Origin of the sequence: Pseudoalteromonas umbrosa, from assembly GCF_030125375.1 — a bacterium.
GTDB lineage: Bacteria > Pseudomonadota > Gammaproteobacteria > Enterobacterales > Alteromonadaceae > Pseudoalteromonas > Pseudoalteromonas umbrosa.
The window spans coordinates 179,055-236,725 of the sequence record NZ_JASJUU010000008.1; the positions used below are offsets into that span (position 1 = coordinate 179,055).

Sequence of the window (57,671 nt, forward strand, 5' to 3'; positions counted from 1 at the left end):
ATCTCTGCGGGCACACTTACAGCGGATTTTATGCGCTTTGGCAAAAATGCTAAAAAGGCAGTGCTGATCACAGTTATCGCATTTTTAATCGGTAACAGCTTAATGTTTGTATTTGGTGGCGCAGGCGCTGCAGCAACAGGGAAGTCTGATATTTCTGAGGTGTTGATGCTGCAAGGGTTATTACTACCCGCAGTGATTGTGTTGGGTTTGAATATCTGGACCACCAATGATAATGCACTTTATGCATCTGGGCTTGGGTTTGCCAATATTACAGGGCTTTCGAGCAAATACCTCAGCGTCATCAATGGCATCATTGGCACACTTTGCGCGTTGTGGCTCTATAACCACTTTGTTAGTTGGTTAACCTTCTTATCCGCGGCAATTCCTCCAATCGGTGGCGTGCTGATCACACATTACTTAATCCATAAAACGCACTATCAAAACATGCAAAATGCGCAGTGCCAGACAGTAAATTGGACTGCCATCATCAGCGTTTTTATTGGGGTTTCTGCGGGTCATTGGCTACCAGGGATCACCCCTGTTAATGCCGTAATAGCCAGTGCTATCAGCTTCTTTCTACTGAGTAAGACAGCATTCGGCCGCATACAACGTCCACAATAAAGCCCATGAAGCGCGACTTTCAGTCGTGCTTCACCTTTTAATGTCGACATTAGCAACACCTTTGTTACTTATTTTTAATAAGTACTTGTAAAGTCTTTAGAAAATGCCTGTACTGCGACAATTTGTCACATCTCAAACAAAGTGAACTTCATTATACTCGCCGCAGTTTTTTTCAGAGTTTTCTTTATGTTTTCGTATTCAAAATTATCTCTTGCGCTACTCGGCCTTGGCCTCTCTCATTTTGTTTCTGCGCAGCAAACAACCCATATTGAACGTGTTGAAGTGACAGGGTCTAAAATTCAAAATATTGATTTAGAGTCAGCCAGCCCAGTAACCACCTTAACCGCAGAAGACCTCGCAATCACCGGTATGTCTAACTTAGAGGAAGTACTACAAAGTTTGACTGCATCAGCAGGTCCGGCAGGAAATGCCACTAATGCCTACTGGACTAGCAATGGCTACGCCACAGCGCAAGTCAATCTGCGCGGTATGGGCATTAAACGTACTCTGGTTTTGCTTAATGGCAAGCGCCTCGTTGCAGGGGGAACAGGTGCCAATGACAGCCCAGATCTTAATATGATCCCGATGGGACTTGTTGAGCGCATTGATATCTTAAAAGATGGCGCATCAGCGATATATGGTGCCGATGCTGTCGCGGGTGTGGTCAATATCATCACCAAGTCTAATTTTGAAGGCACGACACTTGTTGCAAAAGTAGGTCAAAGTAGCAAAAAAGATGCTGAAAATGCAGAGCTAAACCTATCTTACGGCAATTCATTTGATAAAGGTCATGTCACCGTTAATATCAATTATGTCGACAACGGTAACGCCTTGCAATCAACCCGTAACCCCTGTCCATTAAGCGAAGTGGATGGCAAACTTGTGTGTATTTCATCTGGTTCAACCATTGGCGGGCGCGCACTGTTGGCTGATGGACAAGAAGTACAATTTAACCAAGTCGCAGGCCAAAATGGCGACCACTTTGAAGCCTATGACAATGACAAGCACGGCTACAATTGGTTTGAAGCGCTCAATGCATACAGCCCAATGCAGCGCCTGAATTTAGCAACTTTTGTCTCTTATGAGCTGTCTGACTCTATTGTCCTTGATACATCTGTGCTTTACGCTAATCGACAGTCAGATCAAGTCGTCACACCAAGAGGGTTTAACTCTGTCGACGTTTCTAGATTGTTTGCTTACAACCCTACTGGACAAGATCTCACGTTAAAGCGTCGTCGAAATATTGAAGTACCCAACCCTGAGTTCTATCAAGAAACCAATACCACGCAAACCACATTCGCGCTCTCTGGCGCACTGGCAAATAACTGGTTGTGGCAAGCAAGCTATAACTGGGGCAGAAATACCGGAACCGATGGCTGGAGCTATGACTTTAACGATGCCAAAGTTGCGCAAACACTCGATGCAAATGTATGTAGCACAGCAAATGGTGCCGCCATTCCCTGTGGAGATTATTTTGGTATCGGTGAATTAACCTCAGATGTCATCGACTATGTGACTTACCAACGCGAAGGAACGGGTGGCAACCAGCTCCAATCTCTTAGCTTTGATTTGACGGGCGATATCACTGAGCTTAAAGCAGGCAGCTTAGCCTTTGCAACGGGTATCACCCTACGTAAAGAAAAAGGCTGGCGTGACCCAGATCCGATTGCAATGCAAAACGGCGAAGAGGATGCAATTTCTGGTGACTCCGAAGTCAAAGAAGCGTTTTTAGAGCTGTCCATTCCACTTCTAAGTGACTTACCCTACGCGCAAGCCGTTAAAACGGATATGGCACTACGCTACTCTGATTATCAGCATTTTGATGCCGAAACCACCTATAAACTGGGCTTAACTTGGCGAGTTAACGACCAATGGCTGTTACGAGGAGTCCGATCTAGTGCATTTAGAGCGCCAACCATTACCGAGCAATTTGGCGGCACCAACATCGAAAACCTCATCACAATGGACCCATGCGATGGCGCAACAGGCATAATTTTAAATAACTGCGTCGCAGCTGGTGTACCAAATGGTTTTATGCAAGATGGCTCAACTATTCGAACAGGTGTTGGCGGCAACACAGAGGTCGGCCCAGAAACTGCAAATACCTTTACACTGGGCGTGGTATACCAAAACGCATTATTTTCAGCCACGCTAGACTATTTTGATATTGACGTTGATAACGCCATCAATAGTGTGTCTGGTTCTAACATGCTGCGCCTTTGCTACAGCGATCCACTCGCCTACAAAGCTTATTGCGATAGTATTACTAGAGACGCTATTACACACCAAGTCACCTTACTTGAAAAGCGCCCTATGAATGCCGCTAGTGAGCAAGTCTCAGGAATTGATTTAAACATCAAATTTGCGTCCAGTTATAAGCATGTCGACTACAAACTCAGTTGGGATACAACGCGCTTACTCAAGCATCAAAATACCGCCTTTGACGGTGCAGAAACCGAAGTGTTACTTGGCAAAATCACCTCAGACAGAGGCAGCTTTGCGAAATGGAAGTCTAATTTAACTGTCAGTGTCGCTGCTGAACAGTGGCAAGGCAGCTATAGCATTCAGTATATCGGTAAAGCCCAAGACGAAAACGAAGGCGGACCAATTGGCAGCCAAGTACCCAGTATCCTTTATCATGATGTGCAATTGGGTTATGCGGTATCTGATTCACTTATTGTGTCCTTGGGCGTAGACAACTTATTTGATAAGCGACCGCCATTTTTGACCTCATGGAATGATGCCAATACAGATGTATTTACTTACGATACAGTTGGCAGACGCGGCTATCTCAAAGCCACTTACCAATTCTAAACCCAATGGTGGCAAGCATACACTTGCCACCACCTCACTGCGTCATAGAACCTTCACATCCTACCTGTTTATTTAGGTATAACGACATGTTAAATAACTTGTTAATATAAATATAATTTGGCCTAACAAGGATAACGACATGCCACCCGCTTTAATTGAAATAGGCTTACCCGTCGCGCTCATTTTTATCATGGCAGGCGTTGGGTTAAGCTTAAAACTTGAAGACTTTCAACGCGTATACTTACAACCAAAAAGCTTTTTCATCGGTGCTTTTTGCCAGCTGCTCTTACTGCCTGTACTCGCTATTGCCGTGATTGCTTTAACAGGGCTTTCAGGAGAACTTGCCATTGGCTTATTTATCTTAGCTCTGTGCCCGGGCGGTACAACCTCAAACTTGTACAGCTATTTAGCCAAAGGCGATGTCGGGCTCTCTGTGTCTTTGACTGCCGTTGTGGGCTTTATTACCCCATTTACCCTGCCCTTTTTAGCGGCATGGGCAATCGGTTATTACGGCAAAAATGACACCTTGATTGAGTTTCCAATTTTAAAAGCTTGGTTACAGCTCATTGTTGTTGGTGTTGTGCCGGTCTTAATTGGTATGGCCATTAATGCCAAGTGGCCCGAATTTGCAAAAAAAGCGAGCCCGTATATTAGTTGGTTTTCTGTTGCAGTATTGCTTTTAGTGATCGTCAGTATCTGCTTTAAACTAGGGGATAAACTAATTGACTATCTTGTCATGGCAGGCCCTGCCGTCATCGCGCTCAATTTGCTATCTATGTTAACTGGGTTGTTAGTTGCCCATTTTTTACTACATAATGCCACGCAAACACGCACCATTACTTTAGAGGTTGGTTTACAAAACGGGACGTTAGCACTTCTGGTGACAACCGGCTTATTAAATAGTGAAGTCATGTCTATTGCACCAAGTATTTACGGCCTATTTATGTTCATCAGTGCAGGGCTTTATACCGCTTGGGCAATTAAAAAAGCATAAGGCTTGCTGTGTAACTGTAGAGAATAGTGTTGTTTGTTATCTAGTACTATTCTCCCCTTCCCTTATCAACAAAAAGCGCCCCTGAACACTATCTAAAATTCGCATTTTGCATTACTAGATTGCAAACATCCAATTACCACACACAGCTAAACACCACCTAAAAATTATAAGCTACTGACATATATAAATGTTTTCAAAACGTCCATAATGGCATGAGTTTAGCTCACCTCTACATACGCTAGATATATCGACATGGGTGCATCACAATGAAATTAGATAAGAGAGAGCTGTCTTTACAAACAATGTATTTAAAGCATGGATTGCTCCCTTTTCAAAACATATATACACAGCAAATAATTGATAAATGGAATGGGTTGTTAGATCCCATTTTTCATGACCGTCAATCGCCGGAAACGAGTTATGTGTACTCAGATGAGCTTGTTGAGCTCGGCATTCTCGATGATGTGTTAAATAACAAACTGCTCAGCGCCATTACCGTATTGGACCCTTGCCCGATACTTTTTCAATGCCACTGCTTTGAGATAGATTGGAGTCAAACGAATAACCAAACGCATTATGACCTTTTAGAGGGGTGGCACAAAGACCACCGTGATCCAAATATCAAATCTGTTTATGGCTGTCGACCATTCTCAATCTATATCTATCTCAATGATGTAAAACAAACCAATGATGGTGCTTTTGAAATTATACCAGGATATGCAACAGGCCCACTTGAAAGCAATTTAAACTACTGTAATTTAAAGGGAAGAAAAGGCACCTGCTTTTTATGGAATCGAGATCTATACCACCGCCTACATGAAAAGAACTGTTCAACAAAACAACGTGTTTTAAAACTATCTGTGCAGACCAATGGCTGGGCACACTCAAAAGCACAACTACAAGAGTTTCATCAAACTCGCGCTTTGTTAAACAATACCAACCCAACCCTCTCATATTTATTTGGCAGTCACTGTAATAACAATCTAGCAATCCAAACCATCCCTTTTGCGCGAAAAGGTCAGCTACCTCAAATAAGGCCTATAGATTACTCAAGAAAAACACATATGCCTTGCAAAGCGTCTGTGATGTTTCGTCGCTTCAAAAGCAAAGTTGACCAAGCATTAGGATTTTAGCCTCGAAAAAGAGGCTGATATTCAATATGTCATCAACATGGTGAAATTATAAATCCTACAACTAGACAGCTAAGAGTAAATTCAGGTTGAGTGGGAAAATAGCGACTATCATTGCAATGATAGCAGGATGTAACCAATCGATATGAAAAGACAGTCGATGGATCATGTGAGTATTTAGCTAAACCATTTTTACACATGCAGCTTTTCACTTGATCTTAGGCTAAGGAGACTCAATGACAGTGCATAAATCCCAGCAACGCCACACTCACGTCAAACAACTGCTTGGCAAGATGGACCCCGAAGTTGCCGCCAGCTTTACCTATAAACAGCGAAAAGCGCTGGATAAAGTCATCAATACGCGAGGTTGGAATAATCACCAGATTGACTTTAGGCCGACGCTCGCCTTTCCATTTTTACCATGGAGTTTTTATATCGTATTTCTTGGCGGTGTGAATAAGCGCAGCTTAAACTCAACGGAGCGCTTTACTGCTGCCATGGTGTTTGTAACTGCATTAACCATTGTTGGAATGATGGTCCTCGGGCTTGTTTTCGTTATCTTGTATTTACTTAAATCTTGGCTGGGCATTGATCTTTTCCCTAATGAATCTTTGGGAATATGGGACCAATTTAAAGATTTATTTAAATAGCACAGCTTGATTTTTAACCTCAAACCCATTTTCAATCGTATAGCAGATGGAGCTAATAATGGAGCCCTAACCATGAATATTAAATTACTCTCTTTTGGTTGCTGCTGTTTGACACTCTCTCCAATCTGCAGCGCAAAGCATGATTGGTTTGTCAGGCCTTACGTTGGGCTGAGTCAGATGTCAGATATAACACTCGTTGCACAAAATGTAGAAGGTCAGACTGGCAGCAATGACATACAGCTTGATGGCGGGTTTGTATCAGGGCTTGGTGTCGGATATATCATACATAACAATTTGGCAATAGAAATGGCATGGGAGTATCGAAGTAATGAATCAAATACCACATTGCCGTCGATTAATTCCGCCTATGAAGGCAACCTCGCTTCAAATTTATTTTTTCTAAACACTTACTATGTATTCAATACACCTAGCTCATGGCAGCCTTATATTGGCGCTGGGGTAAGCTGGGCACAAGAAGTAGACATTGATTTAGAAGAACAAGGGTCTGAGCGCTCCTATTCCAGTGATGGCGACACCGGATACCAAGTATTTGCAGGTATGTTGTTCAGAGTAGATGATACTTGGTCTTGGCAAGGCGAAGTCAGGTATGGGCAAATGAAAGATATAACGCTCAATGAAGAAAGCGGCACAGGTGAATTCAATAACCTTGATTACGATACACTAACGCTGCAACTGTCGGCCGTTTACCATTTTTGATTAGGCGAAGCGTAAAATAATTCAGTGAGCAACAATTTAGCCGTCGCTCACTGACTATAAATACAACTAGTCTCGCTCAAACACCAAGGGCATTGCGTTGTCTTTTACTTCAATGACCGCGCCATCTTTGTAAACACATTGACCATTAACAAACGTATAGCGAATTTTATGAGAGAATTGATGCCCAACAAATGGTGACCACTGGCAATGATACAACGTATTGTCATGACGTACCGTGTCTCCCGCTTTTGCACTCACCACCGCTAAGTCGGCAAAGTACCCTTCTCTGACAAAACCGCGTTGCTGCACTTTGTAGCGTTTAGCAGGGTTATGCGCGGTTTTCTCAACTACTTGAGTCAAGCTCATAGTGCCTCGCTTCACTTGATCAAATAAAGTCAGCAACGCATGTTGTACTAAAGGAAGACCCGCAGGGGCTTGTGCGAAGGCTTGCTGTTTTTCATCCCAAGTATGTGGTGCATGATCTGTCGCTATGATATCTAAACGGCCATCATTTAAAGCGTTTATCAAAGCAAGTCTGTCTGATTCCGCTTTAATAGCAGGATTACACTTGATCAAATTCCCCAACTTGCCGTAATCATCCTGATTAAACCATAAATGATGCACACAGGCTTCTGCGGTAATTTGCTTGTTATCAATTGGTCCTGGTGTAAATAAATCCAGCTCTTTGGCAGTCGTCAAATGAAGAACATGTAGCTGAGTGCCATACTTCTTAGCAAGACTCACCGCATAAGAAGACGACTCGTAACATGCATTGGCATCACGAATAACAGGGTGGTCTTCAATGGTCAACTCTCTGCCACCCAGCTTTGCCAAATTATCGCTGATCACATCACCCTTTTCACAGTGCGTAGCAATCAGTACAGGGCATTCTCTAAAAATCGCTTCAAGGGCACTTGGGTGCTCGACCAGCAGGTCACCTGTAGATGCCCCCATAAATACTTTCACACCACATATAAAACTTGGATCACAGGCTTTGATTTCATCTAAATTGTCTGGTGTTGCACCTAGATAAAACGAATAATTTGCAACTGATGTTTCTGCGGCAATATGATGCTTTTGAACCACAGCCAGTTTATCCGTAGTTGCAGGGCTCACATTGGGCATTTCCATAAAGCTTGTAATGCCACCAGCCACTGCTGCGCGAGATTCAGTGCCTATGGTGCCCTTCCAAGCAAGACCTGGCTCTCTAAAATGCACTTGATCATCAATCATGCCCGGAATTAAAAAGTCTCCTTGCAAGTCGATAACTTGGTCCATATCCGTTGGTGTAATACTGCTGGCAATTTTATCAATCCTTTGTCCGATAATTCGTACATCACAGTGCTCAACTTGACCTTCATTAATTAGCTGAGCATTTTTTAATAGAATATTCGACATTTCTATTTCACCTTAAGACACGCGTTAACAATAAAATTTTCCGTTGCCCTTATTAATAAAAGCAATTTAGGCGTTCGATACAGCCTCTTCTTCCAGTGCCTGACAATCTGTGCAAATACCTTGAAACTCAAACTGAGGTGAGTTTAATTGATAGCCATGAGATTGAATTTGCGCAGACAACTGCGCCATTAGCTCAGCAGGCATATGCACTTCTTCTACTTTTTGACACAGGGAGCAAATTAAAAACTGAGTATGTGGGTGAGGTTTATGACAATCGATATGCGTACAGCAGATGTATTTGTTTACGGTATCCAGCTTATGGACCAAATCAGCTGCAACTAACAGATCGAGGATGCGATAAATGGAGACAGCTGGCAAGGTAAGTCCCAGATTTTGCTTACAATACTGAACCAATTCATAGGGTGATAGCGCTTTGCCCGCCATCTTTAAGCCCTTGAAAATAGCTATTCTTTTTTCAGTAGGCTTGATACCTGCGTAATTAAAAATTTCTACAAACTCACTTTCTTGGTTATTTTTATTATTTTTTTGACTCATAAGACCCTATTTACTTGCCATCACACATTTAATGTTACAGTATAACATATCACAAAATACCTAAATGAATCACTTCTTTTCGTGCAATCCACCGTTATGCCACGAAAAAAACATAAAACACGGGTAAAATTATTACGTTAACGACTTTGGGAGTAGTAAGCATGGTCACACGTAGACAATTCACTAAAGGAACAGTTGCACTTGCATTTGTCGGGTTAAACAGCAGTATCTTGGGTTGTGCGCAAAAACCTTCTATCACACCCACTCCAACAACCACAGGTTATGGCCCGCTCATCAAAGACCCCAAAGGCCTGTTGGACTTACCTGATGGGTTTAGCTACCAAATTATCTCTACATTGCATGACAAAATGGATGATGGGCTCAGTGTGCCAGACAATGCCGATGGCATGGGGTGTATCGGAATAGATGAAAAACGCGTCGCTTTAATCAGAAACCACGAACTGAGCCCAAAGCATTTAAAAAATGCGGCACCAGATATTGCCGCGCATCGCACCGATAACGCTTATGACCGATTAAATAAAGACATTGCACTGCCCGGGGGCACCACAACCATGGTGTATAACCTTGAGACTCAGCGTATTGAACAGCAGTATTATAGCCTTGTTGGCACTATTAGAAATTGTGCTGGCGGGACAACCCCGTGGGGCACATGGCTCACCTGTGAAGAAACAGTTCAACTGGCTGGAGATGGACTGGAAAAAGATCATGGTTATATCTTTGAAGTACCAGCAAATCAACAAGGATTAACTCAACCAGTGCCGCTTGTGGACATGGGCCGCTTTAACCATGAGGCTGCCGCGGTAGACTCAAGAACAGGGATTGTTTATTTGACCGAAGACCGAGGTGATGGTCTCTTCTATCGCTTTATTCCTAAACAAAAAGGCCAATTGGCGTTAGGCGGTACTTTACAAGCCCTCGTGGTTAAAAACACCCAACAGCTCGATACCCGTAACTGGACACAAGCTAACATGCCTTTATCAACTTGGTTCGAGACTGAGTGGATCACCTTGGATAACCCGCAAAGCCCTGAAGATGACCTACGGCTACGCGGATATGACTTAGGTGCAGCTGTATTTGCACGGGGCGAAGGCATTCATTTTGGCGACAATGAGCTTTATTTTTGTTGCACCAATGGCGGAGAAAAACAACTAGGGCAAATCATGCGTTATCAACCTTCAGCCTATGAAGGCACCGCACAAGAAGCCAAGCATCCGGGCCAAATTCAATTATTTTTAGAAAGCAGTGATAAATCACTCTATGACTTTGGCGATAATCTTACGGTAACACCGCAAGGACACCTGCTCGTTTGCGAAGACCAATATACTTTATTACCTGATAATCACTTGCGTGGTGTATCGCCCAAAGGCGAGGTATATCCATTTGCTAAGCTGCGCGCCAAAACTGAGCTTGCAGGCGCCTGCTTTTCTCCTGATGGGTCAACCTTATTTGTCAATATTTACTCACCCGCAAAGACATTGGCAATTCGAGGAGATTGGTCAAGCTATCAAGCTTAATTTGAAGAAAATTGCAGCCAGTTTTTTCTTCAGCAATTACTGGCTGCAAGCGTGATTTTTAAATTCAATTAGACTATTAAAGTAAAAATCATGAGGCGACGCTTTGTCGCTTTCGGCGCTTTTTAAGATAAGGGAAAAAGAACAAAATCATACCTGTGATGGAAATAACTAAAGTCACAAAAGAAACAGGCAACATCAGCCATAAATTGGCGTTTTTCTCAAAGAAGGTGCCATCATGCAAGCTTTCTATTAGCTCAGAATTACGTTTTGCAATGTGTAAAATTTCACCTGTCTGATTATCTATTTGAATCTCAATTTTATTATTACTGCGAATTTTAGTGATCCCTTTTGCAGGGCGCACATCTAAGCGATTCACATCATCCCAGCTATAAATTTGCGCGGATTCAACTGACTTTGCAATGTCTAAAATTTGCGTAAACGTCACTTCAGGCACCGTGCCTATTCCTTTTGATGAAGGCGGCTGGATAAAACTAAACTCTTTTCTAACTAGCAATAAAATACCTGTTACGATGATCACAAGCAGGGGGATAGAAATAATAATACTCGCCCACTTATGGATACTTCTATTATTTTTATTAAAACTCATTGCTTCCTTTAAAATTGTATACTTGTTGATAATTTAACGCTGCGCTCAGGCTGTAAAGCGGCATCTTCGTCTAAACTGCCATAGTAGGTTTCGTCAGTGAGGTTATTAATCGCAACGGACACAGTTTGCCTCTCCGTTAATTGATGCTCAACTGACATATCCCACACAGTAAAAGCGTCCCGCTGTGTTTCAGAACCACCCACTTCATCGGCATCAAAAGTATGCCGGTAAACGTTTGACAGCGACCAATCGTCGAAATGCACTAACATGGTCCAGCTCAGTTTACGTGGGTGTAAATCATCTAGCCTTTGCTGGTGGTTGTCCTCGCCGGACTGCTGCTGGTAACTCACTATGTGCTCAAAATGTTCACTGGCGTACCACCTGAGTTCCGCTTCAAAGCCATTAATTTGGGCATGGCTCAAGTTTTGATAAGTCAGATAACCTGACTCTGCCTCATAACGGTCAATGTAATTATCTAAGTCATAATGATAAATAGCACCATACACGCTCACCTCGTCAGACACGTGCCAGTTCAAAGATAACTGACTGCCAACACTGGTTTCAGGGTCTAATGCTTGATTACCCACAATAAGCCCTCTTGGCGTTTGGCCATAAAACAAACGCTCAGAAAGAGTTGGGTATCGAAAGCCAGTGCCAATATCGAACCCAAGATCGACAGTATCCGAAAGTTTTAACATAGCGGCAAAAGAAGTATTTAAGCGACCGTCAGTGGCATCTTCAGATTGCTCACTTTGCTGCTTAAGCCAGTCATATCTCAGCCCCAAATCAAAATCCATGCGTCCCCATTGCCAATGGGTTTTGCCATACAAAGCGAGATTGTCTTCATCGGCACTCATCTCATTACCAAGTGGGCTAAGTGCAAACTCATCCACCACTAAATAATCGCTGGTAATTTTCACACCTTTACGTGATAGCCAATCTATCCCCCAATGGCTCTCATGGCCCATCAAGTCAATATGCTGTAGCCATTGACCTCCCAGAGTATGTCCCTGGTATTGACTCAACCCGCCATAACGCTCAAACCTCACTGTCCTGCTATCCCAGTTTTGATAGTGATGATAAAACTTCGCCATCCAGTTTTCGTCACCGTTTAACTGAACCTGCGCCAATGAATGTAGCTCTTCAGGATAGTCACTTAGCTGCTGAGTAGGATATTTGACATTACTTTTACCAATGCGTTCACCATAACTGGGTAGCCAAGAGTAAGTGGCTGTAAAGCCTTGGTGTTGCACTTTATACCTCACAAGAGCTGACGCACGCTCAAATTGCGTGCTTAGCTCATCCCCACTGGGGGCAGTGTCATTATTGGCGTGCTGATAGGCAAAAGCTGAGGTAAACTCATTCTTTTGATGTTTAAAGGAGAAATTTACGCCTTGATTACTGCTTTGCACCGAACCTGCAACTTGCGTCTTGTCTGACATCTCAGAGCTTAGACTGACCACACCACCCATTGCTTGTGAGCCATAAAGTGCTGAGCTTGGACCTTTAATCACATGGCCTAAGTTAAGCAAAGACGGGGCAATGAATGATGCTGAGTTACCAGCTCGCCGATCTGTAATAATGGGAATGCCATCAATTTCAGTCCGTATTCTACCACGGCTAAAACCACGAATAGCATAGCTTTGAAATTGACCTCCTTGACCATTCAAGCTAACACCTGATAAAGAGGTCAGTTGATCAGCAATGGTTCGATTCAAAGAAAAGGTAAAGCGCTCATCCAAATAAGCTGAGGTGTGATTAGCAGATGCAATCGTCAGCGATTCTTTTGGCGCAAGCACCTCAATCACTTCAAGCTGTTCACCATGTGCGCTCACCACGAATGGGGCGCAGGCACACAAAAAAGAAAATATCGTTTTCATCGTTAATAAACTACTCAATTAACTTGTTATGTGGTCTTGTCGTTATCTCATCAGGACATCTTCATTGTTAACTGTTAAAAAAGCTAAGAGTGGTCGTCCTAGAAGTTCACGCAGCGAATGTCGCCAACGTGAAGCTTAGCATTTGCATTCAAAATAGCGCCGCTAAGATATGCGACGCCATAATTTGAATAAAGCTATTTTGTTACAACAGCAGCGCCACGAGTCCATGGTCCACCCGCATCAATCACTGATTGTTGTAGACTCGGAATCGTTTGTTTCTGTAAGGCAGACACGCGTTTGATCACATCTTCTAGGCCTTGTTGCGCATAACCAAACTGCTGACGATGCTGCTTTGTAGGACCATAAGAAGACCACAACGCAGACATCGCATAACCTAGGCGGCTAGAGATATTTGCAGGCTTTGCACCTTTACGGTTACGTGATTTCAATCCTGTCAGTTCAAAATTGATTGCATTGATATCAGCCTGAGCTTGTGCGTATGCCGACTCAAGCGAACTGATATTACCAGGTGTGCGATCTATCGCTGTACGTAATGATTGCAATGTCTTAGTGGCTTCATTTAGTGCAGCTGTTGTTGATGTGTAACGTCTTTGTACACTTTTCAGTTGCTCGCTAAACTCAGCAATGGCCTCTGCTGTAGGTCCTGAGACAGCACCTTCGGAGATCGCTTGCAATTCAAACTCGACAGGTGTAGCCAACTGAGATACTTCACCTTTTACACGCTTGTACAGTGTAGCTGTATAAGTACCTGGCATAGCCATACGTTCAGCAGAAAATGGGTCCCACATAGGGGCTTTTTCGCCTGTAATAGCCTGATTAGCAGCATATTCCATATCCCAAGTTACACGATGTATCCCTTTGGTTGTTTTACCTGCAACACGGTCAACAAAGTGACCTTGCGCATCACGAATTTCAAGATAAACAGCAGGCTTTGGCTCTTGGTTTTCTTTCTCAATCGCTTCCCACGCAGGGTATTTTGGATACTTCTCTTCTTTGACTAACTCCTTTTCAGCTTGCTGACGCTGCTCTTTGGCTGTCAACAGGCTGTCTTTTAGGAAGTATGTGAGTGTTGCACCATGCTCAGGGTTATCCGCGACAAAACGATCATCCCCGTCTGTACGACTGTGGTTTGTATCCTCTTGGTACCACTTAACCGGTCGGCCCGGTCCCATCAAGATAGCGTCTTGCTCCATGGATTTTTCAGTCAATGTGCGCAATGGCGTATAGTCATCAAGAATATAAATACCGCGTCCAAAGGTGCCTGCAACTAAGTCATTTTCACGGCGCTGTATTTTAACGTCACGTGTAGAAATCGTAGGAATACCACCATTGAGTTCAATCCATTTTTTACCACCATCAACAGTGAAGAAAATACCAAACTCAGTGCCAATAAACAGCAGGTCTTTGTTCACATGGTCTTGGACAATACGCCAAACTAAGTGGTCCTCTGGTAAGTCTTTCGCGAGTGATTTCCAAGTTTTACCTAGGTTCGTTGACTGGATCAGATATGGCTTAAAATCACCATACTTGTGATTATCTAATGCAACGTACACTGTATTCGGATCAAATAAGTCCGCGCGAATATCATTCACATATGCAGTAGCAGGGACACCTTTAACACGCTTAAGATCTATTTTCTTCCAATTCTTGCCACCATCGCTGGTAACTTGAATTAAACCATCGTCAGTACCTGCCCATAAAATATTGTCATCGACCGGACTTTCAGAGAAGTTCGCAATCGTATGGTACTCAGACATTGCATATAGATCCCAGCCAGCTTCAACAGACCAAGTACGGCCCATCATTGGCGTATGCATTCGGTTGCCGTTTTTAGTCAAATCACCGGAAATAGGCGTCCAACTATCACCACGATCATCAGAGCGCCACACACGCTGTGATGCAAAGTACACACGCTTAGGATCATGAGTAGAAACATTTACCGGCGCATCCCAATTGAAACGCTCAGCAGGATCACCCGGCAAAGGCTGAGGTTTGATATATACATTCTCACGCGTTTTAAAATCATGACGAGTCAAGTTACCCTGCTGCCATTGAGAATACATAATATCTGGGTTGCCAGGCTCAACTGCAGGCTGATGGCCGTCCCCACCTAAAGTTAAGAACCAATCTTTATTTTTGATCCCCTCAGAACGCATAGTTCTAGATGGACCGCCTTGTGTTGAGTTATCTTGTGTACCGCCATAAACTTTATAGAACGGCTTAGAGTCATCCGGCGCGACTTTATAGAATTGGGTCAATGGCAAATTCGCCATGAAACGCCAGTTTGCCATGCGGTCATGCGACATATAAATACCGCCATCAGAACCAATCAGTACAAAATCAGGATCGGTTGGATGGAATGCCATCGCATGGTCATCTACGTGCTTGCGCTTAGTATTGATTGGCGTCCAAGTTTTACCGCCATCGTCAGAGACTTTACTGTAGTTACTGGCAATATAAATACGGTCAAATTGATGCTTATCAGCAAAGATTTCTTGGTAATAGTGCGGACCAGTACCGCCACCTACTTCATCAGACATCTTGGTCCAGCTCTGACCGCGGTTAGCAGAGCGATATAGCCCACCTTTACGATTATCAATTTCAACAGCAGCATAAACAACATCAGGATTGATAGGAGAGATAGCTAAGCCAATTTTCCCCATATTGCCTTTTGGCAACCCAGTTTTAAGCTCTGTCCAAGTTTCCCCGCCATCATCAGAAGTATGAATACCAGAGCCTGGGCCAGTACCCACGTAAGCCTCTATTTTTCTTTGTCGAGACCAAGTGGCTGCATATAGTTTATTTGGGTTTCTTGGGTCAATCAGCAACGATGTCACACCAGTCCACTCATCTTCTGGTTTTAATACCAATTTCCAGGTTTCACCGCCATCAGTGGTTTTATATAAACCGCGTTCGCCGCCATCTGTCCACAGTGGGCCCTGTGCTGAAACCCAAACAATGTTTGAATCTGTTGGGTGAATGATGATGTCAGAAATACGTTCAGACTTTTTCAAGCCCATGTTTTTCCATGTTTTACCACCATCCATTGACTTATAAACACCGTCACCAAAGCTGATATGGCGACCACCATTATTTTCACCCGTGCCCACCCAAATGATATCGGAATTGCTCGGATCAATGGTCACATCCCCTGTAGAATAAACGGCTTGTTTATCAAAAATAGGCGTCCAAGTTGTCCCCGCATTTACCGTTTTCCAAATACCACCGGACCCCACCGCTGTATACCAAGTAGACGGATTATTTTGATCAACTTCAATATCAGCAATACGCCCTGACATATATGCAGGGCCAATATTTCGAAGTTTCATTGCTTCAAATGTTTGACTGTTAAAGATAGATTTTTCTTCATCAGATTTAGCGGCCAGCGTATTAGAGCTTGCACACGCTATAGATACAGCAATTGCTGCTTTTAATAGTGCATTCATTTTCCCACCGATGTTGGTTTTTGTTTTTTTCAAAATCAACACTAACTTAAAAGATGCTATTAGTATGTAAATAAACGCTGAGATTACAGAAAATAGAGTCTAAAGTTATATTGTAACATTTTGTGTAAAAGTGAAACGCACAGCCATCCTTAAGTACGAAGTAAAATGAAATGAAATCGTCGGTTCGCTAACGAGAAAAAAGTAAAAATACTTATTAGTTATACAGAGTTAAAGCAGTAAAGAATAACAGCTGTGACTGTTCAATATGTGATGAGAAGTAATTCCGGTAGGGTAGTAAGGTATTTTCAGATATTGAGCCCAAACAAGTTATAATCTACTTATCGGGCCCACTTTCAATTAACAATTATAATTTACTTGTCTGGATGCGAGACAGTAATTTAATCCCAAACTTTTCTGCAACCACACTTAAACCAAGACCAAAACGCTCAGCAAGCGCCTTTTTTGTTTTGTATTTTACTTTATAAAGTTGATGCGATTCATTTAGTTCTAAAAGCAGATCATCACTGGTTTTGATTTCATCAACAAGATCAAACTCTTTCGCATGAGTTGCAAACCAATGCTCGCCTGTCGCAACTTTATCAATATCCATATTAGGTCGATGCTCAGCGACAAACTGCTTAAACAAAGTGTGTGTATGTTCAATTTCGCCTTTAAACTTATTGCGACCTTGCTCAGTATTTTCACCAAACATGGTCAATGTACGCTTGTATTCACCCGCAGTAATTTGCTCAAACTCAACATCATTCTTCTTCAAAATTTTGTTAAAGTTAGGTATTTGCGCCAGTACACCAATAGAGCCGACTATAGCAAAAGGTGCTGCTACAATTTTATCCGCTACACACGCCATCATATAACCGCCGCTTGCAGCTACTTTATCTACGCTAATTGTGAGTGGTAAACCAGCCTGTTTAATACGATTCAATTGAGACGCCGCTAGACCGTAGCCATGAACAACACCGCCGCCACTTTCAACATTGACCAGTACCTGATCTTTTTCTTTATTTGCAATGGTTAAAATTGCGGTTACTTCTTCACGTAAGCTTGCCACTTCATGCGCATCAATACTGCCAGAAAAATCAATAACAAACGTCTTTTTTTCCGGCTTTTCTTCAGATTCTTTTTTACTTGCTTTAAGGTGTGCTTTTAATGCTTTTTTATCAAGCGTTTGATGTAGAAACTCTTCTTTAGTTTCAGCCAATTGAGCAGATAAATCTTTAACCTCAATTTCACCCGATTTACTTTTTGGTTTTTGGCTTGCACCAACAACTAAAACAATAATAGCGCCTACAGCAATTACAATTGTCACTGCTTTAGCCAAAAATAAGCCATATTCAAACAAAAATGCCAATGCTATCTCCCAAACCCTTGTCTATAGTATGTTTAATTCAAATCATTTGACGTTAATCTTGTCTTAAAAAATGCTACATTGCAATGAAACCTTGATAACTAATCTCATTTAGGGCAATTGTGAGGCATAAAAAAAGCCGCTATTAAGCGGCTTTTTGGTATGTATATGTATTACTTCGCAATAACGGTTGTATCTGTAATTGGTAAGATTAAACCTTTAGATGCCAAATAAGTCGCTACTTGCCTCTGCATTTCTGCTGTTGCCTGTGCATGACCCTGAGCTGTTCCGCCAGTGCGTGCATCAAACGATGGCGTTAACATTGAGCTATGGTGGCCCTGTGAGAAGTTCACAACGTAGCGCCCTGCTGTACCATCTGTTGACTGTTTAGACTCTGTCGCAGTCTCTAACCCCATCAACGCGGCAAGCGGTGTGCTGCCACCTAGCGGGTTACGCGGAAGCGTTGAAGCAGGGATCACTTGGTCACCTTTGTTTTCACCCTCACCGCCGACTACGACGCTCATGTACATAGGTGTATTTACCGCACGTACAAGTGGTGCATAGTTAAGTGGATCTGCGGTATCCAACACGGTTTGTGATGCATAAGCAAACTGATCAACGGTGCCATTGATGGCCGCAATTGATGCTAAATCACCTTCAGCTTCTAGGTTTGCAACAAATGTGTTATACGCACATGCCGCAAATGCACTTGCGCTGCCAGCAAACGTACCACAATCAGCAACTGCTCCTTCTTGAAGGTAACTTACAAACTTTTTAGACACAGCAAGATCAGATGCGCCTTGCACAACAGCTGTTTTTACAACTGGTCCAAACGATGCTGATTCAACTAAGAAGTTTGCAATACCAGCACCACCGCTAGAAAGTGCCGCAGGCCCTACTTTAAACAGAGGCTCTGCTGCTTTTAGCAACTCATTTTCAATTGGTAAGTTTGCATGCGCAATAAAGCTTGGTGCCACAACTGAACCCAACGATTGGCCAACGAAGCTAACATCATTGGTATTAAAGTTTAGAGGCACTTGAGAGAAGGCATTAATTGCATTTAGACCAAATCTTAATGCAAGTAAATCCGCCGTTGATTGACGAAGGTTATCACGAGCAACTAGCAGTGACTGAAGGTTCATGTAATGTAACACACTCTTAGTCGTCGCATTAAACTCGTCTACACCATCACCATCTACGTCAATACCACGCTCACCGTGCATTGGGTGGTCTATCGCCACAGTTGCAAAACCAGCCTGAGACAGTGCTAACGTCAAGCTAAGCATGTCTTCTTTTTTACTGGTAATACCATGTTGCATAATGACCACAGGGTAGCCTGTTTCTGGCGCTTCTGACAGCGGGAATGTGATTTGCACAGGCACATTAGCAATCCACTGCTCTTTGGGAATTACGTTGTATTTAGATACAAATTTTTGTGCATCAATACCTAGATCACGTAATTGGCCGCCTGAAAGTGCATTACACTGCGCATCAACTGTGCCAGCTTCTGGTTCAGGCAATTGACCACCAGCTTGTGCTTTCGCTGCTGCAACGGCAACGCCGTTGTCACATAATGCCTGCCAATATGTATCAGCCAACGCGGCATCTTCACCATTTTTAGGAAGGCTTAAGTATTGCGGTAATTGGATATTACCTGTCAAGTAACGAATACCGCCAGCTGCTTGCAGTAATTCAGGTGGCAGTGCAGCAGCTAAACCTAGGTCAGTAAATTTATCAGCAACTGACATAAAGTCTTGATCAGGTACTGCTACAACCGGCTGTTTAGCAGTGCCAAATGTTGACGCTAGCAACTGCTTGATAGTGCCAACAACAGGACCTGTCGCTTGAGTCGTCATCGCTGCTGTGTAAACGATTTCGTCAGCACCAATGGATTCACTCGAAACAAGTGCTTGCTCATAGCTACGAATAACCGCTTGTAGAGACTTTTGCGCATCGGTTACTAGCGGCGCTTCTTGACGAAGTAATGTGTAAGTCGATGAAGGCGTTAAACTTCTGCCGCCATCAATCGTGTCTTTGATGTTGCTTGTCAGTACCGTGATATAGGTCGTATTAGACTTAAACGGTTTAACAGGAATAACATTGATGTTTTGGCCATCTTCACTAAGCTGTGAAACAAAATCGCCAGTTGGACCAAATGTCAGCTCACTCACTACGCGGCAAGCTAACGCAGGGCTCAGATTTTGACATGCTTCAGTTTGCGCATCATCACCCATAACGACTTCAAATATACGAACTGCGCCCGGCGCTGCAACTGTCGCCGCATCTATGGTTACACCAGTCGGCGTATTCAAACCAATTTGATATGGCATTTGTGTAGACCAACCGTCTAAACCACCAAGTGCTAGAGAAGGATCAGCGTAACCCGCGCGAGATAATAGAGGCTTAGAGTCGCCATCAAGCTCACCAGGAATATTGAGCGTACCATCTTGTGTACCACTAAAGAGAATATCATTGGGTACGGAAATAACACCATTTGAGGGGTCAAATTTAACCGATGCAACTGGCGTTACAGGTTTGGTGTCTTGCTTTACATCTTCTAGCGTTTCACCGCCACCACAGCCTGCTAACGCAGCTGAAACAGCGAGTGGTAGTAACAGTTTCTTCATTGTATTGGCTCCGACATAATTTTATTATTATTGTTACCTCAGCCAGCGCTCACCCTTGCCTCAAGAATGTAAGCATTAATAAGCTGCCGAGAATAATTCGTTAAAACTATGTAATTTTGCTTTTAATAAGACATTAGACCAGTTTAACTTAACGCAAAGTGTAGCCTTTCGCCACTCATATTTGCAATAAATTCGATAACTTGCGTCATGACTATGATAAAATATAGCAAATGTATTTGTTCGAGGTCCAATATGCAAACATATAATGCAGCTAGTAATGCACTAGAAAATAAAGTGATTTTGGTCACAGGTGCGGGTGACGGTATCGGTCGTATTGCCGCTATCAATTATGCCAAGCATGGCGCCACTGTGATTTTGTTAGGGAAAACTACTAGCAAACTAGAAGCGGTTTATGATGAAATCATCAATGCCGGTTATCCACAGCCAGCCATTGTGCCATTGGACCTTAAAGGCGCAACTAAACAACACTACCGAGATCTAGCTTCTACGATTGAACAACAATTTGGTAAGTTAGACGGCCTTCTTAATAATGCAGCGATTTTAGGCACTATGGGCCCGCTAGAGCATTTCTGCGTATCGACCTTTGAAAACGTCATGAAAGTCAATGTCACTGCACAGGCGATGATCACACGCTTCTTATTCCCGGTCATGCGTAAAGCACCCAGCGCCTCTATTATTTTTACTTCTTCAGGTGTAGGACGCCAAGGGCGCGAGTTTTGGGGTGCCTATGCTATCTCAAAATTTGCCACTGAAGGCATGATGCAAACATGGGCTTGTGAAGTGGGCAAAACCAATATTCGCGTCAACTGTATCAATCCAGGTGCAACCCGTACAAGTATGCGTGAAGCCGCCTTCCCTGGTGAAGACAGAGACAAGCTAAAAACTGCGGAAGATTTGATGCCAACTTATTTATACTTGATGTCAGATGACTCACTAGAAGTGAACGGCCAATCGATTGATGCACAGCCTAAATAAATATTTATATTTGCGCTAAAATTAAAAAAGGGCCAATCGGCCCTTTTTTAATGCACTTACTATTATCGACGCTTAGTTTGCTTCAAACGTTGATTATGCTTGTGGACAGCCTTTCTGATACGATTCACTTTAGCACGCTTATCTTTGCGCTTTTCAGGCATCACAGATAACTTAGTTTGTGTCTCAGGTCTCAGGCTCACTGATTTTCTCAAGTAGTTCACGTCTTCTAGCGCCAATTCTTCCCAGCCGCCTTGTGGTAGACGTTTATTCAGCTCAAGCTTACCGTAACGCACACGGATCAAGCGTGATACTTCAACTTCTTGTGATTGCCATAAACGACGTACTTCGCGGTTACGACCTTCTGTTAGCGTTACATTAAACCACTTATTGATCCCTTCGCCACCACGCGGTTTAATTGATAAGAACTTAGCTGGACCATCCTCTAATTCAACACCTTGTGAAAGTGTTTTCAAGGTTTGATTCGTGACCTCACCAAATACACGCACAGAATATTCACGCTCTACTTCGTATTTAGGGTGCATCAAACGGTTAGCCAACTCACCATCATTGGTAAAGAGTAATAAACCCGATGTATTGATATCTAATCGACCGATTGCAATCCAACGATCACCTTCTAAACGCGGTAATCTGTCAAATACTGTACGGCGGCCTTCAGGATCTTTACGTGTACATAGCTCACCCTCAGGCTTATGATACATTAAAACTCGGCAAATACGCTCTTCTTTTTGCTCAATCTTAACCACATGGCCATCCACTCGGATCACCGCATTTTCTTCGACTCTGTCGCCTAACTTAGCAACTTTACCGTCAACACTAACACGATTTGAGTCAATGTATTTTTCCATTTCACGGCGCGAGCCAACGCCCGCACGCGCTAATACTTTTTGTAGCTTTTCACTCATTCTGATGGTTCTCTCACAGAAGGATCATTTAACATCTGATCTAGCTTCTCAGTTTGCAGCTCTGGTAGTTTTGGTAACCCATCCAGACCGTTCAATGAGAAGTAATCTAAAAATAACTTGGTCGTCGCATACAGTGCAGGCTTACCCGGCACTTCTTTGTGTCCAACAACCTTTATCCATTGTCGCTCTAACAAGCTTTTCATAATGTTAGAACTGACAGTCACCCCACGAACTTGTTCGATTTCTCCTCGAGTAATTGGCTGACGATACGCGATGAGCGCTAGCGTTTCCAAAGTTGCCCGAGAATACTTAGGGGCTTTTTCTTGCCAAAGCATATTAAGCCAAGGGCTTAAACTTGGACATGCTTGAAAGCGATATCCGCTTCCAACTTCAACAAGTCTTACACCACGTGTTTGGTAGTGCTCAAAAATCGTTTCTATCGCTTGCCCTATGCGCTGATCAGAAACATGAATATCTTGCAGCACAGTCTCTTTCATGTGCTTTTTCGATAATGGCTTATCAGCTACAAAAATCGCAGCTTCAACCAACTCGACAAGTTGTTCATCACTGACTCGGCGTTTCATGTCACTATTTCTTCATAAGGCTAGTAGAAGGCGCGGTATTATGACAGAGCTGACACTACTCTTGTAGCTTTAATGACAAATAAATTGCACGCTCAAGCTGGATTTGCACAATCGAGATTAATTGCTCTTTAAGTAGCTCAAGCATGGCGATGAATGTCACGACGACACCGCTTCTGCCTTCTTGAACACTAAATAGCCGACTGAACTCAACAGGCTCTGTATGCTCACTTAAATATTGTAAGATCATCGACATGCGTTCGCGGGTAGAGAGGGCTTCTGCACTGACCTGATGATGCTCAAATTGCTTAGCTCTGGCCATCACTTCACTCATAGCCAACAATAACTCTTTTAAATTCACATCAGGTAATGAATCGTCACCTTGCTCGCTATCTTCAATGAGTGCACGAGCAATAAATATATCTCGCTCAACACGGGGGATTTTATCCAAGTTTTCCGCAGCCACTTTAAACTGCTCATACTCTTGTAAGCGTCTTACCAATTCCGCACGAGGGTCTTCCTCTTCTTCGAGTTCTTCATGCGTAGGGAGTAACAACCGAGACTTAATCTGTGCCAATAAAGCAGCCATCACCAAGTACTCCCCTGCAAGCTCCAGCTGCAATTCTTGCATCATCTCTACATATTGCACGTATTGCTGGGTAATGCTTAATATCGGGAGCTCTAAGATGTCTAACTTGTGACGTTTTATCAGATATAACAGTAAATCCAGTGGCCCTTCAAAGCTTTCGAGGATCACCTGTAAGGCATCTGGTGGAATATAAAGGTCTTCTGGCTTTTCTAATACGGCTTCCCCGTTTAAAAAAGCCAGAGGGGATGATTGGCTGATAACTTCTGTCATAAATTATTCAAATGGCGTGGTATCACCACAACCGTGACGCAAAATTTCGACATTGTCTTCAGACATATCAATCACTGTGGTCGCTTGTTCAGTTAAGTAACCACCATGCACAATAAGGTCAACATGCTTTTCAAGTTGCATGCGAATATCGTCCGGATCAGACTCTGTAAACAGCTCGCCAGGTAAAATAAGCGAGCAAGACATTAACGGTTCATTAAGCTCTTCTAAAATCGCGCAGGTGATTGGATGCTCTGTGACGCGAATACCTATGGTTTTTTTCTTGTCGTTTATCAATCTTTTAGGGACCTCTTTGGTGCCCTTTAAAATGAAGGTATACGGTCCCGGTGTATTATTTTTTATCAAACGAAACATTTGATTATCAACACGCGCATAAGTCGATAATTCAGATAGATCACGACACATTAGTGTGAAGTTATGATGTTTTTCGATCCCACGAATACGCTCAATACGCTCTTTTGCCTGCTTGTTTCCCAAACTACAACCGATCGCGTAACCCGAGTCAGTTGGATACACAACCACCCCGCCTTTTTGGATAATTTCGACCGTTTGACGGATCAGTCGGGCTTGCGGATTATCTGGGTGAATATGAAAAAATTGACTCATGCTAACATTCCTCTGTGGCTCCCCAAAACTGCCATACACCTTGGCAATCTTTTGGTAAGTATAGATTTCTTCCTAAATCTAACCAGCTAGTAGGATAATGAAAATCAGAGCCTTGACTGGCTAATAAATTATATTCTTGTGATAACTGACCAAGAAACTGTCTTTCACTTGGCGCTTGTTGAGGCTGTGCCACCTCCATAGCTTTACCACCGGCACCAGTGAATTCATCCAATAGTTTTCGAAGCCATTTGTTGGACATCTGATAACGTCCAGGGTGAGCCAATACAGCGACTCCGCCCGCACCTTGTATGGCTTCTATGGCTTCTTCCATAGAGCACCAAACACTCGGTACATATCCGGTCTTATTGCGCGCTAAAAATTTTTTAAATACACCTTGAATATTTTTTGCCACACCACGCTCCACCAGCGCCTTGGCAAAATGTGCACGGGTGATCTCTGCATCTTGCGCTAACTCTAAAGCTTGCGCATAAATACCTTCATAGCCCCTTTTTTCAAGGCGAGCACCAATTTCTTTGGCACGTTCACGGCGTTTTTGCTGCTGCTGTGTCAATAATACCTGCAGATTGGCATCGTTTATATCAATGTTTAGGCCAACAATATGAATTTCAAAGCTTTCCCACTTTGTAGATATCTCAACGCCTGAAATAAGCTCTAATGCTAAGTTTTTTTCTGCAATGAAATCACGTGCTACGGATACACCCGCCACGGTATCATGATCAGTTAACGCCAGTACATCAACGCCTTTTTCTGTTGCCCGCTCAATTAGCTCAGGTACTGCTAAACGCCCATCAGAAAAAGTGCTATGACTGTGTAAATCATATTTAATCAAAATTTTCCCCTTAAAAACCAACCACGCGAATTATACCATGCCAGTAAGTGGGAGTGCGCTTTTATTTATTTTCTTACTAAAGCGATTAATTTCAACACCTTTACTAGGTCAAAAATCTTACTATTTAAATGAATAACAGACGATTGTTTATTTTTTGATATTAGTGCTTGACAGTTTGCACCAGAGTAGGGTTTACTGTAGGTACTTAAATTGACATAACGAAAACTTTACAAATGAATCTAACACAAAAAACAAAAATCGTTTGGTGGTGGCGCTCGTAATTGCGGGTGTGATTCGTTGTGTCTAACGACTTGTAAACCCGCGCTGAGTACGCGGGTTTTTTTATGGAATTTTTTTAGTGATTAACAATTTTTGCAACAATTCATCTACAAAATCTTGGTGGTGGTGCCTGAAATAGCGGGAAGGCATTGTTGTAACTAAATACACACCCCCCGCAAGTAAAAATACTTCGGGGGGTTTTTTGTACTAAAGAGGAATGAGGTTTGATTTTTAGTCATATAACTACAACACCGGGTGAGGTGACAAGTATAAGGCTGCGGCGCGATTATATCGAAAGCCCCCTGTCATTATATTCAGCTCTCAATAAACCCAATACACTGTTACTGGAGTCTGCTGAAATTGACTCCAAAGACAATGTAAAAAGTATTATCTTAGCAGATGCGGCTCTTCGCATAGAGTGCAATGGCTTAGAGGTAAAAGTACGTGCACTTTCGAACAACGGCGAGCAATTACTTAATTACTTAGCAGAGCAAGTGAGTAACTGCACTGTTGTTAAAGAGTATGCTGTACTGACCTTAACGTATGATGCTCAAGATTTATCGCTGGATGAATACAGTAAACTAAAAGCAGATAATGCATTTAGCGCGCTGCGCACCTGTATTAACTCCATTAAACGTAACTCAGATACGCCATTCTCCGTCTTTTTAGGCGGGGTATTTGCCTATGATATGGTAGCCAATTTTGAAACATTGCCTAGCGTACCAGATGGTAAAAATGATTGTCCTGACTATGTGTTCTACTTAGCGGAAACCATAGTCATGATCGATCATCAAGCTAAAACAACAGAGTTAATTGGCAATGTATTCAATGGGCCTGATGTCCATGCGAATTGCTTTGAAGTAGGTAAGCAACTTGAAGATCTCAATCGTCAATGTGACGAATATGAAACGTATAAAGAGCAGCCTGAGAAAATCACGCATGATGTAGAGGTTGATATCAGCGATGATGTATTCAAAAAACAAGTCGTACAACTTAAAAAGAATATCGTTGATGGCGATATTTTCCAAGTCGTTCCATCACGTACTTTTTCGCTACCTTGTAAAAAGCCACTAGCCGCCTACAAGCATCTGAAAAAGCAAAACCCAAGCCCATATATGTTTTATATGAGAGACGAGAAGTTTGTGCTGTTTGGTGCCTCTCCTGAGTCGGCCTTAAAATACTGCCAAGACAGTAATCAAGTCGAAGTATATCCAATTGCAGGCACGCGCCCTCGTGGCAAATTTGCAGACGGCTCCATTAACCCTGATTTAGATAGTCGCATCGAATTAGAGCTACGTGACGATAAAAAAGAGCGTGCGGAGCATTTAATGCTCGTCGACTTAGCACGTAACGATGTCGCTCGGATCAGTGTGCCAGGTACTCGTCATGCTAAAGAGTTGCTTAAAGTAGACCGCTACTCGCAAGTCATGCACTTGGTCTCTCGAGTGGTTGGTCAGCTAAAACCCGATCTTGATGCATTGCATGCTTATCAGGCTTGCATGAATATGGGCACACTTGTAGGCGCACCTAAAGTAAAAGCAGCGCAGCTTGTCAGAGATACAGAAAAACAGCGTCGCGGCAGCTACGGTGGTGCGGTTGGTTATTTAACAGGTGATGGTGCAATGGATACATGTATTGTCATTCGTTCAGCATTTGTGAAAAATGACATAGCCTATGTTCAAGCAGGCGCTGGCGTTGTTTATGACTCAGACCCTCAAGCCGAAGCCGATGAAACAAAAGCCAAAGCCAGTGCGGTGATCAAAGCCATTCAATCTAGCTACCAAGGAGTGGGTTATGACGCCTAAAGTATACTTTTTAGATAACTTTGATTCATTCAGCTACAACCTTGTTGATGAGTTGTCGCAGCTTGGCAGTGAGTTAGTGGTTTATCGTAACCATATCGATGCAAGTACTATCTACGACAAAATGTGTAATGAAACCGTGCCTGTGGTACTGGTATTATCTCCCGGTCCTGGAAAACCTAGCGAAGCAGGCTGCCTACTCGATTTAATTGAACTCTGTAAAGGCAAATTTCCTATGTTAGGTATTTGTCTTGGTCAACAGGCATTAACACAAAGCTATGGTGGTACCATCGGCCATGCTGGCGAAACGGTACATGGTAAATCATCACGTATTGATGTGGAAGAGCACCCTGTTTTTGCAGGTCTTGGTAAACAATTTCCTGTTGCAAGATATCACTCATTAATGGCGACAAGCGTACCTGAGTGTTTAAAAGTCATCGCTAAATATCAAGACATTCCAATGGCGGTTTACCATACCACTGACAAAGTGATTGGGTATCAATTCCACCCAGAATCAATTTTAACGCCAGACGGTGCCAAGCTGCTTAAGCAAAGCATCGATTACTTAACCTGTTAGGAGGCAACATGGAAAGTTTAAATCTGCTGATTGATCAGCAATCACTGAGCTTTGAGCAAGCAACTGAGTTGTTTGGACAAGTTATGCAAGGCGAGTTATCTGAAATAGAGCTCACCGCAGCATTAGTGGCACTCAAGATAAAAGGTGAGACCGCAGCAGAGATTGCAGGTGCCGCAAAAGCCATGCGTGACCATGCCGTCGCTTTCGATAACCGCGGTTTAAACTGCGCTGATAGTTGTGGCACAGGTGGTGACGGTACTAATACCATTAACGTCAGTACTACCGCAGCCATCGTCGCAGCAGCGTGTGGTATTCCTATGGTAAAACATGGTAACCGCAGTGTTTCTAGCAAATCTGGTTCGGCAGATTTACTGCGCACTTTGGGCATTAATCTTGAGATGAGCCCTGAACAAGGTGCAAACTGCTTAGAGAAAACCAACTTTGCATTTTTATTTGCTCCGCTATATCACAGCGGTGTTAAACACGCGATGCCAGTGCGCACACAGCTAAAAACGCGTACCTTGTTTAATATTTTAGGCCCGCTTGCAAACCCTGCAAAGCCGCAACTACAGCTACTTGGTGTATATGATCCAGCCCTGTGCCGCCCAATGGCAGAAACATTAAAAATGTTGGGGACAGAGCGTGCGATGGTTGTCCATGGTGCAGGATGTGATGAAATTGCACTGCATGGCACAACCCAAGTCACCGAACTTAAAAATGGTGAAATTACTGAATACACGCTGACACCAGCTGACTTTGGTTTAGATAATTACGCGCTTGAAGATATTGCCGGTGATACCCCTGAATATAATGCTCAAGCAACCCGTGATATCTTAGCTGGCAAAGGCAAGCCAGCACACAATGCCGCAATTGCAGCCAATGTCAGTGCGTTACTTGTGATGTCAGGCAGAGCAGACACGCTAAAAGCAGGTACACAACAAGTACTAGATGTGCTGGCGTCTGGCAAATGTGTTGAAACGCTTCAAGCCATTTCGGAGGTCAGTCATGGCTAATGTGTTAGAAAAAATTGTAGATGACAAAAAAGTTGAATTGGTCGAGCGTAAAAAAGCGTTCCCTTTGAATGAGTTTCAATCTTTGGTTCAACCCAGCGAACGAGACTTTTATGGCGAGATGTCAAAACCCGGCATTCAGTTTATTTTAGAGTGTAAAAAGGCATCGCCTTCAAAGGGTCTGATCAGAGATAACTTTGACTTAGATGAAATAACCTCGGTATACGCTAAGTACGCAACCTGTATCAGTGTTTTAACGGATGCTAAGTACTTCCAAGGCAGTTTTGATTACCTAAGCTACGTACGCAGCAAGGTTGAGCAGCCGCTGATCTGTAAAGACTTTTTCATTGATGAATACCAAGTATACCTCGCGCGCTTAAAAGGTGGCGATGCTATCTTATTGATGCTATCGGTGCTGGATGATGAAACATATGAAAAGCTAGCAACACTTGCTCACTCGCTCAATATGGCGGTGCTGACTGAGGTCAGCAATGAAGAAGAAGTGCACCGAGCACTTAAGCTTGATGCCAAACTGATTGGGATCAACAACCGTAACTTGAGAGATCTCAGCACTGATCTAGCGACAACGGAACAATTAAGAAAACTGATCCCGAGTGACAAAACCGTTATCTCTGAATCAGGAATTTATACACATAGCGACGTTAAACGCTTAACTCCACAGTGTAACGGCTTCTTAGTTGGTAGTTCTTTGATGGCTGAAGATGACCTAGAAGGCGCGTGTCGTAAGCTGATTTTAGGTGAAAACAAGGTGTGTGGATTAACCCGTGTTGACGATGCCCTTGCCGCTTACCAAGCTGGCGCCGTTTACGGTGGCTTAATTTTCTATCCAAAATCACCACGTTTTGTCGACTTTGATTGCGCTCGTGCAGTCGTAGACAGTGCACCTTTAAAATATGTTGGTGTTTTTGTGGATGCGCCTCTTGAGCAAATTGTGGAATATGCGCAAAGCCTGAGACTAAGCGTGGTACAACTTCATGGTCATGAGTCACAAGACTTCATCAGTAGCCTACGTAAACAGCTACCTGTCAATTGCCAAATTTGGAAAGCACAAGGCATTGTAGATGAATTTCCTGTGCCTTTTGATGAAGTAGACAAACATCTTTATGACACAAAAACAGCTTCAGCATTTGGCGGAACTGGAAAAGTTTTCAACTGGCAACTACTTAAAAGTGCAAAAAAACCATTTATGCTTGCAGGCGGTCTTAACGCAGACAATGTAAAAGACGCTTCCTATTTAGGTGCGGCAGGCTTTGATCTTAATTCAGGGGTGGAGACGAGCCCCGGTAAAAAGTGTCCGGAAAAATTACGCGATGCTTTTAACAATATTCGAAAATACTGAGGTGGATAGAATGAATACAGGATATTTTGGTGATTTTGGTGGCATGTACGTCCCAGAATTACTCGTACCAGCACTAAAACAACTTGAACAAGAATTTGAAAAAGCACAGCAAGATGAAAGCTTCAAATCTGAGTTCTATGCACTACTAAACGAATACGCGGGCCGTCCGACACCGTTGACGCTTTCTCGCAACCTAGTTAAAAACCCAAAAGTTAAACTGTACTTAAAGCGTGAAGACTTACTACACGGCGGTGCACACAAAACCAACCAAGTATTAGGTCAAGCACTACTTACTAAGCGCATGGGTAAAAAAGAAGTCATCGCTGAAACAGGTGCTGGACAACATGGCGTAGCAACAGCGCTAGCTTGTGCACTACTGGGCTTGAAATGTCGAGTTTATATGGGTGCAAAAGATGTTGAACGTCAGCAGCCTAATGTGTTCAGAATGCGCTTAATGGGTGCTGAAGTTATTCCTGTTACAGCAGGTTCTGGCACGCTAAAAGACGCCGTCAATGAAGCAATGCGTGATTGGTCTGCAAACTATAAGACAGCACACTACCTATTAGGCACAGCCGCAGGCCCTCACCCGTTCCCGACCATTGTTCGTGACTTCCAACGTATGATCGGTGAAGAAGCTAAGCAGCAAGTGCTTGAAGCTGAAGGCCGCCTACCCGATGTTGTGATGGCGTGTGTTGGCGGTGGCTCTAATGCAATTGGTATGTTTGCAGATTTCATCGATGAAAAAGAAGTCAAACTCGTAGGGATTGAGCCAGCTGGTAAAGGCCTTGATACTGACGAGCACGGTGCAGCACTGTGTAAAGGTAGCACAGGTATTTTACACGGTGCTTATACCTACATAATGCAAGACAGCGATGGACAAATTGAAGAGTCATATTCTGTTTCTGCTGGTCTTGATTACCCTGCTGTTGGTCCTCAACACGCCTACTTACATAAAACAGGTCGTGCTCAATACGTTGGGATCACCGATACCGAAGCACTTGACGCCTTCCAAGCACTGGCAAAACATGAAGGGATTATTCCTGCCCTTGAGTCAAGCCATGCTATTGCGTATGCATTAAAGTACGCAGAGCAACAAACTGAAGAAACCGTTATTGTCGTAAACCTAAGTGGCCGTGGTGACAAAGATCTTGCCCATGTACACAACGTATTGAACGAGCGAGGTGCACTATGAGCCGTTACAGCAACTTATTTACACGCCTAAACGATGCCAGAGAAGGTGCATTTGTGCCATTTGTTACTTTAGGCGATCCGACAAAAGAGATCAGTATTGATATCGTGAAAAGCTTAATCGACGGTGGTGCTGATGCACTAGAGCTTGGGATCCCATTCTCAGACCCAATTGCTGACGGCCCTGTCATTCAAGCAGCGAATATCCGTGCACTTGAAAGTAAAATCAATACACAAGATTGTTTTGATATCATTCGCGAGATCAGAGAATACAATGCAGACATTCCTATTGGTCTGCTACTGTATTCAAACTTAATCTTTGCACAAGGTCTGGAAAACTTTTATCAGCAGGCAAAAGACGCGGGAGTTGACTCTATCTTAGTGGCTGACGTGCCTCTACATGAGTCAAAAATGTTCAGACAGGCTGCACAGCAAGCTGAGGTTGAGCCGATCTTCATCGCAACACCAAACGCCAGCGATGATACGCTTCGTCAATGTGCAAGCTATGGCCGAGGGTACACTTACCTATTATCACGTTCAGGGGTTACAGGCACAGAAACTAAAGCGGAAATGCCTGCAGATACCATGATCAATAAGCTACATGAGTACAATGCAGCACCTACTTTATTAGGCTTTGGTATCTCGGCACCGGAGCATGTACAAGCTGCCATTAAGTCAGGCGCAGCGGGTGCTATCTCAGGTTCAGCGGTCGTGAAAATTATTGAAGATAATTTGAGTGAGCCGGCGCTGATGTGCGAGCGTTTACGTGAGTTTGTTGCAACCATGAAGGCTGCAACAGCGAAGTAAGCCTACTTAATCAGCTAGGGCATCTTTAAATGCCTTAGCTGGTTTAAATAACACTTTATTTTGACCTTCTATGATAATTTCTTCCCCTGTTTTAGGATTTCTCCCAGGCTTAGCGGGATGGTAGCTTAGCGTCAACGAGCCAAAACCAGACAAAGCAACAGGATCGCCTTCAGACAATCGTTTTGTAATGGCATTTAAAATGCTGTCTAAAGCGGCTTTTGAATCCTTTTTAGTCAGTTCGTTGCGCTCAGACATCGCTGAAACTAATTCACTCTTATTCATTGAGTTCTCAAATTATTTTTAAGGTGTGCGGAGGCTAGAAGTTTAGCAGCTAAAAGTCAATCTTGAACTTATTGTCATAACTTGGTAAAACGCAATAGAGGTATGGTAACACGAGGTTTTAAATGGCATTTATCGTTGAGTATTTACCCCTGATCCTATTTTTTCTCGTCTATAAATTTATGGATATTTTTTGGGCTACGGGCGTATTAATTGTCGCATCTTTAATACAGATGGCATGGCAATATTTTAAGGAGGGCGCGATCTCTCAAAGGCACTGGATTTTCTTTGCCATTGCTTTATTACTCGGCGGATTGACAATACTGTTCCAAGACGAACAGTTTATCATGTGGAAAGCCACTATAATATACGCTGCTCTGGGCAGCACACTTTTAGTATCACACCACATGTTAGGGAAAAACCTGACTAAAAAAGCCTTGCTCGGCATCCTCAATAGCGCAATGAAACAAATGCAGCATGCAGAGCAAAGCGACAATAAAGTACCAAAACGACAAAAAGCCGAAGAGCTCCCTATCCCTGAAACGCTCTTTGCACAACTTAACCTCGCATGGTCAGCACTCTTTTTTGTTATCGCGATTTTAAACTTAATTGTGGCTTATACTTTTTCACTCGATTTTTGGGTTAATTTTAAGGTCTTTGGTTTAATGGCAATCACTTTTATCGCCGTTATGTTAACCATTGCCAAGGTATCTAAATACCTCCCAGAAGATGAATAAATTCAACATTGATACCATTACGAAAACAAGCTTTACAGGTAAGAAAATAACTCTGTAAAAGTTCCAGCCAAAATGATGATGCTTGCTATATTTTATGCAGGGCAGATTTTCAGTATGGTGGTCTTTTGAACGCGCATCAATATAGATGGTTTGAGCTATTCTCTGTTTTTATTTTTCTTCCTTGTATCGCTTATCTATTTCGTGCAGAGCTTGCTAATTGGCTCTTCCCTGCATTGATCACTTTAATGGTAGTGTGCACTTACCTACTCATTTCTGATCCGCATTTTAAACGATTCAGACTCACCAGCCTTGGGCAATTCTCAGCCATAAAAAAACGGTTATTTTCGATGTTTTTTATCGGCGCTCTATTCTCTGGCATGCTGTATGGGCTGATAAGTCAGGAAAGTTGGTTTGCACTGCCCATTAACTCAACGTTTGACTGGTTAGTGCTGTTAATTGCTTACCCTATTTTATCAGTCCTGCCGCAAGAACTTATTTTTAGAAGCTACTTTTTCCACCGCTACAAACGAATTTTACCAAGTAAAACCGTAAGGGTTGTGCTCAGTGCCAGTGTGTTTGCACTCGCACACTGTGTATACGATAACTGGATGGCCATCATTTTATCATTTATGGGCGGATTGTTATTTGCGTATACCTATGCACACAGCCGTTCTTTAGCCGTGTGTGTGCTAGAACATAGTTTGTGGGGATTATGGATATTTACAATTGGCGCAGGAAAGTATCTAGATGCAGGTGTGACATTTACATAAGTTGTGGAGCAAGCGCCCCACAACTTATGTATCAATTAGAAACCAAATAAGCTGACTGCAAAGTACTTGGTAGCAACCGTATTGACGAATATCACGAGTAATATCACTGGAATAAACGTCGACAGCGAGAAGTTAACATACTTCTCCATAAAGCTGCCTTTGTAACTTTCACAACCTTGAGACAGCTCATCTGACAGATTTGCTTTTCTCCAACGGTATGTTACAAACAAACAAAGTAGTAAGCCATTGAATGGTAAAATCGTGTCATAGAATACGTCAGAAACAATGTCAAAGAAGCTCTTATCAACACCACCATACTGAGTAAATTTCGTCAGCCACTCGACCATACCAAATGACATGGTACACATCACAGTTAACACACCCGTCGACACAGCAAGCACTGTCAATGACTTCTTACGGCTGTAACCTTTGGCTTCCATTAGGCTTGCAGTTGGCACTTCCACAATGGATACCAAAGATGTAATCGCCGCGAAGAACACCAATAAAAAGAAGATACCCGCAACAATCGATGCACCTGTATAGCCAATATCCGCTTGCATCGTTAAGAATAACTGAGGCAAGTACACGAAGATCATAGATACAGAGGAGTCTGATAGCTCGTCAAGCTTAACATCTGGGTTAAAGCTGAAAATGGCAGGTAGTACCATTAGGCCTGCGATAAATGCCACTAACGAGTCTGTGACTGCCACCATTTTTGAGCTACCGACAATGTCCTCTTTCTTAGAAATGTAAGACGCATAAGTAATTAAGATACCCATACCAAGTGACAATGAGAAAAATGCTTGTGACAGCGCGCCATTTAAGACACTGGCATCCATTTTAGAAAAGTCAGGAACAATGTAATAACGCACACCAGCCATCGCATTATCGAGCGTAAGTACATAGGCCACTAATCCGATTAGCAGCACAAATAAGGCTGGCATCATCAGCTTTGCAGCTTTTTCAATCCCTTCTTTTACGCCACCAACTAAAATCAGATTCACCAAAATAGCGACGCCGGCCATATAGCCAAAAACACTATACTCGTTAATAAAAATACCAAAATTATTTGGGTTTGCTAGCTGGTCCAAGTTCCCCATAACAGTTTGTACCAGATAACCAAAAATCCAAACAGTAATAACCATGTAAAAGACCGCTATCATAAACGGCGTTAACACAGCTAGCGCACCAGCAAGCGACCATTTTTTATCTCCACCGGTAAGTGAATGATAAGCACCGTATGGGTCTTTTTGCGCCTTACGACCAAGCGCCATTTCGGCGATCATAACAGGTAAACAGATGAAGATAACAAACAGCGCATAAACGATTAAAAATGCACCGCCGCCATTTTTTGCAGCAGACACTGGGAACCCAACTAGATTTCCGATCCCCACAGCGGACCCTGCCGCTGCCAAAATGAAACCCAGTCGAGAGCTAAATTGCTCGCGATTCGCACTCATTAAAACAACCTTATTATTATTTTTTACGATAGTCGAAGGACTGTAACAGCCATGGCCTGCGGATTTCAAGTATAAATCAGGATTCTCATCAGATAACGTCATTTCATTTACATTTAGGGACAATCCAGTCTATGATACGAAACACAAAATTAATTACGCATTATTTCTGACTATTATGCTTTACATGATTTACTCAACGGATGTGGAAAACTCGCTCGAAAAACGCATGAATGCAAGGCCTGCGCATTTAGCTCGCTTAAATGCATTAAAGGATGAAGGGAGACTCTTTGTTGCAGGTCCTCTACCTGCAATTGACGACGAAAACCCAGGCGATGCTGGATTTACGGGCTCACTTGTCATTGCTGAATTTTCCTCGTTAGAGGAAGCACAAGCGTGGGCTGCAGCAGACCCTTATATAGAAGCAGGCGTCTACGCTAATAGTGTCGTTAAACCATATAAGAAAGTATTACCTTAACTAAAGTTCAGCACGGGTTAAGACAACTCATCTTAACCTGCGTCACATGATGTTAAGCAACCCAAACGTGGAGCTTAGAATGCAGTTGCCCTTATGTTTTGCTATTTTTGCGCTGGTTTGTTCCCTGACATTCACTCAGGCACAAGCCGCACAGCAGGACACCATAAGCAAAAAAGAAGCCGTACAATTAGCAACCACTGAACAACCTGGAAAAACGCTTAAAATTTCCCTTGAAGGTGATTATTTTATTGTACGCATTCTTCAAAGCGACGGCAGAATAGTTGATGTGAAAGTCCACAAAATAACGGGTGAAGTTAAGAAGGATTAACAATGCGAATTTTAGTAATAGAAGACGACGTTCAACTGGCTGAAAACCTAAGAAACGTATTAGAGAAAGAAAAGTATAGTGTTGATCTATGCCATGATGGCGAAAACGGTCTGTTTCATCTGACGGAGTACCCGCTAGACTTAGCAGTTGTGGATCTAGGATTACCCAAACTAGATGGCATTGAGTTGATAAGACGTGCGCGAGCTGAAGGAATCAAGATACCGATTTTAATTTTAACTGCCCGAGATCGCTGGCAAGAAAAAGTTGAAGGATTAGATGCAGGTGCCGACGATTACTTAACAAAGCCATTTCATGTTGAAGAGCTTATCGCGCGCTGTAATGCACTAATTAGACGCAGTGCGGGGCAAGCAAACCCTGAGATAAGCATAGGTCCAATCACACTGCATACACGTTCTCAGCAAGTTTTTGTCAATGAACGTGAGCTAACTTTAACTGCTTATGAGTACAAAGTGCTTGAGTATTTGATGGTTAACCCTCACAAAGTTATTTCTAAATCTGAATTAACTGAGCATATTTACGACCAAGATTTTGACCTAGACTCCAATGTTATAGAAGTATTTGTACTGCGCTTGCGTAAAAAGCTTGACCCTGACGGCACATTAAATCCTGTAGAAACCTTACGAGGTAGAGGTTATAGGTTTAAAACTCAGTGGTAAGCAGCGCACAGATCTCCCTCAAAATAAGACAAGGATTTATCCTTGTCTTTGTTTTAATTATTGCACTTCCAGCTCTTTTCTTCTCTATTGGTCGCGCCTACTATGCTACCTTAGTAGATGCAACAGAAAAAACGCTAGAAGCACATCTTTACTCTCTCATATCTGAAGTCGAGTTTGTATCTGATGGGATTTCTATGCCCAGAACGATATTAGCACCTGAGTTAAACAGATTAAATTCAGATACATACGCATTGGTATATCAAGAAAATACCCTCGTGTGGTACTCAGAGTCTGCTGTAAGCCTCACTGTCACCCCTGATGTTTCTCAAACACAAGCTGGGGCATCAGAATTCAAAAAAGTGCGTTACAGTGGAGAAGATTTTTGGCAGCTCAGTTTAACAGTTATATTAGGAAATGCAGATCAATCCCAGCAAGCTAAGTTCATCTTATTAAAAAAGAACTCTGCCCTACTCGCATTAATGTCTGAGTTCAGAAACACCCTTGTCAATTGGATGTTGATTATGGGGGTTGTCATTGCCGCTTTAATGGCATTTGGTTTTGTTTGGAATGCGCGCCCTTTGCAGCGACTTGATAAAGAAATTAAAGAAGTTGAATCTGGTGAACGCGACAAGATAAATGGTCTATACCCTGTCGAACTAACGACTATTAAAGCCGACCTTAATCTACTACTAGATTCACAGAGGCGGCAAAAAGAACGTTATCGGGCATCTTTAAGCGATCTGGCGCATGCACTTAAAACGCCCCTAGCAGTGCTTAAGTCAAGCCCACTTGCTGCGGACTCTGAAGCCCAAGAGCAATTAGATAGAATTAATGCGATGATCGAGCATCAACTAAAACGCGCAGCTACTGGGGCTTCGGACACTTGGAAAAAACAAACTAAGGTCAAACCAGTTTTAGATTCTATCCTCAATGCCATGGGTAAAGTCTATTTAGATAAAGGAATAGAATTCTCAACATCCTGTGAGCAAGATGCCGCTTTTCTTGGTGATAAAACCGATTTGATGGAAATTTTAGGTAATATCATCGATAATGCTTGTAAAGCATGTGTGCACAAAGTTGATATCACTGTTAAAACGGACACCACTAAAGGGATTACATTTATTATTGGTGATGATGGCCCAGGCATTCCTGAAAACAAACGAGAAGAACTTTTACAGCGTGGCTCTAGGCTTGATACCTATGAAGCTGGGCACGGTGTAGGTATGGCAATTGTGTCTGATTTAGTTGCCTCTTATCACGGCCAAATCATTATTAACTACAGTGAACTTGGCGGTGCCAAATTTACGATTGAGTTTAACTATGATCAAAACCATTAATATTTTTCTGTTGTTCACTGTTTTTTCAAGTATCGATGCGTTTGCTCGAACTGAGGCGTTGAGAGATTGTAGTCACCTTGAGTCTGACCACCCTCAAAAAGCAAAAAAGTATTTAATGTGCCTCGATGGCAATATTGAGCTGTTAGAAAGAAATCGTCAGACTTGGGTAAATAAGTTAGTGATGGATACTGAAGAGTTAGAAAAAAATACCGGTAACACTCAGTTAATGCCTATTATTCAGCGTAGTATCACAAATCAAAGCCGTTATATGGATGACTCTTGCAAATGGCGTTATCTAAAAGAGCTTCCTAACTCGACACGTGCAGCAAAAGTCTTTAAACGCTGTAAAATATCCTTTTTACAGCTGCATATCAAAGAGCTACAAGCTAATTTTTAGACTCTTCATAACTACTTAACATGGTCGCTAACCAGCGGCCGTCTTCGCTATTTTCAAGGCCAATTTTCACAACCATCGTCAGTGGTACAGATAACAGCATACCCACAGTACCGAGTAACCAGCCCCAAAATATCAAAGAAACAAATACCACAAGTGTAGATAAACCTACACCTTTGCCCATATATTTTGGCTCAATCATATTTCCCATAATGGTATTAATAGACAAATACCCAGCAGCCACTAATCCGCTTACTACCGGTCCATGTGTTACTAGCGCTAATAATACCGGTGGTACGGCCGCTATAATAGAACCTATATTTGGAATATAATTCAGTAAAAACGCTAATACACCCCAAAGTACAAAGTAATCGACATCGAGAAGCCACAGTAAAAATCCAGCCAGAACACCAGTTGCTAACGAAACACCTGTTTTAATGGCCAAATAGCTATTAATGGAATCTAAAAAACGGTCAATTTGCTGCATTTTCATTTGCGGATCATCAAGGGCTAGATGCACTTTTTTACTCAGCATAGGCGCTTCGAAAAGCATAAATACGACTGTCAATAAGATTAAGAAAATATTGGCCATCACACCACCAAACCCAGCGAGCATATTAGTTGCAACATCTATCATCTTACCCGGGTCAAACAGTGATATTAGCTGCTGCTTATCAATAAGTATGTTGTAATGAGCAGCGGTGTCTACTAACCAAATAAACTTATCCTGAAGTGCCTCACGATAGCTAGGTAATTGCAAAGAAAAGTCATTTAAAGACTGTCCAACTAATCCAGCTAGGCTCATTCCTAATAATGCGACTAAGGCTATAATAATGACTATTGCTGCGCCTTTAGGAATACGATAGCTGGCAAAAAATCTTAAAAGTGGATTGCAAATGATCGCAATGAAAGCAGCTAGTATAAATGGCACTACTATGTCATTTGCTAGTTTTATACCTGCCAATACAATGAATAATGAGGCCAATACAACTAAGCTCTTGTTTATTCCCGTCAATGATGACACTGTTGATCCTTATGCGAAGTCGCAACGTTGAAGGTAAAGTTAACACATAACTTTTATATGTATCTGCTACTATTGTAATTGAATTTAAATTCAAAGCACTAGGGCTAATTAAAAAACATACATAAACCAAACCATAATTGAGCGTGGAATGAATATATTGATCACGGGTGGAACCGGACTAATTGGGCAAGAACTTTGTAAGTTTTTAGTCAATAAATATGACTTAATCGTTTTAACCAGAAACGAAATAAAAGCAAGGCAGCTACTAGGACAGAACGCACGCTTTGTAGACTGTTTATCTAAAGTTGACTTCAACAATATAGATATCGTCATTAACTTAGCTGGTGAGCCCATTGCAGACAAAAGGTGGAGCGATGAACGCAAGCAAACAATCATAGAAAGCAGAGTCGGCATCACAAAACAAATATCTGACTATATTAATTCAGCACAAACACCACCTCATACTTTTATTTCCGGCAGCGCAATCGGTTTTTACGGTAGACAAGATCCTAGCGTGTCAGTGGATGAAACTTTTGACAAGCCTCACAATGAATTCAGCCATCAATTATGTCATGACTGGGAACAAGCCGCATTGCACAGTCAAAGTCAGCAAACACGAGTCTGTTTACTACGAACAGGTGTCGTATTATCACGCCGAGGCGGAGCACTCAAAAAAATGTTACCGGCGTTTTCTTGGGGCATGGGTGGGCCTATGGGCTCAGGTGAGCAGATCATGTCATGGATCCACATTGATGATATGATACAGCTGATCCTCTTCTTGATCCGCCATGAAGAATTACAAGGTGCATTCAACGCAACAGCACCAAACCCAGTATCAAATAAAGAATTCTCAGATTGCCTCGCTTGTGTTTTAAATCGCCCTGCTTTTTTCTGGTTGCCTGAAAGCTTCTTAAAGTGGGTATTTGGAGAGATGTCTGACTTGCTTATTTACGGTCAGAAAGTCATTCCAAAGAAAGCACTCGACGCAAACTATAGATTCCGCTATCAATCGTTAGAAGAAGCATTAAAACAAATAATGCACTAACGCAAACAGCACCAATAAAAAGGGCTGACAATCTGAACGCCCTTCTATCCTTTTTTATGAAATAATCGTTTGCAATCTCTCACATGAACATGCAGATTTCTAGAGTGTGATTATACTTAAACATACCATCTACAAAGAGCCGTGTGATTGCCTTACTCTCGATTCAATAAATTCATTCAAACAATATTACACAGCAAGTACCTACTTTCGCTGCGAGAATCGTTTATTGCTCTTTTACCTTATTTTGTCAGTAGCGCACTTGCACTTCTTATAATTAACAGCGCGCTGTTCTTCAATTTAGTAAACGAAAGTAATGGATTATATGCTGCACTATTTAATGGTGCGACACTAATTTTGAGTCTATTTCCACTCATCGTTGCCACTTCTATCGGCTTCTTTATCTGTAAAAATTATGGGCAAAGTGGGATAATTGGTGCGATGCTCGCTTTGCTGAGTTTCTCACTACATGGCCAGTATATCATTTCTGTAAACACTAACTTTGAGCTTAACGCCACAGGTGCAACGCCATTTGCCATTATTATTCCAAGTATTAGTAGTTTATTACTGGTATTGTGTATGCGGATTCAACCAAGTTTTGATGGTTATTTATATCGTGTTAGTCACTTCTTAGGCGAAAAACTACGGGCAATTATCCCATTCTCCTTAGTCTTTTTCAGTTTTTATCTGTTTATGCCTATCCTTTATGAAATCGGCGACCTCATTGCCTCATGGATCACGCCAGATACCTCCAATACCTCAGTTGCTTGGCTAACTTATCAGAGAATGCTCGTAACACATGGTTTGTGGTTTCTTGGTATCCACGGTGATAACACATTTGATATGTTACTTAGCCCCCAGTTTTTGTCACAGCCGATCATACCAGGGATCTCGGCAAAAACATTTTATGATACCTTCGTGCTTATTAGTGGCACTGGCTGCTTCGCTGGCCTCATTTTAGCCGCTCTATGCCTTAAACGCAGCGGCCATGAACGCAACATAGCCAAGCTTTCTATTCCTTTCACTGTTTTTAATTTTTGTGAGATTATTGTTTTCGCCCTACCTATATTTTTAAACCCAATTATGCTCGTGCCATTTATTTTGGTTCCGAGTATTAACTTTGCAATAGCCTACTTTGTCTTAAGTCACGGCTGGATTGAAGTCACTAATATTGAGATCAGCTGGATGACCCCTGCGCTGATCAGCGGCTATAAAGTCTCTGGAGGTGTATCAGGTGTTATATTGCAAAGTTGCTTAATTATCTCCAGTGCATTCATCTATTACCCTTTCTTACACTGGCACAACCGCCAAATTAACTTTGAAAGTGCCATTAACAAGCTGACCGATAAATTAAAAATTTCTGAGCAATTAAGAAGTACGGGAGAGTCTGTATTCATAGCTCACCAACGAGATATTGACTATGCTAGCAAAGAGCTAAATCAAGTACTTAATGATATTAGTGAAGGCAAGCTCAAGTTATATTACCAACCGCAAATTTGTCAGCTCTCAGCAACCGTCAGTGGGTTTGAAGCATTATTAAGGCTACAAAAACCAAATGGTAATTTAGTCGGTCCTTACTTTTTAAACACATTAATAAAACATGATCAAACAGACATTATTGACAAATGGGTCATTGAACAAGCAAAACGCGATCTTGAGTATTTTAGAAATAAAGATTTTTTCCCAATCATTAGCATCAATGTAAATCCTAAGGTCATGACTGATCATGTACTCATTAATTATCTATGCGAAACATTTTATCAGCTTCCTAATCAACTAAAAATTGAGGTCGTCGAGTCCGGCTATTTAAGTGATAAAAACAAAGTCATTAAAAATATCTTCAAACTACGGGCCTCAAATATAGAAACCATCATTGACGATTTTGGTACCGGCTACTCCAGTTTATCAATGTTAGCTGATCTGCCTATCGACATTGTAAAATTAGACAAATCGCTGTTAGATAATGCACAAGAAGAATCAGGTGCGGATTTTTACACCTATGTGGTTGAGTTGCTTCATAAAATGGATAAACATTTAGTCGCCGAAGGGGTCGAAACTCAGCGTCAATTAGAGTTCGTTCGCGGCTTGCAAATTGAAACTGTACAGGGATGGTATTATCAGAAGGCCTTGCCCAAACAAGATATCATACCCTATGTGGCGACTTTCCCCTCCAAGCTCAGTTAGGGCTATATTTGACAACGCTTACGCGCTTTAATTTGTACCAAACATACTGAACTAGTGACAATGATGCTTCGCAAGGTCACTCATTGGATCTTTTATACTTGAACTAAAACTTTTGGGGGTCATAACTTAATAGATCAGGTTTTAATAAATGAACATAGACACTAATTACGTTATGCTGCCACACATTCCACTCGAAAGCCCAGAGCAGATTTAGGAAAAATTATGATACTTGCTTTGTTCGACTTTGATGGCACCATCACAACAGACGACTGTTATACCAAGTTTTTATTCTTTTCAACACCCAAAATTCGTTTGTATTTAGGTTACTTTATTCTGCTTCCAATTATACTTTTATATAAAATGGGTATTTTACCTGCGAATAAGACTCGTCCAATTCTTTCAAAAGTCGCATTTTGGCGTCGCTCTGAAAGCGATGTGATGTGTATAGCGCACGATTACGTCGAACAGGTTCTGCCATCATTAATGAGGCAGGATATGCTTGAAAAAATACAATGGCATCAATCTCAGGAACATAAAGTCTTTGTGATATCAGCGTCACTCAACCCTTATTTGTCTTTGTGGTGCAAACAACATGGTGTTAACTTGATATGCAGCGAGCTTGAGTGTGTAGATGGGAAGTATACCGGTAACTATACTCATGGAGATTGCAGTGGAGCCAGCAAGGTTAACCTGCTCAAAAAACAGACAAATATATCAGATTATGAACATATCTATGCATATGGTGATACTGAAGAAGACAGAGCCATGTTAAGTATTGCCGACACTCGTTTTTATCAGGGTCAGAAAATAATTTGAAACACTTGCATACATAGATACTTAAAAAAGTGCCAAAAAAAACCTTACAATATACAGCTGCTTTCATATCATAAAAGCAGCTGGATAGTTTTATCAATAAAAATAGCCACACAGCATAAACCTAATACGGTCATCTCCGCTATCTTGATAGTAGAAACCTGTCGTATAGGTGTCTTTACCATGCACTTTTCCGCAAACAACAGGACCATTTATGTCTGCATTTTGGAAGTCAAACAATGGGTAAGTGGCTTTACCCAATACCCTAGTACACTCAAAACGCTCAACACTTCTATCGCCCTGATCATAAAAATACATGCCTGTGACAACAAAGCCACTAGCACATTCGTACCAACCATTACCATTGCCATTCATATACACATTATATCTTTGCGTTGAGGAAAGTGGCATTCCATCTATGTCTTTGGCCTGAAACCCATACAAACTACGGTCTTCTTGGGCATTTAAAGCACTGAGTATGTGCACAGCCAAGCGTCTATTCGCATAGTGAGCGATATGCCAATTATTACCTTTACCTAGCATGGTATAAAACTTAAATGCTTGTGTATCAACTATGCTAGATATCTCTGCTTCTTGACTGTGCTTTAGCTCATACGCATCTAACTCACAAAACCAAAACCCAATCACTAAAAATAAAAAAGATTTTAAATACATGACTTTCCCTAATTTCATATTGTTCAGTAAATTGAAGACTAGCCTCTCGCGAAAGAATAACTATTACACTTAATAACAGCACCCAGATATGGGTACAAAAACCCCCGTATGATTCGCCATCGGCTTCCCCTTACAAAACAACAAAAAAACTAAACGTACACCCTCATACAGCCAGCGACAGTTTGATACAGACGCAGAAAGCTATGCTCATATATTTTATAAATACAACATTAATAAACCTGAGGTTAGACTCAATGATTCAACCACATACGAATAAATATGTGCGCTTAACGCTTATCATATGCACCTTAAACAATTTGGCCGCATGTGGCTCAAATAATGAAAACACCGCGCCCAATATTCAAGTAAACACGCCAAAACTCTCTGTCATCCAAAATAGTCAGGGCATTTTGTCTGCCACAGTGAGTGACAATGAAAACAACCTCGATATGCTGCATTGGCAACAAATTGGTGGACAGGCACAAGCCATCATTGAAAACCCCAATAAAGCCTCAACTCGGTTCTTAGCGCCGAAGCTACCAGGCCAATATCAATTTCGCCTAACAGCTGTGGATAAACAAGGCAGTCAATCTCAAGCAACCATCAATATCGAGGTTAAACCTGTACACGAATTCGCCGAGCCAGCACTCACCAAGTTAATGAACAGCCTATATAAAATGCACCAGCCACTGATTGCCAATATGGCACTATCTGTGACTTTTAATGACTTAGACTTTACATGGCAAGGCGCCACCGGCTTTGCCGATATTAAAGAACAACTAGAAATGACCCCCTCACACCCATTTAGAGTCGCGAGTATTTCAAAAACAATAACTGCTGCTGTCACGCTGAAAATGATAGAGATGGGCAAGTTTGACTTGGATACTCAACTTTCAGAGTTACTGACGGACTCAGATATGCCAACAGGCTACCTAGTAGCCGATCTACACGAGCACAATGGTATGAAACGAGGTGGAGAAATTACCATTCGCCAATTACTCGATCAAAGTACGGGCATTAAAGATTACATATCTTATCTTAATGATCCTATGTCACCGGACTATTTGGCGTTAAACAGTGCACTAAAAGGCACGCATCAAGATGCGCAGATGTGGAGCCCACAAGACATACTAAGAGACATGCTTGATCGGAAGCTAACTCATAATCTGCAATCCCCTCTGGGTCAACATCACGTATACTCTGACAGTAACGCGGTGTTGCTGGGTATCGTATTAGAAAAAATAGGCAAAGCTCCCTTACACAAATTAATGGAGCAGCTGGTTTTTTCCCCATTGGCAATGGACAGTACTTATATGGACTTTCATGAGGACCACAAAGGCCTCACACCAGTCGACCATTACTATATACTTAGCAAAGAAAGCCACGAAAGAGACTATCCTGACTACTTTTACGGTAATCATAATATTCCTGCAATTCATATGAATACCTCATTTGCTTGGGCAGGTGGCGGCGTTGTCTCGACGCTGGGGGATTTAAATAAATTCTACAGCGCGATACATGATGGCACTCTTATTCAAGACCCACAGTTACAAGCACAGTGGCTGTCTTGGAAAATATCGACTAATGAACAAGGGTCTGAGTTTTATGGCTTAGGGTTACAGTCTGCTATTGGCGAGCTTGATAACTATGACACGCAAATTAAAATGATTGGGCACGCTGGCTCTTGGGGGGCCTTGGCCTTCGACTTTCAGCCCTATAACATCAGAATTATCGCTTGGGACAGTCAGTTTGGTACTGAGGCACATTGGATGTTTGTTGAAGCTGTTTTAGTGGCACTTGAAGAGATGGGTTATAATAAAAGCTTTTAATATAATGGTGGTCGAACACAATCTGATCGATCACCAAAAATCATCATTTTATTTCAGTTCTAACTCACTACACACTCTCGCACACTGCTAGAATAACAGCTATGCACTTTGCTCTGCACGCGTAAACCAAGCGACGACCTGCTTTAAATATGCATCCCCATACTTAGCCGCAAATTCTTGCGTGTGCAGTTCAGTTGGGTCGCTCAATGCGTTAATGCGAGTCCTTGCATATTCAGCTGTCAAATTAATTTTGCATCGTACAGTGATTGCATGGTGCCACTGCTCATAACTTTGAAAATAAAAACTGCTGTGATCATTCATAATACCAAGGCTCCTTTATATTAGCGCGTAGTGAAATGCACTGAACTGTATCTCTGGAACAGTAGAGCATTCAACTTATGTTACTATATAACGATTTTCCAGAAGTAAAGTTTAGACTTACAAAGTAAAAAATACCCATCAAGTTCGACTTTAGATTAATAAATAGCTCATTTACTTTCATGATGAACCAAAACGAGCAACAAGCTGGCAGTTCTTCTGGACTGCTCAAAACAACAAACATGTAAGGCTAAATATGCAGACTGAAAATGCATATGTTATGAGAAGTTATGGGAGTCGCTTTCTGATGCTAAACAAACGGGGATGAATTGAAGCGTGTGCTAACGCACTTAAAATTTAACCATAAAAAAAAGCGCGTTTAAAACGCGCTTTTTTCGTAGTCAGTCTGTATAGATTAAACTACTTTAACAGGCACTGCTTGCTCAGAACCAAACTTAGTTGTTAGCTCTTCTTCAGCTGGTGTAAATGCTGTTAGATCAATACCTTCAACTGCCGCAGTATATTCTTCGATAGTAGGGAAGCGACCAAGTACAGTTGAAAGCACTACTAGTGGTGTTGAACCAAGTAGAGATTCACCTTTCTTCTCAGCTGTATCCGCTACAACACGGCCTTGGAAAAGACGCGTTGATGTAGCAATTACAGTGTCACCAGGTTCAGCTTTTTCTTGGTTACCCATACAAAGGTTACAACCAGGGCGTTCTAGATAAAGGATGTTTTCGTACTTAGTGCGTGCAGCCGTTTTAGGTTGCTCATCGTCAAACTGGAAGCCAGCGTACTTAGCTAGGATATCCCAGTCGCCTTCCGCTTTAAGCTCATCAACGATGTTGTACGTTGGTGGAGCCACAACTAGCGGCGCTTTGAATTCGATAGAACCATTTAGTTTTTCAAGGTTACGTAGCATCTGAGCGATGATTTGCATGTCACCTTTGTGAACCATACATGAACCAACGAAACCTAGATCTACAGGCTTATCATTGTAGAATGAAACAGGGCGAATAACGTCGTGCGTGTAACGCTTAGATACGTCTTCGTTGTTTACATCTGGGTCAGCAATCATTGGCTCAACGATTTCGTCAAGGTCAACAACAACTTCAGCGTAGTACTTAGCGTTGTCGTCTGGTGCTAGAGCTGGTTGTTCGCCAGATTGAACACCTGCAATACGCTCGTCAGCTAGGTCGATAAGGCCTTGTAGCGTCTTAGCTTCGTTTTCCATACCCTTGTTGATCATGATCTGGATACGGCTCTTAGCTAGCTCGATAGACTTAACAAGTGTTTCATTGTTTGAAATACAGATAGATGCTTTCGCTTTCATTTCTGCAGTCCAGTCAGTGAATGTGAACGCTTGGTCAGCCATTAGCGTACCAATGTGAACTTCGATGATTCGACCTTGGAACACGTTCTCACCGCCAAATTGCTTAAGCATTTGCGCTTGAGTTGCATGAACAACGTCACGGAAGTCCATGTGCTTAGCCATGTTGCCTTTGAAAGTTACTTTCACAGACTCTGGAATTGGCATTGCAGACTCGCCCGTTGCTAGTGCTAGTGCAACAGTGCCTGAGTCAGCACCGAAAGCGACGCCTTTAGACATACGCGTATGAGAGTCACCACCGATGATAATAGCACGGTCATCCACAGTAATATCATTAAGTACTTTGTGAATTACGTCGGTCATTGAGTGGTAAACACCCTTAGGATCACGTGCAGTGATAAGACCAAACTTGTTCATGAATGCCATTAGCTTAGGAATGTTTGCTTGCGCTTTTTTATCCCATACAGAAGCTGTGTGACAACCAGATTGGTATGCACCGTCAACAAGAGGTGAAATTGTTGAAGCAGCCATTGCTTCAAGTTCCTGTGACGTCATTGGACCCGTGGTATCTTGAGAACCTACGATGTTTACTTTAACACGTACGTTTGAACCAGCGTGTAGTGGTGTTTCAGATTGAACACCTACCGCGTTGCGGTTAAAGATTTTTTCAACCGCAGTCAGGCCTTGGCCTTCGTGTGAGATTTCTTTAGAAGGTGCGTATACTGCTGGTGCTGCTACACCTAGTGTTTCAGCTGCTAGTGTTTGAAGCTTTTTACCGAATACTACAGCGTAAGAACCGCCAGCTTTCATGAATTCAACTTTTTGTGGTGTGAACGCAGATGAGATGTCTGCAAGTTCTTCTTCACCGTTGAAAAGCTTTTTAGCTTTAGTATCGATAGTCAGCACAGTACCGGTTGCTACTGAGTATGCTTCTTCTAATACTGGGTCACCGTTTTCATCAGTTACTGTGTTACCGTCAGCGTCTACTTTCTTAACCCAGTTTTTAAGGTCAAGACCGATACCACCTGTTACATCAACCGTAGTAAGGAAGATAGGAGCAATACCGTTAGTACCCGCAACAACAGGTGCGATGTTGATGAAAGGAACATATGGACTTGCTTGCTCACCCGCCCAAAGTGCTACGTTGTTCACACCAGACATACGTGAAGAACCTACACCCATAGTACCTTTTTCAGCGATAAGCATTACTTTAGCGTTAGGGTGTTGTTTTTGAAGAGCAACGATTTCTTGTTGTGCTTCAGGTGTGATCATACATTGGCCGTGTAGTTCACGGTCAGCACGCGAGTGTGCTTGATGGCCAGGAGAAAGTAAGTCAGTAGAGATATCACCTTCACCAGCAATGTAAGTTACAACTTCAATTTTCTCAGCAACATCAGGTAACTTAGTGAAAAACTCTGCTTTTGCGTAGCTTTCTAGGATGTCTTTAGCAACAGCATTGCCAGCTTTGAATGCGTCTTGTAGACGAGTTGTATCTGCATCGTATAAGAAAACTTGTGTTTTAAGTACGTCAGCAGCTTTTGAAGCGATTGCAGCATCGTCACCTAGAGCAAGATCTAGTAGAGCAGCGATTGATGGACCACCTTTCATGTGTGAAAGAAGTTCAAATGCAAAATCAGCTGTGATTTCAGCGACCGTTTCTTCACCTAAAATAATTTCTTTTAGGAATTGTGCTTTTACACCCGCTGCGCTAGTTGTGCCAGGAAGTGTGTTGTAGATGAAGAATTTAAGAGAATCTTCGCGATGCTCGTTCTCTGTGTCTTTAATTTGGGCGATAATTTCTGATAGCAAATCAGCGCTATCAATTGGTTTTGGGTTAAGTCCAAGTTCCGTTTTACGGGTTTGGATTTCTTCCAAGTACTCAGTATACAAACTCATATGAACCTCGTCAGGCAGTAATACGCATATATAAATCAGGGTTATTTTACCCTAAATTTAAAGCGCTAGTAATCATTTAACTAAAAAGCACTTTTTAGTATTAGTTTGCGCCGCAAAATACACTAAATTCACTAGGTTACGCTAATTTATAAAGTTAATGGGCGGTATAAATACCATTTATGTGATAATGATTATTATTTCCGAGATAAATATTTGTCACTTTCCTCGCTAAAAGTAGATGACAGAACGCCCAATTTCAAACCAATTACTGCCATTAACCGCACAATTTAAAAGATGAGTTTTATCAGACAAAGCCTTAACCTTTCTCTAGACACTTAAACAGGTGAAATTAAATTTTTATATTCAATAGATTAGAATGGAATTGCTATTAATAGAAGGGCCAAAAATTAAAAAGCCCGAGACTGATGAAAAAGGCGAGGTGCCTTTAATTGATAAAAACAAAACAAAGTAAAGTTTTGAGCAATCTACTTAAAATGATTGTGATTTTACACTCGATGTCAGTAACACGAGATAGAAAAGAAAAAGGCCCTTAACAGGGCCTTTAATATTATGCGTTTAACACATTTAAAATTCGGCTAGAATTGAAATCAATGCCTTCAATCTTCGCTTGTGCAAAATAGCTTACCAAATAAAAATCAAGCTTGTGAGATTCACCTTGAAGCTTCTCATCTAACAATGCAACCTGCTCCGCCATTCGAGTCTGCTGCTCATCTGCAGGAGATTCTACATTAGTTAAAATTTCAAGCCTAAGGAGTAACTGAGCAGCGCTGATATCCATGGTGTTTTTTCCTTGCCAACAAGCAGGGATCTCTTGGTTATTTTCAACTGCAGTGACAAGTTCTGAAAACTTTTCACGATTCAAGGTTGAAAAAAGCTCATTGAGTTTTACTTCAACCTGTTCAAGTAACGACTTTTTGATTTTGTTCAAACCACCTAGCACTTCCAGATTGCTGATCTGCTCTTGCAACTGAGTCAGCTCTGACTGTGTTTTAGCGTCAATAACCAAACTATCGAAATTGGCTAATTCCTGGCGTTGTTCTACTTCTAATGCCGCGTTTTCGCGCTTTTGCTGAGCAACAATTTCTTCGCGTTTAGCAAACACAGCATCGTTGTGTTGTCTAAATGACTGCCATAATAAATGTTCGTTTTTGCTACCCGCGAAACCGATACCTTGCCATTGCTTTTGCAACGATTTCAGTACCTCACATGCTTCAGCGACATTATCGCTATCAACTTGTGCTAATGCTTCATCAACCAGTTTCTGCTTTTGCTCAGCATTATTTTGATGATGCGCTTTTAAACGTCCATTCACTTTGCCATAAGCATCACGATACTGGCTATTTAAAGCCTGATAAGTTTGTGCATCTAAGCTACCTGCGCCTCTCCACAGCTTGTTGATTCGATTAAACTGACTTTCAAGCTTACGCCAACTACCCTCTTCCTCGACAGAGAAGTGCTCAAGTTCTTGCATTTGCGTGATGAGCTTTTCGCGATCAACGATCACCTGCTTGCGTGCCTCTTCCTGCTCTGCAAAGTATGCTCGACAAGGTGCAAATAGCAGCTCAATCTTTTCATCAAAGACCTTAGCTTGTTGTTTTTCTTCTTCACTTTCAATACGACCAAGTTCGTTCCAGCGTATACGAAGCATCTTAACATCAGACGCTCTTACCTTAGGATCAACGTCGGTTTCAGCAAGTTTTTCATCTAATTGCGCAAGCAATTCAGTGCGCTTTGGTGCTGAAGCATACTTTTGCCAATCTTTAAATTCAGCCAGTTGTGCTTGTAAGCCTTCGTACTGTTTACTTAATTGCTCTTTGTGTGATTCAGTTAACAACTCATAGTTTTCAGACAAACCATTAAAGACACCAAAGGCGATGTTGAAACGACCTTGCTCAATTAACCTTTGCACATCACGCGCTTTCTTGCGAGCTTCTTTTAGTAACTTTTGTTGCTGCTCAACCAAAGGCTTCATTGCATCCAAAAATACTTTAGACACTTCAGCAAGCTCGCTTTTCGCATTTTGCTTTAACTCGCTAGGCAAAGACTTTAATACGGCATTACATGCCTGATATGCAGACTTTTGCGTCGCTAGTAATTCGTCTAATTGTGCTAAATCATCACTCGCTTCGATTTGTTTCAGTTTCTCAAGTGTAACTTGAAACTCTTTCGTCGCTGCGATCATCTCAGGCAGTGTATTTAGTAATGTTTCTAGCTTGACCAAGCGCTGTAATAAACTTTTGACCTCTGTTTTGTATTCAGACTCATTCAGCATGCTTTGGAGTTGCTCAAATTGACTCTGAAGAGCCGCCTGTGATTCAACATCTAGCTTACTGACAGCCTCATTTAAAACGGCTTCAAAAGCATCTACCTTTTTCGCGTAGTCAGCGAGTGCTTGCTGCTTTTCTTCTTGCGCTTTTTTCGCAGCCAAATCTGCATCAAACTGAGCTTTGAGCTTTTCAATGTGAGCCGCCAACTTTTCGGTTAATACTTGATACTTACTTGACTGCACATTAAGAGTTTCTTCATCAAGCCACTTTAATTCAAGACTCTGCCACTGCTGACTCAATTCGTTAAATTGAGTATTAACCACTTGGTAGTCAAGCTTCTCTCTCAGAGCATTAAATTTCGCAAGTATCAATTTAACCTGCTCAGCAACTTGTTTTGGCATAACCTTTGCCAATCGTACCTGCTCAAGGTGTGAGTCCAATTGGCTTTTCGCATCACCTGTCGCGCTTTTCAGCACGGATTTGGTTAAGTCATATTGATACACGAGCTCCAGCAGTGCAACTTGCAGTGCTTCTTCACCCTCTTTGAACGCTTTTTCAATTAGGCGTGCATTTGCAATGCGCTTTAATAACTTGACTCTCTGAGTCTGTGCAATGTCTGAAAAAGCCAACTTTTCAAGTGTTTTTTGAGGTGCATATCTATCGATGTACTCTTCGCGGATATCATTACTTAACATCTGAGAACCAGATAATACCGCTTGGCTAATATGCTGTTCAGCAATATCTTTAAGTTCTTGATCTTGCTTGTAAACTTTCCACCATAGACCTAAGTCATCAATCTTGTTAAGGACTTTTTTTCTTATTTGAATTGAGTCGTCCTCTAGGGCTAGAGTTGTTAGCGCTTCGACATCCTTGGTTGTATCTAATTTATCCACCGCCGCTAAGCGCACCTGCGCCTTAGGGTGCTTCCATTTAGGTGTAAATAAGTGTTTAAAGATCATTTTCAGTGAACCTAGCTATTTCGTTTTCTGCTTTAAATTCTTGTTGCAATTCGCGTTTAGATTTTTGAACCATCTCACCGTCTTCATTTATCGTAAACTGCTCGTTAGATTTAGCGATTTTTGCCTGATACAACATGACGAGTTGAACGGTTTGCTCTTTTTGTGCTTCAGTTAATTCAGTGCCATCAGGCCAACGACCTGTAGAGGCACCATACTGCAAGCGTTCGAATACTTCTGGGGTAATGCTACTTACCAAATTATCTACATTCATCGTCACTTTTTCTTTTTCAAAATAACCAATATCACGCGATTAATCAGGTACCAGACCATGCCGATACCAATAGCGGATTTTGCAGCATACATTTCAATGCTGCCTTCAACTGGGTGGTGCCAGTAAAGATATAAAAAACCACCCAAAAATAAAATTAAGGCCAGAAACGAGTAATTCATAATACTCTGCTGTTTCTTTATACGGTTTTTGACCGCAATTCGACGTAATTCATCATCACTTATTTCTCCAATTTCAACATCGCAATGAGGACAAACCGTGTGCTTTGATGAAATTGATTTACTACAACTCGGGCATTGGGCTATTGCCATACTTACGTTACTCCGAATAAAAAATAAGGCGCCATATGGCGCCCTATTCTACTTGTTTTGAGCTACTTTGTCTTACTGGATATCGCGAGATTTTTCTATTTTATCGTTATCTAACGCTTGACCTTTTCCATTTTCGAACTTTTCCCAATAGTCATCGACGGTTTCTTTCATTTCTTTTCTCAAAACCATGATGCCGAACAGGTTGGGTAAAGTCATCACAACAATACCTACTGCAGCCAACTTCCACACTAACGTTGTGTCTGCAAATGATGCCCAAAAGAAACCAGCAACGTAAAAGACACGATATGGCATAACAGAACGCGGGCCTAAAAGATAAGTCATCGCTCGGTCACCATAGTATGACCAAGCAATCGCAGTAGAGAAAGCAAATAACAACAAACCAATAGAAACGATATATTGACCACTATCGCCAAAATAGCCTCGTGTAAACGCCTTGGTTGTCAGCTCTGCGGAGTGCACCAATGATTTACCTTGAACAGATATGCTCGGATCAGCAGGAATACCACTTTCAATTTCAACTGTGCCCGTATATTGATGTTTATCTGTGATACCAAAGCGTATGTCTTCACCGATAGAACGCGAGTGGATCACTGTAAAGTCTTTATTGACTGCAATACCTTGTACCACTTGAATAGATCCACTGTATTCTTCTACTTGATGGTCAGAGTAGCCATTCAAGTACTTATATAACTCAGTTCGATCTGCTTCATTGGCCTCATCATAATTCCCTTTTATAAAGGTCATTGAAGAACGCTCAAATTCAGTTTCAAACTTTTCAGTCCAAACACCTGAAGATAGAATAACCAAGCCGGTTAAAGTACAAATTATAATAGTGTCGATGAAAGGCTCTAAAATAGACACCATACCTTCGGATACAGGTTCATCTGCTTTTGCTGATGCGTGCGCTATTGGCGCAGAACCTTGACCTGCCTCATTAGAGAATAAGCCACGATTTACACCACGGTTAAATGCGTATGCAAACGATGCGCCTAAGAAGCCACCAGCAGCCGCTGAACCAGAAAATGCATTAGTAAAAACAGACGCGAAAGATGGACCTATATTTTCAATATTATAAAAAATAACCGCAAAAGCACCCAAAATATAAACTGCAGCCATGATAGGCACTACTTTAGACGTGATCGCTGCGATGCGCTTAATACCACCTAAAATAACCAACGCCAGTAAAATAGATAACACTGCACCTGTGGCCATTCTTTCAAAACCAAAAGTTGCTTCCATACCTACGGCAATGTTGTTGATCTGAGGTAAGCTACCAGTACCGAACGAGCTGATAACAGTTGCAATTGCGAATAACACGGCCAGCCACTTCATATTTAGGCGTCTATCCATGTAGTACATTGGACCACCAGCCATAGTGCCATCTTCAGTTTTTACACGGTATTTATGAGACAATGTGACTTCCACAAATTTGGTCGTCATACCAAAAAATGCGGTCATCCACATCCAAAATAATGCAGCTGGGCCACCGATCGAAATGGCCAATGCTACACCGCCGATATTACCTGTACCGACCGTGCCTGACAGTGCTGTTGATAGAGCTTGGAAGTGGGTCGTATCACCTTCATGAGACTGTTTATCATACTTACCCGTTACTACTCGACAAGCATGTTTAAAATAGCGAATTTGTGGGAACTTTAAATATACTGTGAAAAAGAAACCCACCCCTAACAATACATAAGGAAACCACCAAGAGCCTCCTAGCATGGCATCTAAGCTATCAAGAAAACTTCCTAATACGTCCACGACTTATCCTCTTTTAATTGTTGTTATATAAAAAAGGCAACCTCATAGGCTGCCTTAATTTTGATTATCTTAAGCTATCAACAACTTTGACTATTGCAGATAACGTATCTTGGCCAAACTGATAAGAGCGTCTGTCTGACCAGCCATAGTATGGATCTGGTAGATCTGCATTATCTTTAAATGGCATCTCAATTGTGTAAGACAGAGCCTTAAACTCTTCACCAACTGCACAGGAAGCGACTGTTAAGTTTGCCTGACCCGGCTCATCTTTTGGATAGCCATACACATCTTGGAAATCTGGTGTAATTGCAAGTAATGCATCTTTAAACTGTGTTTCCAAGCTTTCTAGTCGCGCATCATAACTTGGGATCCCTTCGCTCCCAGCTACAAAGTTATATGGTAACGCCTCATCACCATGAATATCTAAATACATATCTAGGCCAACCTTGCGCATTTTCTCAAGTACATAATAAACTTCTGGAGAATTCTCAATGCTTGGTGTCTGCCACTCACGGTTTAAGTTAACGCCGTTTGCATTCGTTCTTAAATGACCACGCACACTACCGTCTGGATTCATGTTTGGCACGATATAAAATACCGATTTTGACAACAATGCTGCTGCATGAGGATCTTCATCATCTAATAGCTTGTTCAGTAAGCCCTCAACAAACCACTCAGCCATGGTTTCTCCTGGGTGCTGTCTTGCCGTGATCCAAACCTTTTTCTTGCTTTCACTTGGCTCACCCACTACCAGTAAACTGATATCTCTGCCATCAATGGTTTCGCCAAGTGTTTCAATTTGACATGCATCATGACTTTGAGCCCAGTACAATAAGTCCAAGTGACGCTCATAACTGTATGGTGCAAAGTATGCGAAGAAGGTATGACTATACTCAGGTTCAAAATCGATAACTAACTGACCATCTTTGTAAGTCGTTGCTACTCTAAACCAATTTTGTCTGTCGTATGATGCAACCGCTTGGTAATCATCCCACCCTTCAGGGTATGCAGATGCTTTTAAATTATTAATATGTAATTTATGTTCTACAAAAGGAGTCGACTCTAGACGGAAGTGAAACCACTGAAAAAAGTCTGAGTTGTTGTCTTTGTTGATTTCAAGTTGAATATCGTGAGGCTGCTGTGCCGAAATTACCTTGATATTACCACTGTCAAAATTACTAGAAATTCTCATATGTACCCTAAAATTTATGGCAAGATTCTTGCCCTAATATTGCGTTTTTTACGCTAACTAATGAATTGTTATTCATGTTAGCCAGATGTAGCTAAAAACATTGATGAGCCTACCACACATCACGCAGATCAAAAACTAAAAAAGCCAGCAAATGCTGGCTTTTTTCATCGTAAAAGCGAAATTATGGCAAGCTTGGGAAAGCAACTTCTGCCATATCACGCATTACGCGTACTACCTGGCAGCTGTAGCCAAACTCATTGTCATACCAAACGTATAGTACTACACGGTCACCATCTACGATTGTTGCTTGAGAATCAACAACACCTGCATAGCGGCTACCTACTAAGTCGGTTGATACAATTTCAGTAGATGCTGTGTAGTCAATCTGATCGCGAAGATCAGAATACAATGATGTTTCACGTAAGAACTCATTTAACTCTTCTGCTGTCGTTTCTGCGTTCAAGTTTAAGTTCAAAATTGCCATTGAAACATTTGGTGTTGGAACACGGATTGCGTTACCAGTTAACTTACCAGCTAGCTCAGGTAAAGCCTTAGCAACCGCTTTAGCCGCACCCGTTGAGGTGATAACCATGTTTAGTGCAGCACTACGACCACGACGCTCTGCTTTATGATAGTTATCAATTAAGTTTTGGTCATTTGTGTAAGAGTGAACAGTTTCAACATGACCATTCTTAATACCAAACTTATCATTTAATGCTTTAAGTACTGGCGTGATAGCATTTGTTGTACAGCTTGCTGCTGATACAATTTTATCTTCGTTAAGAATATCAAGGTTGTTTACACCGTAAACGATGTTCTTGATGTCACCCTTAGCAGGCGCAGTAAGTAGCACTTTTGACGCACCTTTAGATGCTAGGTGCTTGCCTAGACCGTCTTCATCTTTCCATACACCTGTGTTATCCACAACAAGTGCGTTTTCAATGCCGTACTTAGTGTAATCTACTTCTTCTGGTGAGTTCGCGTAAATCACCTGAATGTAGTTACCATTTGCTTTGATTGCGCCCTTCTCATGGTCAACAGTGATTGAACCATCAAATGGAC

General features: G+C 42.0%; 49 protein-coding genes (2 of these 49 cut by a window edge). 25 read left to right on the forward strand and 24 right to left on the reverse strand.

What is annotated here, in order from left to right; translation table 11 throughout:
* The 6 genes from codB to QNM16_RS22080 all read left to right on the forward strand — a co-directional run.
* Window positions 1-621, forward strand: the 3' portion of a protein-coding gene (codB, locus tag QNM16_RS22055; protein WP_284022440.1) for a cytosine permease. The gene continues 609 nt to the left of window position 1, outside the view; only the last 621 of its 1,230 coding nucleotides appear in the window; its start codon lies beyond the left edge, outside the window; it ends in the stop codon at window positions 619-621.
* Between the two features lie 186 nt (window positions 622-807).
* On the forward strand, window positions 808-3,435 hold the full coding sequence (locus QNM16_RS22060) for a TonB-dependent receptor (RefSeq protein WP_284022441.1): 2,628 nt from the start codon (window positions 808-810) through the stop codon (window positions 3,433-3,435).
* 139 nt (window positions 3,436-3,574) lie between these two features.
* Window positions 3,575-4,429, forward strand: a complete 855-nt coding sequence (locus tag QNM16_RS22065; RefSeq protein WP_284022442.1) for a bile acid:sodium symporter family protein — start codon at window positions 3,575-3,577, stop codon at window positions 4,427-4,429.
* Window positions 4,430-4,695: 266 nt separating this feature from the next.
* Window positions 4,696-5,562: a hypothetical protein gene (locus QNM16_RS22070; RefSeq protein WP_284022443.1), complete on the forward strand. Its 867-nt coding sequence runs from the start codon at window positions 4,696-4,698 to the stop codon at window positions 5,560-5,562.
* A gap of 233 nt (window positions 5,563-5,795) precedes the next feature.
* Window positions 5,796-6,209, forward strand: a complete 414-nt coding sequence (locus tag QNM16_RS22075) for a hypothetical protein (protein ID WP_237138189.1) — start codon at window positions 5,796-5,798, stop codon at window positions 6,207-6,209.
* A gap of 72 nt (window positions 6,210-6,281) precedes the next feature.
* Complete coding sequence (locus QNM16_RS22080) at window positions 6,282-6,926, forward strand: outer membrane protein (protein WP_284022444.1); 645 nt, start codon at window positions 6,282-6,284, stop codon at window positions 6,924-6,926.
* A 66-nt stretch (window positions 6,927-6,992) separates the two neighbouring features.
* Here the strand turns inward: QNM16_RS22080 and QNM16_RS22085 are convergent, their stop codons facing one another.
* Window positions 6,993-8,324 carry a dihydroorotase gene (locus tag QNM16_RS22085; RefSeq protein WP_284022445.1) on the reverse strand — a complete coding sequence of 444 codons (1,332 nt, stop codon included), beginning with the start codon at window positions 8,322-8,324 and terminating at the stop codon, window positions 6,993-6,995.
* A 66-nt stretch (window positions 8,325-8,390) separates the two neighbouring features.
* Window positions 8,391-8,879, reverse strand: coding sequence for a Fur family transcriptional regulator (locus QNM16_RS22090; RefSeq protein ID WP_284022446.1), 489 nt, complete (start codon window positions 8,877-8,879; stop codon window positions 8,391-8,393).
* Between the two features lie 161 nt (window positions 8,880-9,040).
* Between QNM16_RS22090 and QNM16_RS22095 the strand changes: the two genes are divergently transcribed.
* Window positions 9,041-10,414, forward strand: coding sequence for an alkaline phosphatase PhoX (locus tag QNM16_RS22095; RefSeq protein ID WP_284022447.1), 1,374 nt, complete (start codon window positions 9,041-9,043; stop codon window positions 10,412-10,414).
* Between the two features lie 88 nt (window positions 10,415-10,502).
* On the opposite strand, the gene QNM16_RS22100 is transcribed toward QNM16_RS22095, so the two are convergent.
* The 5 genes from QNM16_RS22100 to QNM16_RS22120 all read right to left on the reverse strand — a co-directional run bounded on the left by QNM16_RS22100 (window position 10,503) and on the right by QNM16_RS22120 (window position 20,361).
* Entirely contained in the window at window positions 10,503-11,021 is a 519-nt protein-coding gene (locus QNM16_RS22100) for a PepSY-associated TM helix domain-containing protein (RefSeq protein ID WP_284022448.1), read from the reverse strand.
* Between the two features lie 8 nt (window positions 11,022-11,029).
* Complete coding sequence (locus tag QNM16_RS22105; protein WP_284022449.1) at window positions 11,030-12,901, reverse strand: TonB-dependent receptor domain-containing protein; 1,872 nt, start codon at window positions 12,899-12,901, stop codon at window positions 11,030-11,032.
* Window positions 12,902-13,095: 194 nt separating this feature from the next.
* On the reverse strand, window positions 13,096-16,368 hold the full coding sequence (locus QNM16_RS22110; protein ID WP_284022450.1) for a VPS10 domain-containing protein: 3,273 nt from the start codon (window positions 16,366-16,368) through the stop codon (window positions 13,096-13,098).
* Window positions 16,369-16,732: 364 nt separating this feature from the next.
* Window positions 16,733-17,737, reverse strand: coding sequence for a protease SohB (sohB, locus tag QNM16_RS22115; protein WP_284022451.1), 1,005 nt, complete (start codon window positions 17,735-17,737; stop codon window positions 16,733-16,735).
* A 170-nt stretch (window positions 17,738-17,907) separates the two neighbouring features.
* Window positions 17,908-20,361, reverse strand: a complete 2,454-nt coding sequence (locus QNM16_RS22120) for a VolA/Pla-1 family phospholipase (RefSeq protein ID WP_284022452.1) — start codon at window positions 20,359-20,361, stop codon at window positions 17,908-17,910.
* A 252-nt stretch (window positions 20,362-20,613) separates the two neighbouring features.
* On the opposite strand from QNM16_RS22120, the gene QNM16_RS22125 reads away from it, so the two are divergent.
* Window positions 20,614-21,357: a YciK family oxidoreductase gene (locus QNM16_RS22125; protein ID WP_063362171.1), complete on the forward strand. Its 744-nt coding sequence runs from the start codon at window positions 20,614-20,616 to the stop codon at window positions 21,355-21,357.
* 62 nt (window positions 21,358-21,419) lie between these two features.
* On the opposite strand, the gene rluB is transcribed toward QNM16_RS22125, so the two are convergent.
* The 5 genes from rluB to rnm are packed head-to-tail and all read right to left on the reverse strand — an operon-like array spanning window position 21,420 to window position 25,194.
* Entirely contained in the window at window positions 21,420-22,280 is an 861-nt protein-coding gene (gene rluB, locus QNM16_RS22130) for a 23S rRNA pseudouridine(2605) synthase RluB (protein WP_039607882.1), read from the reverse strand.
* Window positions 22,277-22,864 carry an SMC-Scp complex subunit ScpB gene (gene scpB, locus QNM16_RS22135; RefSeq protein ID WP_284022453.1) on the reverse strand — a complete coding sequence of 196 codons (588 nt, stop codon included), beginning with the start codon at window positions 22,862-22,864 and terminating at the stop codon, window positions 22,277-22,279. The genes rluB and scpB overlap by 4 nt, the downstream gene beginning before the upstream one ends.
* 55 nt (window positions 22,865-22,919) lie before the next feature.
* Window positions 22,920-23,720, reverse strand: a complete 801-nt coding sequence (locus QNM16_RS22140) for a segregation and condensation protein A (protein WP_284022454.1) — start codon at window positions 23,718-23,720, stop codon at window positions 22,920-22,922.
* A gap of 3 nt (window positions 23,721-23,723) precedes the next feature.
* Window positions 23,724-24,344: an L-threonylcarbamoyladenylate synthase gene (locus tag QNM16_RS22145; protein WP_284022455.1), complete on the reverse strand. Its 621-nt coding sequence runs from the start codon at window positions 24,342-24,344 to the stop codon at window positions 23,724-23,726.
* Window position 24,345: 1 nt separating this feature from the next.
* Window positions 24,346-25,194, reverse strand: a complete 849-nt coding sequence (gene rnm, locus QNM16_RS22150; protein WP_284022456.1) for an RNase RNM — start codon at window positions 25,192-25,194, stop codon at window positions 24,346-24,348.
* Between the two features lie 503 nt (window positions 25,195-25,697).
* On the opposite strand from rnm, the gene QNM16_RS22155 reads away from it, so the two are divergent.
* Genes QNM16_RS22155 through trpA form a run of 6 tightly spaced genes read left to right on the forward strand, consistent with a single transcriptional unit; the run spans window position 25,698 to window position 32,217 of the window.
* Window positions 25,698-27,278 (forward strand): anthranilate synthase component 1, encoded by a 1,581-nt coding sequence (locus QNM16_RS22155; RefSeq protein WP_284022457.1) that lies wholly within the window; start codon window positions 25,698-25,700, stop codon window positions 27,276-27,278.
* Window positions 27,268-27,852, forward strand: coding sequence for an aminodeoxychorismate/anthranilate synthase component II (locus QNM16_RS22160; protein WP_284022458.1), 585 nt, complete (start codon window positions 27,268-27,270; stop codon window positions 27,850-27,852). The genes QNM16_RS22155 and QNM16_RS22160 overlap by 11 nt, the downstream gene beginning before the upstream one ends.
* A gap of 8 nt (window positions 27,853-27,860) precedes the next feature.
* A complete protein-coding gene (gene trpD, locus QNM16_RS22165) occupies window positions 27,861-28,865 on the forward strand; it encodes an anthranilate phosphoribosyltransferase (protein WP_284022459.1) in 1,005 nt (334 codons plus the stop codon).
* A complete protein-coding gene (trpCF, locus tag QNM16_RS22170; protein WP_284022460.1) occupies window positions 28,858-30,222 on the forward strand; it encodes a bifunctional indole-3-glycerol-phosphate synthase TrpC/phosphoribosylanthranilate isomerase TrpF in 1,365 nt (454 codons plus the stop codon). The genes trpD and trpCF overlap by 8 nt, the downstream gene beginning before the upstream one ends.
* Window positions 30,223-30,232: 10 nt before the next feature.
* Window positions 30,233-31,414: a tryptophan synthase subunit beta gene (trpB, locus tag QNM16_RS22175; RefSeq protein ID WP_237138171.1), complete on the forward strand. Its 1,182-nt coding sequence runs from the start codon at window positions 30,233-30,235 to the stop codon at window positions 31,412-31,414.
* A complete protein-coding gene (trpA, locus tag QNM16_RS22180) occupies window positions 31,411-32,217 on the forward strand; it encodes a tryptophan synthase subunit alpha (protein ID WP_063362181.1) in 807 nt (268 codons plus the stop codon). The genes trpB and trpA overlap by 4 nt, the downstream gene beginning before the upstream one ends.
* A 6-nt stretch (window positions 32,218-32,223) precedes the next feature.
* On the opposite strand, the gene QNM16_RS22185 is transcribed toward trpA, so the two are convergent.
* A complete protein-coding gene (locus QNM16_RS22185; RefSeq protein ID WP_039607871.1) occupies window positions 32,224-32,499 on the reverse strand; it encodes an HU family DNA-binding protein in 276 nt (91 codons plus the stop codon).
* 122 nt (window positions 32,500-32,621) lie between these two features.
* Between QNM16_RS22185 and QNM16_RS22190 the strand changes: the two genes are divergently transcribed.
* Together QNM16_RS22190 and QNM16_RS22195 are read left to right on the forward strand one after the other, a co-directional pair.
* On the forward strand, window positions 32,622-33,233 hold the full coding sequence (locus QNM16_RS22190) for an inner membrane-spanning protein YciB (protein WP_237138169.1): 612 nt from the start codon (window positions 32,622-32,624) through the stop codon (window positions 33,231-33,233).
* Between the two features lie 125 nt (window positions 33,234-33,358).
* Window positions 33,359-34,003, forward strand: coding sequence for a CPBP family intramembrane glutamic endopeptidase (locus QNM16_RS22195; RefSeq protein WP_063362183.1), 645 nt, complete (start codon window positions 33,359-33,361; stop codon window positions 34,001-34,003).
* A 35-nt stretch (window positions 34,004-34,038) separates the two neighbouring features.
* On the opposite strand, the gene QNM16_RS22200 is transcribed toward QNM16_RS22195, so the two are convergent.
* Window positions 34,039-35,463: a sodium-dependent transporter gene (locus tag QNM16_RS22200; protein ID WP_284022461.1), complete on the reverse strand. Its 1,425-nt coding sequence runs from the start codon at window positions 35,461-35,463 to the stop codon at window positions 34,039-34,041.
* Between the two features lie 175 nt (window positions 35,464-35,638).
* Here QNM16_RS22200 and QNM16_RS22205 point away from each other — a divergent pair, with 175 nt between their 5' ends.
* The 5 genes from QNM16_RS22205 to QNM16_RS22225 all read left to right on the forward strand — a co-directional run bounded on the left by QNM16_RS22205 (window position 35,639) and on the right by QNM16_RS22225 (window position 38,677).
* On the forward strand, window positions 35,639-35,938 hold the full coding sequence (locus tag QNM16_RS22205; protein WP_284022462.1) for a YciI family protein: 300 nt from the start codon (window positions 35,639-35,641) through the stop codon (window positions 35,936-35,938).
* Between the two features lie 79 nt (window positions 35,939-36,017).
* On the forward strand, window positions 36,018-36,266 hold the full coding sequence (locus QNM16_RS22210; RefSeq protein WP_284022463.1) for a PepSY domain-containing protein: 249 nt from the start codon (window positions 36,018-36,020) through the stop codon (window positions 36,264-36,266).
* A gap of 2 nt (window positions 36,267-36,268) precedes the next feature.
* Entirely contained in the window at window positions 36,269-36,943 is a 675-nt protein-coding gene (locus QNM16_RS22215; protein WP_063362186.1) for a response regulator transcription factor, read from the forward strand.
* Window positions 36,937-38,280 (forward strand): ATP-binding protein, encoded by a 1,344-nt coding sequence (locus QNM16_RS22220; protein ID WP_284022464.1) that lies wholly within the window; start codon window positions 36,937-36,939, stop codon window positions 38,278-38,280. The genes QNM16_RS22215 and QNM16_RS22220 overlap by 7 nt, the downstream gene beginning before the upstream one ends.
* Window positions 38,264-38,677 (forward strand): hypothetical protein, encoded by a 414-nt coding sequence (locus QNM16_RS22225; RefSeq protein WP_284022465.1) that lies wholly within the window; start codon window positions 38,264-38,266, stop codon window positions 38,675-38,677. Before QNM16_RS22220 ends, QNM16_RS22225 begins: the two co-directional genes overlap by 17 nt.
* Here QNM16_RS22225 and QNM16_RS22230 read toward each other — a convergent pair.
* The gene (locus QNM16_RS22230) at window positions 38,667-39,698 is read right to left on the reverse strand and encodes an AI-2E family transporter (protein ID WP_284022466.1); all 1,032 of its coding nucleotides are present in this window, start codon (window positions 39,696-39,698) and stop codon (window positions 38,667-38,669) included. The genes QNM16_RS22225 and QNM16_RS22230 overlap by 11 nt on opposite strands.
* Window positions 39,699-39,846: 148 nt before the next feature.
* On the opposite strand from QNM16_RS22230, the gene QNM16_RS22235 reads away from it, so the two are divergent.
* The 3 genes from QNM16_RS22235 (at window position 39,847) to QNM16_RS22245 (ending at window position 43,740) form a co-directional block, all read left to right on the forward strand.
* On the forward strand, window positions 39,847-40,743 hold the full coding sequence (locus QNM16_RS22235; protein ID WP_284022467.1) for a TIGR01777 family oxidoreductase: 897 nt from the start codon (window positions 39,847-39,849) through the stop codon (window positions 40,741-40,743).
* A gap of 147 nt (window positions 40,744-40,890) precedes the next feature.
* Window positions 40,891-42,924 carry an EAL domain-containing protein gene (locus QNM16_RS22240; RefSeq protein ID WP_284022468.1) on the forward strand — a complete coding sequence of 678 codons (2,034 nt, stop codon included), beginning with the start codon at window positions 40,891-40,893 and terminating at the stop codon, window positions 42,922-42,924.
* A 222-nt stretch (window positions 42,925-43,146) separates the two neighbouring features.
* Window positions 43,147-43,740, forward strand: coding sequence for an HAD-IB family hydrolase (locus QNM16_RS22245; RefSeq protein WP_284022469.1), 594 nt, complete (start codon window positions 43,147-43,149; stop codon window positions 43,738-43,740).
* 93 nt (window positions 43,741-43,833) lie between these two features.
* On the opposite strand, the gene QNM16_RS22250 is transcribed toward QNM16_RS22245, so the two are convergent.
* A complete protein-coding gene (locus QNM16_RS22250) occupies window positions 43,834-44,412 on the reverse strand; it encodes a hypothetical protein (protein ID WP_284022470.1) in 579 nt (192 codons plus the stop codon).
* Between the two features lie 254 nt (window positions 44,413-44,666).
* Here QNM16_RS22250 and QNM16_RS22255 point away from each other — a divergent pair, with 254 nt between their 5' ends.
* Entirely contained in the window at window positions 44,667-46,241 is a 1,575-nt protein-coding gene (locus QNM16_RS22255) for a serine hydrolase domain-containing protein (RefSeq protein ID WP_284022471.1), read from the forward strand.
* Between the two features lie 99 nt (window positions 46,242-46,340).
* On the opposite strand, the gene QNM16_RS22260 is transcribed toward QNM16_RS22255, so the two are convergent.
* From QNM16_RS22260 to QNM16_RS22295, 8 genes are all read right to left on the reverse strand, one after another.
* Complete coding sequence (locus QNM16_RS22260) at window positions 46,341-46,562, reverse strand: hypothetical protein (protein ID WP_284022472.1); 222 nt, start codon at window positions 46,560-46,562, stop codon at window positions 46,341-46,343.
* Between the two features lie 412 nt (window positions 46,563-46,974).
* A complete protein-coding gene (locus tag QNM16_RS22265) occupies window positions 46,975-49,785 on the reverse strand; it encodes a bifunctional aconitate hydratase 2/2-methylisocitrate dehydratase (protein ID WP_284022473.1) in 2,811 nt (936 codons plus the stop codon).
* Between the two features lie 568 nt (window positions 49,786-50,353).
* On the reverse strand, window positions 50,354-53,032 hold the full coding sequence (locus QNM16_RS22270; protein ID WP_284022474.1) for a DUF349 domain-containing protein: 2,679 nt from the start codon (window positions 53,030-53,032) through the stop codon (window positions 50,354-50,356).
* A complete protein-coding gene (locus QNM16_RS22275) occupies window positions 53,022-53,303 on the reverse strand; it encodes a YeaC family protein (RefSeq protein WP_063362201.1) in 282 nt (93 codons plus the stop codon). The genes QNM16_RS22270 and QNM16_RS22275 overlap by 11 nt, the downstream gene beginning before the upstream one ends.
* A 2-nt stretch (window positions 53,304-53,305) precedes the next feature.
* Window positions 53,306-53,632, reverse strand: a complete 327-nt coding sequence (locus QNM16_RS22280) for a hypothetical protein (RefSeq protein WP_284022475.1) — start codon at window positions 53,630-53,632, stop codon at window positions 53,306-53,308.
* A 72-nt stretch (window positions 53,633-53,704) separates the two neighbouring features.
* Window positions 53,705-55,417 (reverse strand): alanine/glycine:cation symporter family protein, encoded by a 1,713-nt coding sequence (locus QNM16_RS22285; RefSeq protein ID WP_284022476.1) that lies wholly within the window; start codon window positions 55,415-55,417, stop codon window positions 53,705-53,707.
* Between the two features lie 64 nt (window positions 55,418-55,481).
* Window positions 55,482-56,609, reverse strand: a complete 1,128-nt coding sequence (locus tag QNM16_RS22290; RefSeq protein WP_284022477.1) for a M14 family metallopeptidase — start codon at window positions 56,607-56,609, stop codon at window positions 55,482-55,484.
* A 181-nt stretch (window positions 56,610-56,790) separates the two neighbouring features.
* Window positions 56,791-57,671 carry the 3' portion of a glyceraldehyde-3-phosphate dehydrogenase gene (locus QNM16_RS22295; protein WP_039607852.1) on the reverse strand. Its footprint extends 562 nt past the window's final position, so the window shows 881 of its 1,443 coding nt (coding positions 563-1,443); the start codon falls outside the window, past its right edge; its stop codon occupies window positions 56,791-56,793.

Coding starts and splice junctions, on each gene's coding strand:
- QNM16_RS22060 (WP_284022441.1), top strand. CDS start 808: ATGTTTTCGTATTCAAAATTATCTCTTGCGCTACTCGGCCTTGGCCTC.
- QNM16_RS22065 (WP_284022442.1), top strand. CDS start 3,575: ATGCCACCCGCTTTAATTGAAATAGGCTTACCCGTCGCGCTCATTTTT.
- QNM16_RS22070 (WP_284022443.1), top strand. CDS start 4,696: ATGAAATTAGATAAGAGAGAGCTGTCTTTACAAACAATGTATTTAAAG.
- QNM16_RS22075 (WP_237138189.1), top strand. CDS start 5,796: ATGACAGTGCATAAATCCCAGCAACGCCACACTCACGTCAAACAACTG.
- QNM16_RS22080 (WP_284022444.1), top strand. CDS start 6,282: ATGAATATTAAATTACTCTCTTTTGGTTGCTGCTGTTTGACACTCTCT.
- QNM16_RS22085 (WP_284022445.1), bottom strand. CDS start 8,324: ATGTCGAATATTCTATTAAAAAATGCTCAGCTAATTAATGAAGGTCAA.
- QNM16_RS22090 (WP_284022446.1), bottom strand. CDS start 8,879: ATGAGTCAAAAAAATAATAAAAATAACCAAGAAAGTGAGTTTGTAGAA.
- QNM16_RS22095 (WP_284022447.1), top strand. CDS start 9,041: ATGGTCACACGTAGACAATTCACTAAAGGAACAGTTGCACTTGCATTT.
- QNM16_RS22100 (WP_284022448.1), bottom strand. CDS start 11,021: ATGAGTTTTAATAAAAATAATAGAAGTATCCATAAGTGGGCGAGTATT.
- QNM16_RS22105 (WP_284022449.1), bottom strand. CDS start 12,901: ATGAAAACGATATTTTCTTTTTTGTGTGCCTGCGCCCCATTCGTGGTG.
- QNM16_RS22110 (WP_284022450.1), bottom strand. CDS start 16,368: ATGAATGCACTATTAAAAGCAGCAATTGCTGTATCTATAGCGTGTGCA.
- QNM16_RS22120 (WP_284022452.1), bottom strand. CDS start 20,361: ATGAAGAAACTGTTACTACCACTCGCTGTTTCAGCTGCGTTAGCAGGC.
- QNM16_RS22125 (WP_063362171.1), top strand. CDS start 20,614: ATGCAAACATATAATGCAGCTAGTAATGCACTAGAAAATAAAGTGATT.
- rluB (WP_039607882.1), bottom strand. CDS start 22,280: ATGAGTGAAAAGCTACAAAAAGTATTAGCGCGTGCGGGCGTTGGCTCG.
- scpB (WP_284022453.1), bottom strand. CDS start 22,864: ATGAAACGCCGAGTCAGTGATGAACAACTTGTCGAGTTGGTTGAAGCT.
- QNM16_RS22140 (WP_284022454.1), bottom strand. CDS start 23,720: ATGACAGAAGTTATCAGCCAATCATCCCCTCTGGCTTTTTTAAACGGG.
- QNM16_RS22145 (WP_284022455.1), bottom strand. CDS start 24,344: ATGAGTCAATTTTTTCATATTCACCCAGATAATCCGCAAGCCCGACTG.
- QNM16_RS22160 (WP_284022458.1), top strand. CDS start 27,268: ATGACGCCTAAAGTATACTTTTTAGATAACTTTGATTCATTCAGCTAC.
- trpD (WP_284022459.1), top strand. CDS start 27,861: ATGGAAAGTTTAAATCTGCTGATTGATCAGCAATCACTGAGCTTTGAG.
- trpCF (WP_284022460.1), top strand. CDS start 28,858: ATGGCTAATGTGTTAGAAAAAATTGTAGATGACAAAAAAGTTGAATTG.
- trpB (WP_237138171.1), top strand. CDS start 30,233: ATGAATACAGGATATTTTGGTGATTTTGGTGGCATGTACGTCCCAGAA.
- trpA (WP_063362181.1), top strand. CDS start 31,411: ATGAGCCGTTACAGCAACTTATTTACACGCCTAAACGATGCCAGAGAA.
- QNM16_RS22185 (WP_039607871.1), bottom strand. CDS start 32,499: ATGAATAAGAGTGAATTAGTTTCAGCGATGTCTGAGCGCAACGAACTG.
- QNM16_RS22190 (WP_237138169.1), top strand. CDS start 32,622: ATGGCATTTATCGTTGAGTATTTACCCCTGATCCTATTTTTTCTCGTC.
- QNM16_RS22200 (WP_284022461.1), bottom strand. CDS start 35,463: ATGAGTGCGAATCGCGAGCAATTTAGCTCTCGACTGGGTTTCATTTTG.
- QNM16_RS22205 (WP_284022462.1), top strand. CDS start 35,639: ATGCTTTACATGATTTACTCAACGGATGTGGAAAACTCGCTCGAAAAA.
- QNM16_RS22210 (WP_284022463.1), top strand. CDS start 36,018: ATGCAGTTGCCCTTATGTTTTGCTATTTTTGCGCTGGTTTGTTCCCTG.
- QNM16_RS22215 (WP_063362186.1), top strand. CDS start 36,269: ATGCGAATTTTAGTAATAGAAGACGACGTTCAACTGGCTGAAAACCTA.
- QNM16_RS22225 (WP_284022465.1), top strand. CDS start 38,264: ATGATCAAAACCATTAATATTTTTCTGTTGTTCACTGTTTTTTCAAGT.
- QNM16_RS22235 (WP_284022467.1), top strand. CDS start 39,847: ATGAATATATTGATCACGGGTGGAACCGGACTAATTGGGCAAGAACTT.
- QNM16_RS22245 (WP_284022469.1), top strand. CDS start 43,147: ATGATACTTGCTTTGTTCGACTTTGATGGCACCATCACAACAGACGAC.
- QNM16_RS22250 (WP_284022470.1), bottom strand. CDS start 44,412: ATGTATTTAAAATCTTTTTTATTTTTAGTGATTGGGTTTTGGTTTTGT.
- QNM16_RS22255 (WP_284022471.1), top strand. CDS start 44,667: ATGATTCAACCACATACGAATAAATATGTGCGCTTAACGCTTATCATA.
- QNM16_RS22260 (WP_284022472.1), bottom strand. CDS start 46,562: ATGAATGATCACAGCAGTTTTTATTTTCAAAGTTATGAGCAGTGGCAC.
- QNM16_RS22265 (WP_284022473.1), bottom strand. CDS start 49,785: ATGAGTTTGTATACTGAGTACTTGGAAGAAATCCAAACCCGTAAAACG.
- QNM16_RS22270 (WP_284022474.1), bottom strand. CDS start 53,032: ATGATCTTTAAACACTTATTTACACCTAAATGGAAGCACCCTAAGGCG.
- QNM16_RS22275 (WP_063362201.1), bottom strand. CDS start 53,303: ATGAATGTAGATAATTTGGTAAGTAGCATTACCCCAGAAGTATTCGAA.
- QNM16_RS22280 (WP_284022475.1), bottom strand. CDS start 53,632: ATGGCAATAGCCCAATGCCCGAGTTGTAGTAAATCAATTTCATCAAAG.
- QNM16_RS22290 (WP_284022477.1), bottom strand. CDS start 56,609: ATGAGAATTTCTAGTAATTTTGACAGTGGTAATATCAAGGTAATTTCG.